The sequence below is a fragment of the Geobacillus sp. LEMMY01 genome (assembly GCF_002042905.1).
Lineage (GTDB): Bacteria > Bacillota > Bacilli > Bacillales > Anoxybacillaceae > Geobacillus > Geobacillus proteiniphilus.
In genome coordinates this window covers 1-57,671 of record NZ_MVKA01000009.1, presented here as the reverse complement: position 1 = coordinate 57,671, position 57,671 = coordinate 1, and the positions used below count along the sequence as shown (strand labels likewise).

General features: G+C 51.2%; 53 protein-coding genes and 3 pseudogenes (1 of these 56 running past the window's edge). 46 read left to right on the top strand and 10 right to left on the bottom strand.

The genetic code is table 11. The annotated features are described in order from the left end of the window. A protein-coding gene (rbsC, locus tag B1A75_RS06340) for a ribose ABC transporter permease (RefSeq protein ID WP_074043830.1) crosses the window boundary here: on the top strand, window positions 1-439 show its 3' portion. It extends 506 nt beyond the left edge of the window; 439 of the gene's 945 nt are visible here — the last part of the coding sequence; the start codon falls outside the window, past its left edge; the stop codon is at window positions 437-439. A 32-nt stretch (window positions 440-471) separates the two neighbouring features. Beyond that, the gene (rbsB, locus tag B1A75_RS06335; protein ID WP_074043829.1) at window positions 472-1,407 is read left to right on the top strand and encodes a ribose ABC transporter substrate-binding protein RbsB; all 936 of its coding nucleotides are present in this window, start codon (window positions 472-474) and stop codon (window positions 1,405-1,407) included. 291 nt (window positions 1,408-1,698) lie between these two features. Here rbsB and B1A75_RS20745 read toward each other — a convergent pair. Further along, window positions 1,699-1,927 (bottom strand): annotated as a pseudogene (locus B1A75_RS20745) (DUF4277 domain-containing protein); the annotation flags it as partial. A gap of 220 nt (window positions 1,928-2,147) precedes the next feature. Between B1A75_RS20745 and B1A75_RS06325 the strand changes: the two are divergent. The 5 genes from B1A75_RS06325 (at window position 2,148) to B1A75_RS06305 (ending at window position 5,148) form a co-directional block, all read left to right on the top strand. Further along, window positions 2,148-2,531: a DUF1360 domain-containing protein gene (locus B1A75_RS06325; protein WP_074043828.1), complete on the top strand. Its 384-nt coding sequence runs from the start codon at window positions 2,148-2,150 to the stop codon at window positions 2,529-2,531. Window positions 2,532-2,728: 197 nt separating this feature from the next. Further along, the gene (locus tag B1A75_RS06320; protein WP_074043827.1) at window positions 2,729-3,076 is read left to right on the top strand and encodes an ArsR/SmtB family transcription factor; all 348 of its coding nucleotides are present in this window, start codon (window positions 2,729-2,731) and stop codon (window positions 3,074-3,076) included. Window positions 3,077-3,097: 21 nt separating this feature from the next. After that, window positions 3,098-4,165, top strand: coding sequence for an ACR3 family arsenite efflux transporter (gene arsB / locus B1A75_RS06315; protein WP_176202386.1), 1,068 nt, complete (start codon window positions 3,098-3,100; stop codon window positions 4,163-4,165). A 15-nt stretch (window positions 4,166-4,180) separates the two neighbouring features. Further along, window positions 4,181-4,600, top strand: a complete 420-nt coding sequence (arsC, locus tag B1A75_RS06310; RefSeq protein ID WP_074043825.1) for an arsenate reductase (thioredoxin) — start codon at window positions 4,181-4,183, stop codon at window positions 4,598-4,600. A 110-nt stretch (window positions 4,601-4,710) separates the two neighbouring features. After that, complete coding sequence (locus tag B1A75_RS06305) at window positions 4,711-5,148, top strand: DUF4275 family protein (protein WP_074043824.1); 438 nt, start codon at window positions 4,711-4,713, stop codon at window positions 5,146-5,148. A 97-nt stretch (window positions 5,149-5,245) separates the two neighbouring features. On the opposite strand, the gene B1A75_RS06300 is transcribed toward B1A75_RS06305, so the two are convergent. Together B1A75_RS06300 and gloA2 are read right to left on the bottom strand one after the other, a co-directional pair. Further along, window positions 5,246-6,232 (bottom strand): Gfo/Idh/MocA family protein, encoded by a 987-nt coding sequence (locus B1A75_RS06300; RefSeq protein WP_074043823.1) that lies wholly within the window; start codon window positions 6,230-6,232, stop codon window positions 5,246-5,248. Between the two features lie 91 nt (window positions 6,233-6,323). Next, window positions 6,324-6,710, bottom strand: a complete 387-nt coding sequence (gene gloA2, locus B1A75_RS06295) for an SMU1112c/YaeR family gloxylase I-like metalloprotein (RefSeq protein WP_074043822.1) — start codon at window positions 6,708-6,710, stop codon at window positions 6,324-6,326. Window positions 6,711-7,369: 659 nt separating this feature from the next. Here gloA2 and B1A75_RS06290 point away from each other — a divergent pair. The 4 genes from B1A75_RS06290 (at window position 7,370) to B1A75_RS06275 (ending at window position 12,326) form a co-directional block, all read left to right on the top strand. Continuing rightward, window positions 7,370-8,677 (top strand): dihydrolipoamide acetyltransferase family protein, encoded by a 1,308-nt coding sequence (locus B1A75_RS06290; RefSeq protein WP_079935937.1) that lies wholly within the window; start codon window positions 7,370-7,372, stop codon window positions 8,675-8,677. 183 nt (window positions 8,678-8,860) lie between these two features. Next, window positions 8,861-9,940: a pyruvate dehydrogenase (acetyl-transferring) E1 component subunit alpha gene (pdhA, locus tag B1A75_RS06285; protein WP_074043837.1), complete on the top strand. Its 1,080-nt coding sequence runs from the start codon at window positions 8,861-8,863 to the stop codon at window positions 9,938-9,940. After that, window positions 9,941-10,918, top strand: a complete 978-nt coding sequence (locus tag B1A75_RS06280; protein WP_074043820.1) for an alpha-ketoacid dehydrogenase subunit beta — start codon at window positions 9,941-9,943, stop codon at window positions 10,916-10,918. 46 nt (window positions 10,919-10,964) lie between these two features. Further along, window positions 10,965-12,326 carry an FAD-binding oxidoreductase gene (locus B1A75_RS06275; protein WP_074043819.1) on the top strand — a complete coding sequence of 454 codons (1,362 nt, stop codon included), beginning with the start codon at window positions 10,965-10,967 and terminating at the stop codon, window positions 12,324-12,326. Between the two features lie 336 nt (window positions 12,327-12,662). Here B1A75_RS06275 and B1A75_RS06270 read toward each other — a convergent pair whose 3' ends face one another. Beyond that, window positions 12,663-13,430: a MurR/RpiR family transcriptional regulator gene (locus B1A75_RS06270; protein WP_074043818.1), complete on the bottom strand. Its 768-nt coding sequence runs from the start codon at window positions 13,428-13,430 to the stop codon at window positions 12,663-12,665. Window positions 13,431-13,554: 124 nt separating this feature from the next. On the opposite strand from B1A75_RS06270, the pseudogene B1A75_RS06265 reads away from it, so the two are divergent. The 12 genes and pseudogenes from B1A75_RS06265 to B1A75_RS06210 all read left to right on the top strand — a co-directional run. Then, window positions 13,555-13,953: pseudogene (locus B1A75_RS06265) on the top strand (family 4 glycosyl hydrolase); the annotation flags it as partial. A 72-nt stretch (window positions 13,954-14,025) separates the two neighbouring features. Further along, window positions 14,026-14,880 carry an Rpn family recombination-promoting nuclease/putative transposase gene (locus B1A75_RS06260; RefSeq protein WP_074043817.1) on the top strand — a complete coding sequence of 285 codons (855 nt, stop codon included), beginning with the start codon at window positions 14,026-14,028 and terminating at the stop codon, window positions 14,878-14,880. A 512-nt stretch (window positions 14,881-15,392) separates the two neighbouring features. Then, entirely contained in the window at window positions 15,393-16,406 is a 1,014-nt protein-coding gene (locus B1A75_RS06255; protein ID WP_074043816.1) for a sugar-binding protein, read from the top strand. 165 nt (window positions 16,407-16,571) lie between these two features. Continuing rightward, complete coding sequence (locus B1A75_RS06250) at window positions 16,572-18,041, top strand: sensor histidine kinase (RefSeq protein WP_074043815.1); 1,470 nt, start codon at window positions 16,572-16,574, stop codon at window positions 18,039-18,041. After that, a complete protein-coding gene (locus B1A75_RS06245) occupies window positions 18,019-19,560 on the top strand; it encodes a response regulator transcription factor (RefSeq protein WP_074043814.1) in 1,542 nt (513 codons plus the stop codon). Before B1A75_RS06250 ends, B1A75_RS06245 begins: the two co-directional genes overlap by 23 nt. A 341-nt stretch (window positions 19,561-19,901) precedes the next feature. Further along, on the top strand, window positions 19,902-21,197 hold the full coding sequence (locus tag B1A75_RS06235; protein ID WP_074043812.1) for an ABC transporter substrate-binding protein: 1,296 nt from the start codon (window positions 19,902-19,904) through the stop codon (window positions 21,195-21,197). A gap of 61 nt (window positions 21,198-21,258) precedes the next feature. After that, window positions 21,259-22,230, top strand: a complete 972-nt coding sequence (locus tag B1A75_RS06230) for a carbohydrate ABC transporter permease (RefSeq protein ID WP_079935944.1) — start codon at window positions 21,259-21,261, stop codon at window positions 22,228-22,230. Continuing rightward, window positions 22,230-23,051: a carbohydrate ABC transporter permease gene (locus tag B1A75_RS06225; RefSeq protein ID WP_074043811.1), complete on the top strand. Its 822-nt coding sequence runs from the start codon at window positions 22,230-22,232 to the stop codon at window positions 23,049-23,051. Before B1A75_RS06230 ends, B1A75_RS06225 begins: the two co-directional genes overlap by 1 nt. Before the next feature lie 162 nt (window positions 23,052-23,213). Next, on the top strand, window positions 23,214-24,086 hold the full coding sequence (locus B1A75_RS06220; protein ID WP_079935935.1) for an ROK family protein: 873 nt from the start codon (window positions 23,214-23,216) through the stop codon (window positions 24,084-24,086). Window positions 24,087-24,290: 204 nt separating this feature from the next. Beyond that, entirely contained in the window at window positions 24,291-24,431 is a 141-nt protein-coding gene (locus B1A75_RS19815) for a hypothetical protein (protein WP_176202385.1), read from the top strand. Then, window positions 24,424-25,347: a TetR/AcrR family transcriptional regulator gene (locus tag B1A75_RS06215; protein WP_079935934.1), complete on the top strand. Its 924-nt coding sequence runs from the start codon at window positions 24,424-24,426 to the stop codon at window positions 25,345-25,347. The genes B1A75_RS19815 and B1A75_RS06215 overlap by 8 nt, the downstream gene beginning before the upstream one ends. Next, window positions 25,332-26,939, top strand: a complete 1,608-nt coding sequence (locus B1A75_RS06210; protein WP_079935933.1) for an MDR family MFS transporter — start codon at window positions 25,332-25,334, stop codon at window positions 26,937-26,939. The genes B1A75_RS06215 and B1A75_RS06210 overlap by 16 nt, the downstream gene beginning before the upstream one ends. A gap of 217 nt (window positions 26,940-27,156) precedes the next feature. Here B1A75_RS06210 and B1A75_RS06205 read toward each other — a convergent pair whose 3' ends face one another. Beyond that, on the bottom strand, window positions 27,157-27,516 hold the full coding sequence (locus B1A75_RS06205) for a DUF779 domain-containing protein (RefSeq protein ID WP_069304528.1): 360 nt from the start codon (window positions 27,514-27,516) through the stop codon (window positions 27,157-27,159). 204 nt (window positions 27,517-27,720) lie between these two features. Continuing rightward, complete coding sequence (gene adh / locus B1A75_RS06200) at window positions 27,721-29,241, bottom strand: aldehyde dehydrogenase (protein WP_079935932.1); 1,521 nt, start codon at window positions 29,239-29,241, stop codon at window positions 27,721-27,723. A gap of 243 nt (window positions 29,242-29,484) precedes the next feature. Between adh and B1A75_RS06195 the strand changes: the two are divergent. Continuing rightward, a pseudogene (locus tag B1A75_RS06195) lies at window positions 29,485-30,192 on the top strand (RNA-guided endonuclease TnpB family protein); the annotation flags it as partial. Between the two features lie 292 nt (window positions 30,193-30,484). Here B1A75_RS06195 and B1A75_RS06190 read toward each other — a convergent pair. After that, on the bottom strand, window positions 30,485-31,072 hold the full coding sequence (locus tag B1A75_RS06190; RefSeq protein WP_079935931.1) for a hypothetical protein: 588 nt from the start codon (window positions 31,070-31,072) through the stop codon (window positions 30,485-30,487). A 265-nt stretch (window positions 31,073-31,337) separates the two neighbouring features. On the opposite strand from B1A75_RS06190, the gene B1A75_RS06185 reads away from it, so the two are divergent. The 5 genes from B1A75_RS06185 to B1A75_RS06165 all read left to right on the top strand — a co-directional run bounded on the left by B1A75_RS06185 (window position 31,338) and on the right by B1A75_RS06165 (window position 36,872). After that, window positions 31,338-32,456, top strand: coding sequence for an RNA-guided endonuclease InsQ/TnpB family protein (locus B1A75_RS06185; protein ID WP_042379312.1), 1,119 nt, complete (start codon window positions 31,338-31,340; stop codon window positions 32,454-32,456). Window positions 32,457-32,866: 410 nt separating this feature from the next. After that, a complete protein-coding gene (locus tag B1A75_RS06180; protein WP_042379309.1) occupies window positions 32,867-33,301 on the top strand; it encodes a DUF1284 domain-containing protein in 435 nt (144 codons plus the stop codon). Between the two features lie 278 nt (window positions 33,302-33,579). Further along, window positions 33,580-34,956, top strand: coding sequence for an aspartate kinase (locus B1A75_RS06175; RefSeq protein WP_042379307.1), 1,377 nt, complete (start codon window positions 33,580-33,582; stop codon window positions 34,954-34,956). A gap of 380 nt (window positions 34,957-35,336) precedes the next feature. Continuing rightward, window positions 35,337-36,236, top strand: a complete 900-nt coding sequence (locus tag B1A75_RS06170; protein WP_021322698.1) for a processed acidic surface protein — start codon at window positions 35,337-35,339, stop codon at window positions 36,234-36,236. A 6-nt stretch (window positions 36,237-36,242) separates the two neighbouring features. Continuing rightward, the gene (locus tag B1A75_RS06165; RefSeq protein ID WP_014196837.1) at window positions 36,243-36,872 is read left to right on the top strand and encodes a class D sortase; all 630 of its coding nucleotides are present in this window, start codon (window positions 36,243-36,245) and stop codon (window positions 36,870-36,872) included. Window positions 36,873-36,928: 56 nt separating this feature from the next. Here B1A75_RS06165 and B1A75_RS06160 read toward each other — a convergent pair whose 3' ends face one another. Next, window positions 36,929-37,369, bottom strand: a complete 441-nt coding sequence (locus B1A75_RS06160; protein ID WP_021322699.1) for a YwpF-like family protein — start codon at window positions 37,367-37,369, stop codon at window positions 36,929-36,931. A 269-nt stretch (window positions 37,370-37,638) separates the two neighbouring features. Between B1A75_RS06160 and ssb the strand changes: the two genes are divergently transcribed. Beyond that, on the top strand, window positions 37,639-37,998 hold the full coding sequence (gene ssb, locus B1A75_RS06155) for a single-stranded DNA-binding protein (protein ID WP_011232661.1): 360 nt from the start codon (window positions 37,639-37,641) through the stop codon (window positions 37,996-37,998). Between the two features lie 120 nt (window positions 37,999-38,118). On the opposite strand, the gene B1A75_RS06150 is transcribed toward ssb, so the two are convergent. Then, window positions 38,119-38,526 carry a helix-turn-helix domain-containing protein gene (locus B1A75_RS06150; RefSeq protein ID WP_023634349.1) on the bottom strand — a complete coding sequence of 136 codons (408 nt, stop codon included), beginning with the start codon at window positions 38,524-38,526 and terminating at the stop codon, window positions 38,119-38,121. A 209-nt stretch (window positions 38,527-38,735) separates the two neighbouring features. Here B1A75_RS06150 and B1A75_RS06145 point away from each other — a divergent pair, with 209 nt between their 5' ends. The 9 genes from B1A75_RS06145 (at window position 38,736) to B1A75_RS06105 (ending at window position 48,464) form a co-directional block, all read left to right on the top strand. Further along, window positions 38,736-39,245: a hypothetical protein gene (locus tag B1A75_RS06145; protein WP_020278804.1), complete on the top strand. Its 510-nt coding sequence runs from the start codon at window positions 38,736-38,738 to the stop codon at window positions 39,243-39,245. Window positions 39,246-39,427: 182 nt separating this feature from the next. Then, window positions 39,428-40,783, top strand: coding sequence for a C40 family peptidase (locus B1A75_RS06140; RefSeq protein WP_079935930.1), 1,356 nt, complete (start codon window positions 39,428-39,430; stop codon window positions 40,781-40,783). Window positions 40,784-40,828: 45 nt separating this feature from the next. Beyond that, a complete protein-coding gene (locus B1A75_RS06135; RefSeq protein WP_079935929.1) occupies window positions 40,829-41,608 on the top strand; it encodes a hypothetical protein in 780 nt (259 codons plus the stop codon). A gap of 372 nt (window positions 41,609-41,980) precedes the next feature. After that, window positions 41,981-45,427, top strand: coding sequence for a hypothetical protein (locus tag B1A75_RS06130; RefSeq protein ID WP_079935928.1), 3,447 nt, complete (start codon window positions 41,981-41,983; stop codon window positions 45,425-45,427). Window positions 45,428-45,597: 170 nt separating this feature from the next. Then, window positions 45,598-45,981 carry a hypothetical protein gene (locus B1A75_RS06125; RefSeq protein ID WP_079935927.1) on the top strand — a complete coding sequence of 128 codons (384 nt, stop codon included), beginning with the start codon at window positions 45,598-45,600 and terminating at the stop codon, window positions 45,979-45,981. 229 nt (window positions 45,982-46,210) lie between these two features. Then, the gene (locus B1A75_RS06120; protein ID WP_079935926.1) at window positions 46,211-46,720 is read left to right on the top strand and encodes a JAB domain-containing protein; all 510 of its coding nucleotides are present in this window, start codon (window positions 46,211-46,213) and stop codon (window positions 46,718-46,720) included. Window positions 46,721-46,734: 14 nt separating this feature from the next. After that, the gene (locus tag B1A75_RS06115) at window positions 46,735-47,034 is read left to right on the top strand and encodes a hypothetical protein (RefSeq protein ID WP_079935925.1); all 300 of its coding nucleotides are present in this window, start codon (window positions 46,735-46,737) and stop codon (window positions 47,032-47,034) included. A gap of 59 nt (window positions 47,035-47,093) precedes the next feature. Beyond that, window positions 47,094-47,345 carry a hypothetical protein gene (locus tag B1A75_RS06110; RefSeq protein ID WP_079935924.1) on the top strand — a complete coding sequence of 84 codons (252 nt, stop codon included), beginning with the start codon at window positions 47,094-47,096 and terminating at the stop codon, window positions 47,343-47,345. 249 nt (window positions 47,346-47,594) lie between these two features. Continuing rightward, a complete protein-coding gene (locus B1A75_RS06105) occupies window positions 47,595-48,464 on the top strand; it encodes a tyrosine-type recombinase/integrase (protein WP_079935923.1) in 870 nt (289 codons plus the stop codon). A 98-nt stretch (window positions 48,465-48,562) separates the two neighbouring features. Here the strand turns inward: B1A75_RS06105 and B1A75_RS06100 are convergent, their stop codons facing one another. Beyond that, window positions 48,563-49,039 (bottom strand): arginine repressor, encoded by a 477-nt coding sequence (locus B1A75_RS06100; protein ID WP_079935922.1) that lies wholly within the window; start codon window positions 49,037-49,039, stop codon window positions 48,563-48,565. Between the two features lie 345 nt (window positions 49,040-49,384). Between B1A75_RS06100 and B1A75_RS06095 the strand changes: the two genes are divergently transcribed. The 7 genes from B1A75_RS06095 to B1A75_RS06065 form a co-directional block, all read left to right on the top strand. Beyond that, window positions 49,385-49,825: a hypothetical protein gene (locus B1A75_RS06095; protein ID WP_079935921.1), complete on the top strand. Its 441-nt coding sequence runs from the start codon at window positions 49,385-49,387 to the stop codon at window positions 49,823-49,825. Window positions 49,826-49,879: 54 nt separating this feature from the next. Next, on the top strand, window positions 49,880-51,697 hold the full coding sequence (locus B1A75_RS06090) for a DUF927 domain-containing protein (protein ID WP_079935920.1): 1,818 nt from the start codon (window positions 49,880-49,882) through the stop codon (window positions 51,695-51,697). 73 nt (window positions 51,698-51,770) lie between these two features. Beyond that, window positions 51,771-52,664, top strand: a complete 894-nt coding sequence (locus tag B1A75_RS06085; RefSeq protein WP_079935919.1) for a tyrosine-type recombinase/integrase — start codon at window positions 51,771-51,773, stop codon at window positions 52,662-52,664. A gap of 14 nt (window positions 52,665-52,678) precedes the next feature. Then, window positions 52,679-53,419: a hypothetical protein gene (locus B1A75_RS06080; protein WP_079935918.1), complete on the top strand. Its 741-nt coding sequence runs from the start codon at window positions 52,679-52,681 to the stop codon at window positions 53,417-53,419. A 694-nt stretch (window positions 53,420-54,113) separates the two neighbouring features. Beyond that, window positions 54,114-56,456: a beta strand repeat-containing protein gene (locus B1A75_RS06075; RefSeq protein WP_079935917.1), complete on the top strand. Its 2,343-nt coding sequence runs from the start codon at window positions 54,114-54,116 to the stop codon at window positions 56,454-56,456. Between the two features lie 183 nt (window positions 56,457-56,639). Further along, window positions 56,640-57,149 (top strand): JAB domain-containing protein, encoded by a 510-nt coding sequence (locus tag B1A75_RS06070; RefSeq protein ID WP_079935916.1) that lies wholly within the window; start codon window positions 56,640-56,642, stop codon window positions 57,147-57,149. A 162-nt stretch (window positions 57,150-57,311) separates the two neighbouring features. Continuing rightward, window positions 57,312-57,671: DUF6444 domain-containing protein (locus B1A75_RS06065; RefSeq protein WP_254866606.1), on the top strand; the 360-nt coding region annotated here is incomplete at its 3' end.

The following is a 57,671-nucleotide window of genomic DNA, read 5'->3' as shown; positions in this document are numbered from 1 at the left end:
ATTGATGCTCATGGTCTATATCGCTTTGTATGTGGTATTGAAAAAGACTACATTTGGCCGCCATACGTACGCGGTTGGGGGGAACGAAGAAGCGAGCCGTCTATCGGGACTTCGCGTTGATCGACTCAAAATATATGTGTATGCACTAACAGGGACGTTATCTGCTTTGGCGGGGCTCATTTTAACTTCCCGTTTGAATTCCGCGCAGCCGACAGCGGGAACGGCGTACGAGTTGGATGCCATTGCGGCCGTTGTCTTAGGCGGCACCAGTTTGTCAGGAGGAAGAGGCTGGATTTTCGGCACGTTAGTCGGCGCCTTGATTATCGGTGTATTGAACAATGGATTGAATTTGCTCAATGTGTCGTCGTTTTATCAGCAAGTAATCAAAGGAGCGGTCATTCTTCTTGCGGTGCTGTTAGACCGCCGCAAAGAAGCATGATAGATTTTATCAAAAAACAAGGGGGAATCAAAATGAGAAAAGCAGTGGGGTTATTGGCGGCATTGTTGCTTGCGGGAGGCGTGTTGGGTGGATGTTCGCTCGACCAGAACAACGCATCGAGCGACAAAGGGAAAACGAAACATGACGGAGAAGTCAAAATCGGTTTGTCCATTTCCACTTTGAACAACCCGTTCTTTGTCACATTAAAAGAAGGGGCTGAAAAAGCCGCCAAGGACGAAGGGGCAGAATTGATTGTGGTCGATGCCCAAAATGATTCGGCGAAACAAATTAACGATATTGAAGACTTGATCCAGCAAAAGGTCGATGTGCTTTTGGTCAACCCGACGGACTCGAGCGCCGTGACTTCTGCGATTGAATCGGCGAACAGCGCCAACATTCCAGTGATTACCGTCGACCGTAGCGCGGACGGCGGGAAAGTGGTCACCCATATCGCTTCTGACAATGTGGCCGGTGGGAAAATGGCGGCACAATTTATTGTCGACCACTTGAAAAACGGTGGAAACATTGTGGAATTGGAAGGGATTCCTGGTTCCTCGGCGGCTCGTGAACGTGGAGAAGGATTTCACCAAGTGATTGACAAAGCAGCCAATATGAAAGTTGTGGCCAAACAAGCGGCAGATTTTGACCGGGCCAAAGGGTTATCAGTCATGGAAAACATTTTGCAAAGCCATAAAGACATTCAAGCGGTCTTTGCCCATAATGACGAAATGGCCTTAGGGGCGTTGGAGGCCTTGCAAGCGCATGGAATGAACAACGTCCTTGTGGTCGGATTCGATGCGACAGATGACGCAGTCAAAGCCGTGAAAGAAGGCAAAATGGCGGCGACGGTCGCGCAAAAACCGGCATTAATTGGCGAAAAGGCTGTGGAAGCCGCCATTCGCGTTCACAAAGGGGAGAAAGTGGATAAATTTATCCCCGTTCCGCTCGAGTTGGTTCAAGGGCAATAATATGGAATTTTATCCGTGGTGTTAGTTGAGCTCTGACGCTCAACTAACACCATGGGTATTTTAATATTCAATCAATTGATGATGTGCTAGAGGACATTTATAAAATTAGATACATCGTTCAATGAGCAGCCTGTCAATATTATACCTCACATTTCGCACCTTAACAGGGTCAAAACAAAGGATTTTTCATTTAGTTTTTCGGAATAATTTTTTGACCAACACGACTAGTGATGGCAATCCTTTTTTTACCATCGCTAGTCGTTCTTTATCCTGTTAGACGTGCTTGAGCCAATCGATGTCATGTGCCCACCGTTTTCGATGAACCAGCGCTTGCCGGCCGCTTAAGATATCCAAGATGAGCAGCCCCACCACATCGCTGGCTTGGGTTTGGCATTGAGGATCAACCGGAATCAGACGGTCCATCAGCTGGAGAAGGTCAAGATCTTTGAAGATGGTGCTTATGGATATTCAAATAGGAGCTTTCATTAATCGTCCGAATTCGAACATCCGTGGTGTGCAAATTCCTTTGCTTTCCTTGTGTATCAAGAATTGATTCGACATCGGAACGAAAAAATCCTCCCGATTTTTGTCGAGAGGGTGTGAAATGTGAGATAAAATTTCCCCCGCCAGATAAAACTACTCATAGCATAACGTGATGAACGCTTGTCCGACAAGAGGAAGTCGTAAAGTGAATGTTTTTTCATTTACATTAGGGAAAAAATGAGAAAGAGGGACCCGCCATGCTTCGCGAACTTGACTGGATGACGTACATCATGATCATTTTAGCCAGCTATCGGTTCACCCACTTGATCGTCTTTGATAAAATCACGGAATTTATTCGCAATCCGTTCATGAAAAAAGAGAAAATCCAACACGAGGACGGGAGTACGGAAATCAAGAAAGTGCCGAAATCGAAATTCGGCTATTTGTTGAACTGTTACTGGTGCGCGGGGGTGTGGAGCGCGGTTTTTCTCGCGCTTGGGTATTTATTCATCCCGAAGATCGCCATGCCGTTTATTTTTGTCTTTTCAATCGCCGGGGCGCAGGCGATTTTGGAGACGTTTGTCGGGGTGGGGACGAAGGCGATCGATCTGTTGTCGGCGGCGAAAAAGCGGATGGACTGACATTTGCGGGCGTGCGGCGGAAAAATGCGGCACGCCCGCTTTTCTTGCTTTTGTCGATACATCATGGTTGACTTATATAAGCATTTAATTATATACTGATTGACGGAAACCATTTCATTGGTCGGCGTGGCCGTTTCATGATGGATGTTCGTTTTTATATAAGCAAATCATTATATGATGATGAACGGAGGGGTGATATGCCGCAACTCGCAATGGAGATAGGAGCGGCCGCTCGGGTGTTGAAGCTGCTCGGCGATCCGACGCGGCTGACGATTTTGGCGATTTTGAATCAGCGGGAGTGCTGCGTGTGCGAGCTGCTTGAAGTGTTTTCGACCAGCCAGCCGGCGATCAGCCAGCATCTTCGCAAGTTGAAAGATGCTGGGCTGATCCAAGAGGAGCGGCGAGGGCAATGGGTGTATTATTCGCTCCGGCCGCAAAGCGAATACTACTCATTGTTGCAAGCGGTGTTGTCGTACGTTCCGGATCAAGATGAAAACATCCGCAAAATCGAAAAAGCGAATCCCGCGGTCCGCTGCGGGTGCTGATGTGGAATGACGAGGTGAATGATGGTGGATTGTTGCGAACCGAAGCGGTTGTCGTTTTTAGATCGCTTTTTGACGGTATGGATTTTTCTCGCGATGGCGGCCGGGATTGGAATCGGGATTTGGGCTCCGGGGCTGGTGGATGGATTGAATCGTCTGCAAGTCGGCACGACGTCGATTCCAATTGCGATCGGTTTGATTTTGATGATGTATCCGCCGCTGGCGAAAGTGCGCTACGAAGAGATGGGGCGCGTGTTCAAAGATGTGAAAGTGCTCGTTTTGTCTCTCGTGCAAAACTGGGTGATCGGCCCCATTCTCATGTTTTTGTTGGCGGTCATCTTTTTGCCTGACAAGCCGGAGTATATGATCGGCTTGATTTTAATCGGTCTCGCCCGCTGCATCGCCATGGTCATCGTCTGGAACGACTTGGCGCGAGGGGATGCGGAATATGCGGCAGGGCTTGTCGCTTTCAACTCGCTCTTTCAAGTGCTGTTTTTCTCGCTGTATGCGTACGTATTTGTGACGGTCATTCCTGGATGGATCGGGCTTGAGGGAGCCGTTGTCGAGATCACGATGGCGGAAGTGGCGAAATCGGTGTTTATTTACTTAGGCATCCCGTTTCTCGCCGGCATGGCGACAAGGTTTGTGCTTGTCAAAGCGAAAGGGCGGCAATGGTATGACACGGTGTTTGTGCCGAAAATCAGCCCGCTGACGCTCGTTGCGCTCTTGTTTACGATCGTGGTGATGTTTTCGCTCAAAGGCGATATGATCGTCAGCTTGCCGCTCGATGTTGTGCGCATTGCCATTCCGTTGCTGCTTTATTTTGTTGTGATGTTTTTTGTTTCATTCTTTTTGGCGAAAAAGTTAGGGGCTGGCTACCCGGTGTCGACGACGCTGGCGTTTACGGCGGGGAGCAATAACTTTGAGCTGGCCATTGCTGTGGCGGTTGGGGTGTTTGGCATTCATTCGGGCGCGGCGTTTGCGGCGGTCATCGGCCCGCTGATTGAAGTGCCGGTGATGCTGGCGCTTGTCAACGTAGCATTGGCGTTTCAGCGAAAGTATTTTTCCTCTGCTGCTCCAACATCAAAGTAAAGGTGGGAATCAACGATGAAGAAAAAAATCATTTATTTCTTATGCACCGGAAACTCATGCCGCAGTCAAATGGCGGAAGGCTGGGCGAAACAACTTCTTGGTGACGAATGGGAGGTGTACAGCGCTGGGATTGAAGCGCATGGCCTCAATCCGAACGCGGTGAAGGTGATGAAGGAAGTCGGCATCGATATTTCGAACCAAACGTCTGACGTCATTGATCCGGATATATTGAATTGCGCCGATTTGGTCGTGACGCTGTGCGGCCATGCGGCTGACCATTGCCCGGTCGTACCAATGCATGTGAAGCGCGTCCATTGGGGATTCGACGATCCGGCGAAAGCGGAAGGGACGGAAGAGGAGAAACTCGCCGTGTTCCGCCGCGTCCGCGATGAAATTGGCGCGCGCATCCGCCGGTTTGCCGAGACGGGAGAATAGAGACAGCGCCGGTGCATGGGAACAGGGCGAGCGGGGAAGACTGCCGTGCATAGAGTGCGAGGCGGATGGGAAGCGAAGGATTTTATTCCATTACTTGAGGGGAGAACTGAATGGATTTCTTTCATAAGCTAGTGCGCCGAAATATCAAAATCAGTAAACAATCTGGCGTCGGAGCGAAATGGAGGCAACGGTGGGAAGAAGTATTTGCCGGCCATTTGACCGTCGAAGAAAAACGGAGCATCCACTTTCATAATTGCAATGGGGGCAACGGCTACTTATGGCACGTGTTCAGCTATGGGATGAGAGGCTGTTTCACAGGAGAAGAAGCGGAAATGGCGTTTGATCGCGAAGAGAAAACGTGCTGCTATCTTTTCTTTCAACATCATGATGATGGGTTCAAAGTGGAGGATGCTTCTAGCTTGAAAGCTGCCGACTTGGCCGCGGGAAACGGCAGGATGGATCTCTACGTGGTTGACAGTGGGTTCAACTGGACGTTTGTCGTCACGCATGAAAGCGGATGGCTTGGTCCGTATTTTAGCAGAAGGTAACAGCCATGGCTTATCGGAAGCCAAGGAAATCCAATGAGACAGAAAGAAAAAGAGTTCCAACCGAGCCTCATTGCAGACTAGGTTGGAACCTTTTTCCTTACCGCTGATCGGCCGGGAACACGATCCCAGTTTGTCGGCGCGCTTCGTCCATGATTTCGATCGTCCAAAGCGAATGGCGGTGCGAGTTGATGGCAGACTCCCGTTCCCCGCTTTCGATCAAACGGATAAACTCTTCCGCCTCGTAATACATCGGCGGTTTATCTTGCGGGACGGTGATGTCCTCGATGCGCCCGTCGCGGTAGCGGATTTCGACTTTCGCTGGCGTATGGATGGCGTCGATGATCATGCTTCCGTCTTCCCCTTGAATTTCCGAAGGCAAGTGCGAGTTCGTGATTTTCGAATAAAAGACGACCGCGTCCATGTCCCCGTAATGAAGCACGATCGAGCCTTCGCCGTCCACCCCTGATTCGAGCTTGACGCTATGCGCTTTGAGGTTTTCCGGCTTGCCAAATAAGACGACCATTGGATACAGGGAGTAGACGCCAAGGTCCATCAGCGCCCCGTTCGAGAAAGCGGGGTTGAAGGCGTTAAGCACCGTTCCTTGTTTATAAGCGTCATAGCGCGACGAGTATTGGCAATAGTTCGCCACGTAGCGGCGGATGCGGCCGAGTTTCGGCAAGTGCTCGCGGATGGACGCAAAGTTCGGCATGAGCGTTGACTTCATCGCTTCCATCAACACGACGCCGTTTCGCTCGGCCGCTTCGATCATCGCCTTTGCTTCTTTGGCGTTCGAGGCGAACGGTTTTTCACACAAGACGTGTTTGCCGTGATTCATGAGCCAAATTGCCTGTTCGGCGTGAAATGCGTTCGGGCTGGCGATATAGACGGCATCAATGTCATCGCTTTCGGCCAGCTTTTGCAAGTCGGTGAACGTCCGCGGAGCCCCGACTTTGTCGGCAAACCGCTTTGCTGTTTCCTCCGTCCGCGAGTAGACGGCGGCGAGCTCAAATGAGTCAATGAGACGCGCGGCTTCGATAAAGGCTTCTGTAATCCAGTTCGTTCCGATTGTAGCAAATCGGACCATGTTGATTCCCCCTTTGATGTCATCGACCATCATTGTACCATAATCAACCGACGAGGCTTTGCATTGATCTTTAGCCGATGCGCCTTTCCCATTATATTTCATATAGTTCGATTGGCAACCGGTCCGGATCTTGGAAGAAGGTGAACCGTTTTCCGGTCGCTTCGTCAACACGGACGGGTTCGGTATCAATGCCATGTTGGCGCAAGTAGGCAATGGCTTCATCGAGGTTGTCCACCGCCAAAGCAAGATGGCGCAGTCCGCACGCTTCCGGGTAGCTTGGGCGCTTTGGCGGGTTTTCGAAGGAGAATAACTCAATCTGAATGCCGCCATCGGCTTCTAAATCGAGTTTGTACGAGCGGCGCTCGGCGCGGTATTGCTCCCGGATGGGGCGAAATCCGAGAATTTCCGTATAAAATCGTTTTGACCGCTCATAGTCCGAGCAAATAATGGCGATATGGTGAATCGTGGTGAGACGCATGTCGATTCCTCCTCTATAAGACGGGTGATGTATTGCAAAATACCGTTGAACTGGTCCGTTCTCCAATTAGGGAAACCTTGTAGAACCAACTTCTTTTTTGAAAAAATGCCGCTGATTTGCGCGTGACAGCCATTTTTCATCGGCCTTCTAGAAGGCTGGTGATTTAGTGAAAAGTCGCGGAAAACGGACTCTCTTCTCAAATTGAGAAGTCCTGTAAAATCAACGCTTCTCTTTCAGCCGAAAGCAACGGGTTCGGCGAAATCGGTCGTTTTTCACCAGCCCTCTGGGATGTCGTCAAAAAGCGGCCTCCCCACCGATGAAACCGGTATCGTTTTCCGCCAGCTTTCGATGTTTGGGGCGAATCGAACCGGGAGTTATTATTTTGCGATAATGGAAACGGCTGTCGATGATTGTCGAAGCAGGCGAAAAATGTCCGCTCTCCTTATATTGACAGCTTGAACATCTATATACTATCATAAACCTTGTAGGTTAGAAAATTTAAAATATTCATTTGATATTTTGGCAGAAAAAATGAGTTCTTACCACGTTTTTTGTAAGCGCTTAACCGTTATACTGCCTCATGATTGCCACACCATCGATGCCGCACCATTGTTTTTGTTTCCAATCACAACATGAGAACAAGGGGAAGGGGATATCGCATGATCTACGAATTTAAATTGCCAGACATCGGCGAAGGGCTGCATGAAGCGGAAATCATCCGCTGGCTCATTCGCGAAGGGGATGTGGTCAAGGCCGATCAGCCGATTGCCGAAATTCAAACGGATAAGGCGATGGTCGAAATGACGACGCCAGTGGCGGGGAAAGTGGTGGCGCTTGCCGGGCCGGAAGGGGCGACGGTGAAGGTTGGGGAGCCGTTGATTGTCGTGGAAACTGAGGCGGCGGTCACGGCCGAAGCAGCGTCGGCCGACGGTTCGGCTCGGGAGCCTGTGCCTGCCCTGCGTGGAGAATTCCTTCGTCCTGCGCGCAAGCGGGCGATTGCCGCGCCGTCTGTGCGCAAGCGGGCGCGGGAAATGGGCGTTCCGATCGATGAAGTGGAAGGAACGGGCGAAGGCGGCCGGGTGACGCTCGCCGACTTGGAGCGGTATGTCAGAGAACGGGAAGCAGCTGCGGCGGTGGCGGAGGTGGCAAGAAGGGAAGCGAACGAAGCCGGCGTTCTGCCGACCGGCAGCGCGAGTGCGGCCGGAGGACGGCAGGAGAGTATAGCCGCATGGACGTCCATCGCGAGTTTGGACGCGGTGTTTGAAGAAGAAGAGCGAATCCCGCTTCGAGGCTTGCGCAAAAAAATCGCCGAAAAAATGGTGAAATCGATGTACACGGCGCCGCATGTGACCGGCATGGACGAGGTGGACGTCACGAAGCTTGTGGAAATCCGCAAGCACCTTGCCAGTCAGTTGGCGGAAGAACGCATCAAGCTGACGTATTTGCCGTTTGTCATCAAGGCGGTGACAAGGGCGCTGAAGCAATATCCGATGTTTAACGCTTCGCTCGATGAAGAGACGAATGAAATCGTGCTGAAAAAGCGCTATCACATCGGCATCGCGACGGCGACGAAAGCTGGGCTCGTCGTCCCCGTCATCCGTGACGCCGATCAAAAATCGATCCGCGAGCTCGCCATCGAAATCGCCGAACTGTCAGAAAAAGCGCACCGCCAGGCGCTTCGCCTTGAGGAGCTGCAAGGAAGCACGTTTACGATCACGAGCACCGGGGCGGGCGGGGGCTGGTTTGCGACGCCGATCATCAACTATCCGGAAGTGGCCATTTTAGGGGTGCATGCCATCAAACGGCGTCCGGTCGTTGTGGATGATGAAATCGTCATTCGCGACATGATGGGAATGTCGCTTACGTTTGACCACCGCGTCATTGACGGAGAGCCGGCCGGGCGGTTTATGCGGACGGTGGCGCACTATTTGGAGAATCCGGAAGTGCTGTTGTTGGACGTGCGGTAGGCGGCGCCGAGGTGTTCGATATCTTTTGAAGGTCGGTGACGCAACTTGAGAAATTCCATCTGAAATGTAAGGACACATTTTGTTGAAGCAATCGCTGCTGTTCATCACTTTCCTCGTTTTTCTTGCGCCGGCAAGGAACGAACGAAGATCATGCTCGATCACGAAACGATGGGAGGGGATCGCATGTTGGATCCAAACGAACTGCAGGTCGAGATCGTGCAAATTCTCGATGAAAACGGAAACGGCGATGAGGAGAAGTTAGCGGCGTTTTCCGATGAGTGGCTGCTTCGTGCCTACCGGGAAATGCGGCGGGCGCGCGTCATTGATGAGCGGCTGCTTCGCATGCAGCGGCAAGGGCGGATCGGGACGTATGCCCCGTTTAGCGGTCAAGAGGCGGCGCAAATCGGAAGCGCCCTTGCGCTTCGAAAAGACGACTGGATTTTCCCGAGCTACCGCGAAGTGGCGGTCTGCTTGATGCATGGCATGCCGCTTGAGCAGTTTTTCCATTATGTGCAGGGCCGCCTGTCGGGAAAGCGGATGCCGGAAGGATTGAACATTTTCCCAACGCAAATCATTATCGCGGCGCAGACGCTTCATGCGGTCGGCTGCGCGTGGGCGTCGAAATTGAAAGGCGAATCGCAAGTATCGGTTGCTTATTTCGGCGATGGCGCGACGTCAGAGGGCGATTTTCATGAAGCGATGAATTTTGCCGCGGTGTACAACGTGCCGGTCATCTTTTTCTGCCAAAACAACCAGTACGCCATTAGCGTCCCGTACCGGAAACAGACGGCAAGCCGGACGATCGCGCAAAAAGCGCTCGCTTACGGGATGAAAGGAGTGCTCGTTGACGGCAACGACGTGCTGGCGGTTTATGAAACGATGAAACAAGCGGTTGAAGCCGCCCGCGGCGGCGAGGGTCCCATGTTGATCGAGGCGCTCACCTATCGGCTTGGGCCGCACACGACGGCGGACGACCCGACGAAATACCGCCGGCCGGAAGAGGTTGAAACATGGCGGACGAAAGATCCGCTTCACCGTCTGCGAGTGCTTTTGGAACGGCGCGGATTATGGACGGAAGCGCAAGAAGAAGCGCTTGTCGCCCAAGTGAATGACGAAGTGACGGCGGCGTACGAGGCGGCCATCGCCAGCAAGTCCGGTTCGATTGTCGATGTATTCGATTACGTGTACAGCGAGGCGCCAAAATTGCTTGCCGAGCAAAAAGAAGAAGTGATGCGGCGCAAACAACGGAGCGGGGTGAGATAAATGGCCGAGCTGACGATGATTGAAGCGATCAATGAAGCGATGCGCCAGGAGATGGAGCGCGATTCGCGCATCATCGTGCTTGGCGAAGATGTCGGCGAAAACGGCGGCGTCTTCCGGGCGACGGACGGGCTGCTTGAGCAATTTGGCGACCAGCGTGTGTTTGATACGCCGCTTGCGGAATCGGGCATTATCGGCACGTCAATCGGTTTGGCGATCAACGGAATGCGGCCGATTGCCGAAATTCAGTTTCTCGGGTTTGTGTACCAGGCGATGGACCAGCTTGCGGCCCAGGCGGCACGCATCCGCTTCCGCTCCGCCGGACGGTTTTCGTGCCCGATCGTTGTGCGCAGCCCGTACGGCGGCGGGGTGCGGACGCCCGAATTGCATTCGGATGCGCTCGAGGCGCTGTTTACCCATTCCCCGGGCTTAAAAGTGGTCATGCCGTCCAATCCTTACGATGCGAAAGGGCTATTGATTTCCGCCATTCGCGATGAAGACCCGGTTTTGTTTTTGGAGCCGATGAAGCTGTATCGGGCGTTTCGCATGGAGGTGCCGGAAGAACCGTACACGATTCCGCTCGGCCAAGCGCGGGTCGTCAAAGAAGGAGACGATGTGACGATCCTCACGTGGGGGCCGACGGTGCCGCTTGTCGCCAAACTTGCCGCCGAGATGCAAACGAAAGGGGTCAATGCGGAGGTGATCGACCTTCGCTGCCTGCAGCCGCTTGATATCGACACGATCATTGCCTCGGTGGAAAAAACAGGGCGGGTGATGATCGTTCACGAGGCGGTGAAAACGGGGGGATTTGGCGCCGAAGTGGCGGCCTTGATCAGCGAGCGGGCGCTATTCGCTCTCTCGGCCCCGATCGTGCGCATCGCCGGCTACGACACGCCGTATCCGGTGCCGTCGGTGGAAGATGATTGGCTGCCGAACGCCGAGCGTATTGCGGAAGGGATTCACACGTTGCTGCGTTATTAGCCGATGGGCGGTACGTCCGCTGATCCCATCGATAAGGGGGAGAACGATGAGCGTATACGAATCACTGCTTGAATTGATCGGCGACCGCGAGCGGGTGAGCGTCAATGAAACGGTGCTCGAACACCACAGCAAAGGCATCGCCTACCATGCGCCGCATGCGCCTGATGTCGTTGTCTTTCCGAAGACGGCAGAGGAAGTGAGCTGGGTGATGGCGTTTGCCAACGAGCACCGCATTCCTGTTACGCCGTTTGGCGCCGGCACGAGCTTGGAAGGGCATGTCATCCCGGTTGCGGGCGGCATCAGCTTGGATTTGACGTTGATGAACAACATCATCGACATTCGCCCGGACGATTTTCTCGCCATCGTCGAGCCGGGAGTAACGCGGCTGCAACTGAATGAGGCGCTTAAGCGATATGGGTTGTTTTTCCCGGTCGATCCGGGGGCGGACGCGACGATCGGCGGCATGGCGGCGACGAACGCGAGCGGCACGAACTGCGTGAAATACGGCGTCATGCGCGATCAAGTGCTTGGCCTTGAGGTGGTGCTCGCTGACGGTTCGGTCATTCAAACGGGCAGCTTGGCGGTGAAATCGTCGGCCGGCTATGATTTGACAGGCTTGTTCGTCGGGTCGGAAGGGACGCTTGGCGTGTTCACCCGCCTTATTGTCCGCCTGCATGGCATTCCGGAGGCGACAAACGCTATCAAAGCGTGCTTCCCATCGCTCGAGGCGGCAGCGCAAGCGGCGTTTGCCGTGCTGAAAGCCGGCGTCGGTCCGGGGAAAATCGAGCTCGTTGACGAGGCGACGATCGCGGCGGTCAATGCGTACAAAAAAACCGATTATCCGGTGAAACCGACGTTGTTTATCGAACTGAGCGGCAGCCCATCAAGCGTCGAGGACGGAACAAAGCTTGTCAACGAATTGTGCGAAGCGGAGGGGGCGGTTTCGTTTGTGGTCGAGACCGACTCGCTCGCCCGCGCGAAGCTTTGGGAAGCGCGCCACCATGCGGCGTTCGCCATTCAAGCCGCCTATCCAGGCAAGGCGATGCTCTCAACAGATGTGTGCGTGCCGCTGTCCGAGCTGCCGGGGGCGATCGCCGATACACGTCGGCTCGTTGACGAGCAGAATATGACCGCCGCGATTTTCGGCCATGTCGGCGACGGCAATTACCATACGGTGCTTGCCTTTGACCCGAACGATGCGGATGAGATGGCGCGGATCGAACGCGTGCACGCCCATATCGTCCGCTATGCCTTATCGCGCGGCGGCACGTGCACGGGAGAGCACGGCATCGGCATTGGCAAACGGGCGTTTTTGCGTGAAGAAAAAGGAGACGCCGTGCTTTGGATGAAACGGTTGAAACAGCTGTTTGACCCGAACGGCATTCTCAATCCGGGGAAAATTTTTTGATCATAGCGGACGCTCTGCATCCCTGCCTGTTGGCGGGGATTTTTCTTTTGATCGGCGGGCGGTGCAAAGGAGAAATCCGCTAAGCGCGCCTCAAACAACACAAAAGTGTCAAGGCTGAGTTTAAAAAAAACAAACGCATTGTCCGCTAAACCTTGTATGCACAGCCCGTTCTCGTCCTTGTAACATAGCGTTACAACATAGAAAAAGTTGTTTTTCGTTTTCCTTTTGTTACAACAGGGCGCCATCCCCTTTACTTTTGCCATCAGGCGCGGTTTAGTAATAGTAGATGGGGCCAACAACAAGGCGATGGCGTTGCCGCGATCAGCGGAGCTGGGCTCAAACGGTTGGGCTGCTGTCCTTTCCGATCGTTTCCGTCTTCCGTCCCAGCAGCCGATACATTTCTTTCGCTAACCGTTCGAGCAAGTAGATGACCGGGAGCTGGGTTGTGACATCCGTCTGTCCGATCCGCTCCGGCGTGGTGTAGTATGTCAAGTTGTAGTCCGAGATGTTCGCGAGTGTGCAATGTTTCCGGTTGGTGATGCTGATGATCGTACTGCCGTTTTCCTTGAGTCGGTGCACTTGGGCGAGCGTATATGACGTCTCTCCAGACACCGACAAGGCGATGACAGCGCAGTTGTGGAAATAATGTCCGTAAATAGGAAAAAATGGGTCCTTGATGTAGACGGAAAACTTTTGAAAGGCGGAAAAATAGCGGGAGCCGTATTCGGCCAAAATGCCCGAGCTGCCCGATCCGACGAAAATGACGTGCTCCGCTTGGGCGATCGCGGCTGCCGCCTCCAGAATGGTCCGCTCGTAATCGGCGGTCAGCGTCCGCTCGAAAAATTCTTTAAGCGCCTCTTGACTGTTGATGATTGACGTTCGCTTTGTCTCGCGCAAATACAGCTTCCATTTTGTCTTAAATTCGCTGAACCCTTCGCATCCGACCTTTTTGCAAAAACGGAGCACAGTCGGCGACGAGACATGGACGGCTTCGGCGAGCTCGCGGATGCGCATGTACGCGACTTCATGCGGGTGTTTCATCACGTAGTCGTAAATGGCGTAATCGAGCTCGGAAAACTGGGCGATTTGTTCGGGAGTGAACATCGGGACACCTCGCTTTCATGGGACGGAACGTGCGATGGCTGGGAAAGGATGGCGCTTTCAAGCCCACTGGTTGATTCCTACATTGATTATACCATGCCCAACAGGGCGAAAGGGGAAGAGGAATATGGATAAACGATTGAAAATGGCGACGATCGGCGGCGGATCGAGCTACACGCCGGAATTGGTCGAAGGGTTGATCAAGCGTTATCATGAATTGCCGGTCGGGGAATTGTGGCTTGTCGATATTCCGGAAGGCAAAGAAAAACTTGAAATCGTCGGCGCACTTGCCAAACGGATGGTTGAAAAAGCTGGCGTGCCGATCGAGATTCATTTGACTTTGGATCGCCGCCGGGCGCTTGACGGGGCTGACTTTGTCACGACGCAGTTTCGCGTCGGAGGTCTTGAGGCGCGGGCGAAAGACGAGCGCATTCCGCTCAAGTACGGGGTGATCGGCCAGGAGACAAACGGCCCGGGCGGATTGTTTAAGGGATTGCGGACGATTCCGGTCATTTTTTCACCAGCCTTTTCGGCAGGATTTTGCCCAAGGCGCGGCGAATAAAATAAAGGAAGTTCAAATATCACAAGGAGGGAGACCGTGTCCGAAACACGAATCGACCACGACCGGCTGTTTAAGGAGTTGTTGTCGACGTTTTTTGAAGAGTTTTTGCTTCTTTTTTTCCCGCACGTGTATGAACAAATCGACTTCCGCCACGTCTCATTTTTGTCCGAAGAGGTGTTTACGGATGTGGTAGCCGGCGAAAAGCACCGTGTGGATCTATTGGTCGAAACGAAGTTGAAGGGGGAAGACGGGCTGATCATCGTGCATATCGAACATCAAAGCTACACGCAGCCGACGTTTCCCGAGCGCATGTTCATTTATGTCAGCCGCTTGTTTCAAAAATACCGTCGCCGCATTCTTCCCATTGCCATCTTCAGCTATGACGAACACCGCGATGAACCGTCCTCGTTCACCATCAAGTTTCCGTTCCTAACCGTTGTCGATTTCCGCTTTCTTACTGTTGAACTTCGCAAACTGCCATGGCGCGAGTACATTCGCCGCGACAACCCGGTTGCCGCCGCCTTGTTAAGCAAAATGGGGTATAATGAAAGCGAAAAGGTTGAAGTGAAAAAAGAATTTTTGCGCCTGCTCGTCCGCCTGGAGCTTGACGAGGCGAGGCAGCGGCTGTTGTTTCGGTTTTTCGAGACGTATTTGACGCTGTCCGAACAAGAGGAAATCCAATTGCGAAACGAGGTGAGCCAAATGGAAACGAAGGAAGCGAAAAAAGTGAACGATCTCCTGATCTCATACGAGCGGCAGGGAATGGAAAAAGGGATGGAAAAAGGGAAAATGGACGTGGCCAAGCGGATGTTGGCGAAAGGGTACGACGTGCCGACGATTTGTGAGTTGACCGGGTTGCCGGTGGAGGCAGTGGAAAAGTTGAAAGAGTAAAAAAATGGGGAGATGCCGTTCCGATGCAGCGAGCCTGTTTCGGAACGGCGTTTTTTGCTCACTCTGCGCTTGATGATGGGCATGGCCATTGCCGCATGGCGGATGATGCCGGCCGGGCTGAACCCTATTTGTATTTCATATAGATGCAATTTGAAGCTTTACCATTTGCAGCTTTTACCAAGTATTTGATCGACTGTCGGGCGACCGAACAACGCCGCTTCCAGACCCATATATGGGTCTGTGAAGCAGGCGGTTGTTCGGTCTTCCGTCACGCCTTGGCGTGACGGGGCAAGCCACAGGCTTGCCTTCGACAGTCGAAAATGGACAAACCGCTTTTCCGTCAAGGATATGTTAAACTTCTTCGTTGCATCTATACAGCTTTTGCTGCCATCGAGAAGCAGAGGCTGTGCGGCCGCGGCAGGGCGGGAAGAAGGGAGAGACACGGCATCCATTTTCTTTTGTCTAGGCTAGCGCCCCGTCATTCGTGTACAATGGCGGTAGGAGGGATCAAGATGCGCGATTGGTGGAAACGGCTGTTTTACGGCGGCGGCATCGCCGCGCTGCTTGCAAGCGCTTCCTTCACCGCCTATTGCGCTTGGAACGTGTATGCATATCCGGAGCCAGAGAAGGAACGGGTTCCGGCAAAAACAAAAGATGCATACCATTTCGTGCTTGTGCCGGAGGAACTCGATAATGATTACTGGCGGTTGGTGGAAAAAGGAGCGAAAGCGGCGGCGAAAGAACTGGGGGTTGATCTCGAGTATATCGGCCCGCGGCAGGCGAATATTGATGAGCATTTGCGCATTTTAAAAAAGGCGGCGGCAGCGAAAGTCGATGGAATCATCACACAAGGGTTGACGGAAGCGGAATTTGTCCCGGTGATTAACGAAATCACGGACAAGAATATTCCTGTGGTGACGATCGATACGGATGCCCCGACGAGCCGACGTGTCGCCTATGTGGGGACGGATAATTATTATGCCGGTTTTCTCGCAGGAAGGGCGTTAGCTGAGGATACGAAGGGCAAGGCAACGGTTGCGATTATTACCGGCAGTTTGACGGCGGCGCACCAACAGCTGCGAGTGCGCGGATTTGAGGATGCGGTGAGACAGGAAAAAGGCATCCGCATCGTCGCCATCGAAGAGTCGCACATTACGCGTGTGCAAGCCGCGGAAAAGGCGTATACGATTTTGAAAAAGCACCCGGATGTGAATGCGTTTTACGGCACGAGCGCGCTTGATGCGATTGGCGTTGCCAAGGTGGTCGAGCAGTTTCACCGGGAGCAAAAGACGTATATTATCGGTTTTGATACGCTTCCTGAGACGATCCGCTATTTGCAAAAAGGAACGATTGCGGCGACCGTGGTGCAGGAGCCGTATGAAATGGGATATCGGGCCGTGAACATGATGGCCCAGATCGTTGCCGGGAGAGACGTGCCGGCGGTGACGAATACGGAGACGAAAGTCATTCGGAAAAAAGACTTGCCGCTGCGCCCGGCGCGCAATTATGAGGTCAACACGCCATGAAGGTGCCTGCCAGGCCTCCGTAGGGAGGGGGCTGAAAGCGGAGGAAGGTTGGCGAACGCCGCTAAAGCATGAGAGACGGCCGTCCTTGACGTTCGAACACGTTCGGCTTGAAGCGGCAGGGCGATGCAGGCAACAAAGCGCCGGTGACAGCGGGGTGGAATCCAGATGAACATTCGGACGAAGATGCTGCTTTGTTTTACCGTTTTTTTGCTTTTGCTTAACGGAGCGGTGTTTCTTTTGTATCAGACGAGCGAAGAGATGATGAGCGATTATGATCAACGGATGCGCCGATTGTTGTTGCTGAATGAGGTGTCGCAGCGGGCAAACCGAATGATGGAACAGCTCAATGCGTACGTCTCGGAAAAAGAAGGACGGTATGCACGCGCTTATGAGCGGGAGTTCCGCTGGCTGCAGCAACACCGCCGGCAGCTCGGCGCCATCTTGCCAGTGCTGTCCGACCGGCTGGCGGCGGAAAACTATGAACATATGATTGAAAGTTTGCTGGAGGAGGCGGCGCTGACGGTCTATCATTTTCAAGCCGGAAATATTGGCTTGTACTCGTCCCACTTGCATGAAACGATGAACATTGCGTCCTTTTTGCAAGAGGAAACGTTAAACTTGATTGACGATGAGCTGACGGCCTACCAACGGCGGTACGATGAAGTGGAGCGGCGCAACCGCTATTTCCGCTATATGGGGATGGGATTGTTTGTCACGACGTTGTTGCTTGGCGCCTTGCTGGCGGTGTTCTTTTCCGGCCACTTAACGAAGCCGATCATTCTTCTCTCGCGCGCTGCCCGATCCATCGCTGACGGGCGGCTGGACGGGCCGGATATTGAGCCGATGACCAACGATGAGCTGCGGCTGTTGACGATCACGTTTAATGACATGCGCCGCAATTTAAAGCAGCTGATTGCGGAGATGAAACAAAAGGCTGAGCTCGACCGGCTGGTGAAGGAACTGGAACTCAAAAGCTTGCAAAGCCAAATCAATCCGCATTTTTTATTCAATACGCTGAACACGGTCGCGAAGATGGCGTACTTGGAGAACGCCCAGCAAACGTCGCGGCTGATTGAAGCGGTGGCGGCCATTTTGCGCTACAACTTGGGCGATTTGCAGCGGACGGTGACGCTTGCCGATGAGGTGCGCATCGCCCGTGAATATTTCTTCATCCAGCAGACGCGGTTTTTTGATCGGATCAAGTTTTCGTTAGAGGCGGAACCATCTTGCCTCGATCAACCGCTTCCGCCGCTCACGTTGCAGCCGCTGATTGAAAATGCGTTCATCCATGGCATTGAGACGTACGAGCAGGGAGCCGAGCTGTCCGTGTCCGTTTTCGCCGAAAACGAGCGGGTCGTTGTGGAAGTGCGCGACAATGGTGTCGGCATGGATGAGCAGGTGAAAGCGGAGCTTGATGCGTTGATCCGCGGCGAAGAACCGCCGGCGCGCCGCGAGCAAGGGCGCGGCCATTCGACCGGCATCGGCTTGCACAATGTCATTCGCCGGCTGCAGCTGTTTTACGGAGTGATGGATGTGGCCGAAATCGAGTCTGCACCAGGAAAAGGAACGACGGTGCGGTTATGGCTGCCAAGATGGCAAGGGGGGATGAACGGTGAAAGTGGCGATCGTCGATGATGAGGCGTTGGAGCGAAGAGCGCTTTGCAAAATGATTAACGACCACCTTCCGGACATCGAGGTGGTCGCCGAGGGCGCCAACGGGCGCGAGGCCATTGACATTGCCAAGCAATATTGTCCGGATGTGATGCTCATTGACATCAAAATGCCTGGCCTTGACGGGCTGCAAGCGATCGAAGCGATTCGCCAAGACGGCCTCGATCTGGAGTTCATTATTGTGTCGGCGTTTGATTTGTTCGACTATGCGAAACAAGCGATGCGGTTTGGCGTCAAGGAATATTTATTGAAACCGAGCCGGAAGGAGGAGGTCATTTCGGCTTTGGAACGGGTCAGCCAAGAAGTGGCGGCCAAGCGGCAACACGAGGAGAGCAACCGCCAGCTCGAGGAGCAGATTCGCCGGTTGCAGACGCTTGTGGAAAGCGAATGGCTGTCCGTCCTCATGACAGAAGACGTATCGGCTGATGAGTGGGAGCGGTGGAAGGAGCTGCTGCCGTTTTCGATTGCGTCGGGGATGTTCCTCGTCATTCAGTTCCCGGATGCAGGGGTGGCTGACGAATGGAAATCATGGCTGGACAAGCAGCTTAGCGGGCAGGCGCCAACGCGCTATTGGATCGGGCGGATGGCGAACCGGCGCCTGCCGGTCTTGTTTTTCCGCAGCCCAAACGATGGCGAGCCGGCCTGGAAGCCCGTCATCCAGGCATTGGCGCTCGATTTGGCGCGGCAGTTTTCGGCCCGGTACGGCGCCGCGCTGTATATCGGGCTCGGCTCCCCGTTTTCCCGCCTTGACCAACTTCGTTCCTCGTACTATGAGGCGCTGTCGGCCGCACATTATTACGCCGACCGGCAAAAAGCGCAAGTGGGGTTTCTGCCGGCGGAAGCGACGCGCGCCGGCGGGGGAGCGGAACGGGATAAACGGCTGTTTGAAGCGCTGCGCCTTGGCGACATCGAGCAAGCCCGGATGATCTGTCTGACGTATATAGAGGAACTGGCCTCTTCTCATTCACTGCCGGCCGCCGGGCGCAAAGCGGAAGAGACCTTTGTGTGGCTCGGGCGTCTTCTATCGGAGCTGGGCATTCGTTACGAGCGGCTCGCTTCCTTTGCTTCCTGCCGGTCGGCGGCAGAATTGAAGCGGGCGGCGCTTGATGAACTGGACCGCATCGCCGCTGATCTCGAGGCTTGGCGCCAGCAGCAAGCGTATGGCAAACTCGGCAAGGCGAAAGACTACATTGACCGTCATTACGCCGAGCCGCTGACGCTTGAGGAAGTGGCTGAACAAGCGGGCATCAGTCCGTACTACTTCAGCAAACTGTTCAAAGAGCATTTTGGCATCACCTTTATCGACTACGTGACGAACGTGCGCATCGAGCGGGCGAAAGAAGCGCTGGCTGAGACTGATCAAAGCTTAAAAGAAATTTGTTTTCTCGTCGGCTACAACGACCCAAACTATTTCAGCCGCGTCTTTAAAAAGCAGACCGGCCTGTCGCCGAGCGAATACCGGAAAAAAGTACTGGCGCGCTGACAAGGGGAGTGCTGTCTCCAACAAGGAAGGTGGATGGCGAGTCAAAAGGCAAACGGGCAAGTCCCGCAAACCCGCAAACGAAGTGGGTTGCCCCGCCCTCTTCCGGCGTCCGAAACGAAGCCCGCCCCCTGATGGGGAGACGGGCTTTTTTCGCGCCATTGAAGCGAAATGGCCGCTAGCTGTACCAGCGAGACTTTCGTTTGCCCGACAGGAGAACGGAAAACAAAAAAGTGAAGAAAAACGCAAAAAAGTGAAGAAATCAAGCCGCAGTTTGATGAGTGGCGCATGGTACACTCAACATTGAAAGGGGTTTCAAAAAACAGATGCAAAGGGGGAGAATCATGAGAAAGAAAGCATCCGCATGGCTGGCGCTTGCGCTTGGAATTGGGATGGCGCTGTCGGGCTGCAGCAGCTCGAACTCTTCATCCGATAACGCCAAACAAGGCAGCCAAAAAGCGGGAGAGAAACTCGAGATTTTCAGCTGGTGGACCGGAGCCGGTGAGGAAGACGGCTTAAAAGCGCTCATCAAACTGTTCCAAGAAAAATATCCGGATATTGAAGTCGAAAACGCAGCGGTCGCCGGCGGGGCCGGGACGAACGCCAAGGCGGTCTTAGCGAGCCGCATGCAAGGGAACGACCCGCCATCGACGTTCCAAGTGCACGGCGGAGCGGAACTCAATGAAGGTTGGGTGGCCGCCGGCAAAATGGAGCCGCTCAACGATTTATATGAAAAAGAAGGCTGGATGGACAAATTCCCGAAAGCGTTGATTGACATGGTGAGCAAGGACGGCAACATTTACTCCGTGCCCGTCAACATTCACCGCGGCAACGTGCTGTGGTACAACAAAAAAATCTTTGCCGATAACGGACTCCAGCCGCCGAAAACGTTCGACGAGTTTTTCCAAGTGGCTGACAAGCTGAAAGCAAAAGGCATTACGCCGCTTGCATTGGGCGACAAAGAGCCGTGGGTTGCGACGCACCTGTTTGAAAACGTGCTGCTTGGCACGCTCGGAACGGAAAACTACAAGAAGCTTTGGACCGGTGAAGTCTCGTTTAACGATCCGCAAGTGAAACAAGCCGTTGAGACGTTTAAGAAAATGCTCAACTATATTAACGAAGACCATAGCTCGCGCAACTGGCAAGACGCCGCCCAGCTCGTTGCCGAAGGAAAAGCGGCCATGTACGTGATGGGAGACTGGGTGAAAGGCTATTTTGTCAACGATTTGAAATTGAAGGTGAACCAAGACTTCGGCTATGTGCCGGTGCCGAATACGGAAGGCAAGTTTATGGTCATCACCGATACGTTCGGCTTGCCGAAAGGTGTGAAAAACCCGGACGATGTGAAGAAATTTTTAGCAGTGCTTGGTTCGGTGGAAGGACAAGATGCGTTTAACCCGCTGAAAGGCTCCATCCCGGCCCGCATCGATGCGGATCCGTCCAAGTACGATGAATACGGCAAACAAACGATGCAAGACTTCAAAACAGCGGAGCTGGCGCCAAGCTTAGCGCACGGTTCAGCAGCGCCGGAAGGGTTTGTCACGAAGGTGAATCAGGCTGTCAACATTTTCGTGACGCAAAAAGATGTGAAGACGTTCATCGACACGTTGGCTTCAGCAGCAACAGAACTGAAGAAGTAATCGGGAAAAGGGGACGGGAGCCATTCTCTTCCCCTTTTCGTCATCATGAGGAGGGATGATGGTGGAAACGGTCAGCATCACGCCAGCCGAGAAGACAGCAGGTGTCCCCGCGGTGCGGAAAAAGCGGAAATGGACGGCCGATCATTGGCTGGCAGCGGCGTTTTTGGCGCCGTCGGTCGTACTGATTTTCTTATTTGTATACGGGTTTATCGGCTGGACGGGGTATGTGTCCTTGAGCAACTGGAATTCGCTCGTGCCGGATTGGTCGTTTGCCGGGTTGAAAAACTATCTGTATTTGTTTCATGATTTCCGCTTCCAAGCGGATCTGCGCAATACGCTTGTGTTTACGGTGTTGTTTATCGCCGCCGTCATTGTGTTGGGACAATTGCTTGCCATTTTGCTTGACCAAAAACTGCGCGGCGAGTCGCTGTTTCGCAACATTTTCTTTTTCCCGATGGCCTTGTCATTTGTCGTCACCGGGGTCGTGTGGCAATGGCTGTTCAACCCGTCAACCGGCGTCAATTTGTTTTTAAAACCGCTCGGCTTGGATTCTAAATGGTATACCGACACAACGATTCTCGGTGGATTCCATTGGGGCAAAATCGAATTTGGCATCCCAGTGGCCATCATTGCCGTTGTCGTGGCGGCCGTTTGGCAAATGACGGGATTTGCGGTTGCGATGTATCTCGCCGGCCTGCGCGCCATTCCAGATGAAGTGCGGGAAGCGGCGCGGATGGACGGGGCGACCGAGTTTCAATTGTATTGGAAAATCATTTTGCCGCTGTTACGACCGATCACCGTCAGCGTCATCATCATTATGGCCCATATTTCGCTGAAAATTTTCGACTTGATTTACGCCATGACCGGGCCGGGGGCGAACTTTGTCACCGATGTGCCGGGCGTGTACATGTTTGAAACGACGTTCCGCGGCAACTATTACGCCAACGGCGCGGCGATTGCGATCGTGATGCTGCTGTCGGTCGCCATCTTTATCGTTCCGTATCTCATCTCAAGCCGCAAGGGGGGATCGTGATGGCGAGATCCGTGTGGGCGCGGCCGTTTTTGTATTTATTGGCCCTCGTCATGAGCGTGTTTTTCCTGTTGCCGGTGTATGTCATGGTCACAACGAGCTTGAAGCCGCTCGATGAAGTGACATTGGCCGATATGTGGAAGCTGCCGTCAACGATTGACTGGAGCAGCTACGCGACGGCGTTTGACAAGCTCGCCCCGAACTTTTGGAATTCGATTTTGCTCGTCGTGCCGGCGACGTTGTTATCCGCGCTGCTTGGGTCGCTCAACGGCTACGTGCTGTCGAAATGGAAGTTTAAAGGAGCGGATACGCTCTTTACGCTCATTTTGTTCGGCATGTTCATCCCGTATCAAAGCATTCTTATTCCGCTTATCCAGTTTTTGCGCGAAATCGGGCTGTACAACACGATTCCGGGGCTCGTGTTCGTCCATGTCGTCTACGGCATTCCGATTACGACGCTCATGTTCCGCAATTTTTACGCCGCGATACCGGATGAGATGATTGAGTCGGCCAAAATCGACGGCGCGGGGTTTATCCGCATCTTCCGGTACATTATGCTCCCGCTGTCGATCACCGGCTTTGTCGTTGTCGCCATTTGGCAGTTTACAAACATTTGGAACGAGTTTCTGTTCGCGGTGACGATCACGACATCGGACAAACAGCCGATCATGGTCGCCTTGCAAAATTTATCCGGCAGCCAAATCGTCCAATGGAACGTGCAAATGGCGGGGGCTTTGTTGGCCGCACTGCCGACGTTGCTCGTGTACACCTTCCTCGGCAAATACTTCGTCCGCGGCTTGCTTGCCGGCTCGGTGAAGGGGTGAGCCAATCAGCGGTGTAGATCAACAAACCCAGCAGACAATAGAATCGATTGCACTATGTTTCAAAGAGCCGCTGATCAGCGGCTTTTTGCCATTGATGTCTTCTCCCTTTTTCTAGTAAGATAGACACAAGAAAAGAGCAGATGAAGAAAGCGAGGCGTACATATGATCCTAGGAGCCATTGAAGCTGGAGGCACGAAATTTGTCTGCGCCATCGGCGATGAACATGGGAACATCCATGAACGGGCGGTGTTTCCGACGACGGCGCCGGAAGAGACGATGGCGCACGTCATCGACTTTTTCCGTCCGCACCGCATCGAGGCGATTGGGATCGGATCGTTCGGCCCGATCGATTTGCGTCCGGACAGTCCGACGTACGGATGCATTACGAGCACACCGAAACAGGCGTGGGCGCAGTTTGATTTTGTCGGCACAATGAAGCAGCATTTTCCCGTGCCGATCGGCTTTGACACGGATGTCAATGCGGCGGCGCTCGGCGAGCAGCGCTGGGGGGCGGCGCGAGGGCTTGACAGCTGCCTGTACATGACGGTCGGCACCGGCATCGGCGTCGGCGCGATCGTCGAGGGCCGCTTGCTGCACGGGCTGCTTCACCCGGAGATGGGCCACATATTGGTCCGCCGCCATCCGGATGACGCGTTTGCCGGCATTTGCCCGTATCATGGCGACTGCTTGGAAGGCATGGCGTCTGGTCCTGCGATTGAGCGGCGCTGGGGGAAAAAGGGAGCGGAGCTTGCCGACCGGAGCGAGGTGTGGGAGCTTGAGGCGTTTTACTTAGCCCAAGCGATCGCCAACTACATCCTCATTTTATCGCCGAAAAAGGTGATCACGGGCGGGGGCGTCATGAAGCAGACGCACGTGCTGCCGCTTGTGCGCCGTCATGTGCAGGAATTGCTTGGCGGCTATATTCAGCATGAAGCGATTCTCGAGAAGATCGATGAGTACATCGTCCTCCCAGGGCTCGGCGATAACGCCAGCATCTCGGGCGCTTTGGCGCTCGCGGCGGCGGCAAACGAATAGCAAGAACGGCCGTCCACCGTCTTCAATCAGGCGGTGGGGCCGTTTTTTTGTTTGAAGGCAGGGATGTTGACTGATTGTTCGGCAAATTCAGGCCGAAAAATGACTGTTTGGTCAAAAAATATCGTTTTTGAGTTGCACGCCTTTATAACAATAGTTTATAATCGTTTTGACCAGATGGTCATATAGGATATGGAGGCGAGGACAATGACTGATGTTCGACGGTTGGTTGAATGGCTGCAACAGCGCGGCGTACGGGTTGATTTCGTGAAACCGCGCGCGGTGCTGCCGTCGTATCGGCAATGGATGAAGGCGAATGGGAAAGGAATGAGTCGCTGCCATGGATGAACGGCGCGTCCAATTTATTGAGGCGGCAATGAAATTGTTTGCCGAAAAAGGGTATCATGAGACGTCGATTCAAGATTTGGTCGAGGCATGGGGGATTTCCAAAGGAGCGTTTTATCACCATTTCGCCTCGAAGGAAGATTTGTTGCTGGCGGTGCTCCGCTACTACAGCGAAAAAATGGTCGCTGATTTCATGGCGGACGGAGGGGAAGGGACGGAAAAAGAACGGTTTACTCGCCAGCTGGCCGCCCATTTTTCTCACATTCGCGAGTACAAAGACTTTTTGCGTATGATGATGTCGGAGCAATTGCCGAAAGTCAATCCGGAAGTGGAACGGTATATGTTCCGCCAGCATGGGCGCCTTTTTTTATGGTATTGCACCCGTCTGGCGGAGGTGTACGGAGAGGCAGTCGGTCCGTATGTGTATGATGTCGCTATGATAACCAACGGCATCATCCGACAATATTTGTTTTACTTCTTTTTTCGCGAAGAGGCGTTTGACGCGGACGAGGCGGCTCGTTTTCTCGTGCGGCGCATTGATGCGATTGTTGCCAGCTTCACGGCTGATGAGCGCCCGCTTTTGACCGAGGAGTCGTTTGCGCCATGGATGAAACTTGAGGAGCGTGAGCGCGAGCGTCAGCGGGAGCGGCTGGCTTCGGCGTTCGCCGCCGTCCGGGAGGCCGCCAACGGGCTCAATCCGAAGCAGGCGAACGATGTGCTTGAAGCTATAGCGGCGCTGGAGGAAGAGCTGCTTGGGCGCAATGAGCCGCCGCGCGCCTATATCGTCGAAGCGCTGCTTTTGTATTTGCGTCATCAACAGGCGCCTTCGCTTGCAGCGGCTTTGGACGCACTGATCCAAGAAATGGAAGCGTATCAACGACTAAATGGATGGGAGAGAGAACCATGGAAAAAGCGTTAACAGTGCCAGCGAGCACCATTCGTCATCGCCCGTTGCTGATCACAGGGCTGATCATTGCGATGCTGTTTGCGGCATTAGACGGAACGATCGTCGGCACGGCCATGCCGCGCATCGTCGGGGAACTTGGCGGGCTGGGCGTCATGACGTGGCTGACGACGGCGTATATGTTGACGTCAACGACGGTCGTGCCGATCGCTGGCAAGCTCGCTGACTTATTAGGCCGACGTCTCGTGTATGTGAGCGGGCTTGTCATTTTTATGGCTGGCTCGGCGCTTTGCGGCATGGCGGATGATATGACCGAGCTCATCATTTACCGCGGCATTCAAGGACTAGGCGGCGGGATTATGATGCCGATGGCGATGATTGTCATCGGTGACGTGTTCACCGGCAAGGAGCGGGCAAAATGGCAAGGGGTGTTCGGCGGTTTGTACGGCCTCGCTTCGGTGCTGGGCCCGCAAATCGGCGGTTTTATCGTCGATCATTTGAACTGGCGCTGGGTGTTTTACATCAACTTGCCGGTCGGCATTCTCGCCACGGTGCTGATTGCCATGGGACTAAGCAAATATAAAGCCGAAGGGCCGGTGAAATTCGACATCGCCGGGATGGTGACGTTGACCGTGGGGGTCGTCAGTTTGCTTTTGGGACTGACGTTTGGCGGCGACCGATATCCGTGGGGGTCGTGGCAAATCATCTCGCTGTTTGCGGCGGCCGTTGTCTTTTTCGCTTTGTTTGTTTGGGCGGAAAAACGGGCGGAGGAGCCGATCATTCCGCTTTGGTTGTTCCGCAATCGGACATTTACGCTCCTCAATGGCATCGGCTTTTTTATGAGCGTCGGTATGTTCGGCGCGATTATGTTTGTGCCGTTTTTTATGCAAGGCATTGTCGGTGTGAGCGCCACCCAATCCGGGACGATTATGACGCCGATGATGATCACGATGATTATCGGCAGTGTCCTTGGCGGCCGACTGGTATACCGGATCGGGGTGAAGCCGCAGCTGATCATCGGCATGGTCATTATGGCGTCAGCGTTCGGGCTGCTTAGCACGATGGATGTCGAGACGTCGAAATGGACGGCGACGTTGTATATGATTATTCTTGGACTTGGCACCGGCTTGGTCATGCCGATTTTGACGCTCGCCTTGCAAGAAAGCTTCCCGAAATCGGAGCTTGGCGTTGTCACCTCTTCGAGCCAGTTTTTCCGTTCAATTGGCGGGACGTTCGGCATGACGGTGCTAGGCGCCATCATGAACCACCGGTCGAGCGCCTTGCTTGACGAGCGGCTCATGCCAAAGCTCCAAGCGCTGCCGGCGCAGGCGAAAGGGCTTGTCGACCGCTTTGCCGATATGATTCATACCGACCCGCAAGGCTTGTATTCCGTCTTGCTCAGTCCGGACGCGATGGCCAAGATTCCAGTGCCGCTGCGCGACATGTTCGTGCCGGTGCTGAAGCAGTCGCTTGTCGATTCGCTGCAATCCGTCTTTTTGTTCGGGTTCGTGTTTATTGCGGTGGGCTTGCTTTTGGTGTTCGGCTTGAAACGGATCGCCTTGTCCGATCGGGCTGAGGCGATGAAGCAGGCAAAAGAGGCCGAGTGAAAAAAGGAGATGGCGGACCGCGCCTTTTCAGCGAGAAGGCGGGCCGCCGTTTTTTGCTGCGACGAACAAACCGCCCCGGAGGTGATGAAGCATCCGGGGACGGGTAGGCGAATGGAAGCCGGCCGCTCTCCCCATGCGGATCATTTTGCCAAGCGGGTTCGCATCGATGTGATGTGCGGCGCATGGCGGTTTCACAGCAGCGGCCCGCAATGGGCGGCTACGGCGCGCCTGCATCCGCGCTTTGGCCGAAGACGCGCGAGCGGGTGAGAAAGCGGACGCCTTCCGGGCCTTCGAGTGAAAACATGCCGCCGCGCCCGGGGACGACGTCAATGATGAGCTGCGTATGCTTCCAATATTCGTATTGCGCCTTAGAGATGTAAAACGGGCAGCCGCCGATTTCGCCAAGCAAAACATCGGAATCGCCGACGATCAACTCGCCGAGCGGGTAGCACATCGGCGAGCTGCCGTCGCAGCAGCCGCCGGATTGGTGGAACATGAGCGGACCGTATTTCGCCTTTAATTTTTCAATCAATTCTAACGCTGCTTCGGTGGCGATGACTTTCGGTTCATCAGGCATCGGATGCACCTCCTTTCGCATCATGGCCAAAGACAGGCTCCTAGAGCAGCTTTGCTGGATTCGTCGAATGGAACGGTTGTTGCGTCGTTTTCCATTCCATCATCAAAAGGCGTTTGCGTGGTTTTGGCGGTGACGGATGCAACAGTGGGCAAAAGGCAGCGCGTCGGCGCTGCCTTTTGCCGTGGAAGAGCAGGTGGGCCAATGTTAGAACAAGCCAAGTTTTTTCGGCGAATAGCTGACGAGCAAGTTTTTCGTTTGTTGGTAATGGTCGAGCATCATTTTGTGCGTTTCGCGGCCGATGCCGGACATCTTGTAGCCGCCAAATGCCGCATGGGCCGGATAAATGTGATAGCAGTTCGTCCACACGCGGCCGGCCTGGATGCCGCGGCCGAAGCGGTACGCGGTGTTGATGTCGCGCGTCCAGACGCCGGCGCCAAGGCCGTACAGCGTTTCATTGGCGATTGAAAGCGCTTCGTCGTGATCTTTAAACGTTGTGACCGCGAGCACTGGGCCGAAAATTTCTTCTTGGAAAATGCGCATTTTGTTATGCCCTTTGAAAACGGTCGGCTTGACGTAATAGCCGCCGGCGAGTTCTCCTTCGAGCATGTTCCGCTCGCCGCCGATCAAGAGCTCAGCGCCTTCCTGTTTGCCGATGTCGATGTATGACAAAATTTTCTCGAGCTGCTCGGACGAGGCTTGGGCGCCGATCATCGTTTCCGTATCGAGCGGATTGCCTTGCTTGATTTGCTTGACGCGCTCAAGCGCCCGTTCCATAAAGGCGTCGTAAATCGACTCATGGATGAGGGCGCGCGACGGGCATGTGCACACTTCGCCTTGGTTTAAGGCGAACATCGTAAAGCCTTCGAGCGCTTTATCGAGAAACTCGTCATCTTTGTCCATCACATCAGCGAAGAAAATGTTCGGGGACTTGCCGCCAAGCTCAAGCGTAACCGGCACGATGTTTTGCGAGGCGTACTGCATGATGAGCCGTCCGGTCGTCGTTTCACCGGTGAACGCCACTTTCGCCACGCGCGGGTTCGAGGCGAGCGGCTTGCCGGCTTCTAAGCCAAAGCCGTTGACGATGTTGACGACGCCAGGTGGAAGCAAATCTTCGATGAGTTCGATGAGAACGAGGATCGACGTCGGCGTTTGCTCCGCCGGTTTCAAGACGACGCAGTTGCCGGCCGCGAGCGCTGGAGCGAGTTTCCAGGCCGCCATTAAAATCGGGAAGTTCCACGGGATGATTTGCCCGACGACGCCGAGCGGTTCTTTGAAATGATAGGCGACCGTGTCGTGATCGATTTCCGAAATCGTGCCTTCTTGCGCGCGAATGCAGCTGGCGAAGTAGCGGAAATGGTCGATGGCGAGCGGAATGTCAGCCGCCAACGTTTCGCGGATCGGCTTGCCGTTTTCCCATGTTTCCGCAACGGCGAGCATTTCCAAGTTTTCTTCCATCCGGTCGGCGATTTTGTTCAACAAACGGGCGCGCTCCGCTGGAGACGTGCGTCCCCATGCGTCTTTTGCCGCATGGGCGGCGTCAAGCGCCAGTTCGATGTCCGCCGCTTTTGAGCGCGGCACTTCGCAATACGGCTGTCCGGTGATTGGCGTGATATTTTCGAAATACTCGCCGTCGACCGGCGGCACCCATTTGCCGCCAATGAAGTTTTCGTAGCGCTTTTTAAATGTGACAAGCGCGCCTGGCTGACCTGGTTGTGCGTAGATCATCCCCGATTCCTCCTCCATTTAAGTTTTTGAATCCGATTACAAGATAAAGAATATTATAAAAATTTTGTGCCGTCAAGAATTTTGTGTAATGAGAGATAGATAGGGTATATCTGAATGGATTGGGAATAGATAAGAGCAGGTTTCCTCCGCATAGGAGGCGGAATATTCTGTCTCCTGTGCGGAAAGGGAGAATCCCTTTGCTTTGTGATTTACAGAAAAAAGCCGTCTGAAAGCCCACGGTTTGTGGCCGCGCGCCCCTATCAAGAAGCCTGGCTGAATCGACTGCTGGACGGAACCGCCAAACAAAGGGCAGTGAAGCTCTACAAAAAGAGAAAGAAATGGTATTTCGCCGTCGCGATCACGTTTTCAGTGGAACCACGAAACGAACCCAATGTGATGGGCGTTGACCTGGGACTCCGTTATATGGCCGTTGCCAGCGTCGGAACGAAGTCATTGTTTTTTAAAGGCAATCCATGCGCCTTTATTCGCCGACGATATGCGGCTTTGCGGCGAACGTTGGGCAAAGCCAAGAAGCTCCATATGATTCGCAAAATCGGCCATAAAGAGTCCCGCTGGATGAAGGATGTGAACCACAAAATCAGCCGTCAAATCGTCCACTTTGCCCTCGCCAACGGTGTTGGCGTGATTCGGATGGAAGATTTGACGGGGATTCGGAAACGAGCCGCTTCTTTAAAAGAAGCAGGGCGAAGCCTTCATTCTTGGGCGTTTCATCAACTGCAAACAATGATGGCCTATAAAGCCGAAATGGCGGGCATTCGGGTGGAGTGGGTGAATCCGAACTACACAAGTCAAACATGCCGATGCGGTCATCGGGAGAAAGCCAACCACAACGGCATCCTCTTCCAATGCCAAGAGTGCGGATACACCATCCACGCCGACTTAAATGGGGCGATCAACATCGCCAAAGCGATTTCGGGCTTGAGCGCCTAACCTAGCGCACTGGTCACAGGTGCGCCGTCCATCGGGGTACATCCTAACCTGATGGGATGGGCTGATGACACAGCCCCGAACTTGGGCGTTGTCCGAACCCGAAAGGGATGAGGGCGCAAACGACCCAAGAATCCCACGGCTTCAGCCGTGTGGAGTGTCAAATTAGCATGGCTGGACAATGCTGTCAAATTGAAAATGCCAATGCGGCAGTAATAGGATGATGAGAAAAGGCGCCCCGAAGCAACGGGGCGCCTTTGGTTGGCTTCAAGGACTTCGATCGACGGTTTGTCCATCAATCGACTTCCAGGCCTTCCAGCCAGCGGCTCGCGTAGACGCTGCAAAGATGATGGAACACTTCGATCGCCTCGTTCGGGTCGGCGGCGAAAAAGACGCTCGCTGCCGTTTCGTTTTCTTCGCGGACGAACTCAAGCAAAAAGTCGGTGGCGATCCGGTTGAACAAAAGAAGCGCACCGTAGGAGCGCTCAAGCTGGCGTTTCCGCTCGAGCGGGTCATCGATGGACAAAAACGGACGCTCATAGCGGGCCGTCATCTCTGACAGTCGGCGCTGGATCTTGCGCTGGGCGTCCGCGAGCATCGCCTCGATCGTCTGTGGCGATAGAAAGGTTTGCTCGCGCAGCATATAGCCCCAAATTTGCTTGAGCGCATGGGCCGATTCGCTCGCAAACGCGATGTTGCCGAGCAGATCGGCAACGTATTGCTCGTCGTCATCGGTTTGAATGCGCAGCTTCATAATGATTTCGAGCACATCGGAATGAATTTTTTCTTTCCGCCATGATTTCGTCAGCTCATGAAGCAAGACGGAAAGCGAGCGTGCCAATTCTTCTTTCGTCATGATCAGCCAGTCCTTTCCCAGCAACATCGTTCCCTTTCTCATTGTATCATGACGGCTGTCTGTATAAAGCAGATCCGTTATTTTTCCGAATTGACCGAGGAAAACGGCGGTTTGGGCGAAGGCCGGGAGCCCACCGTTTCATCGTCTTTGGCGAGGAGACCCCCACTTCAACGACCAAAGGGAGTAAGTGGGGGAGGAATCGCTTTTTTTGTTTTTGTATCACTAAAAAATATGATATAATATATGATATAATATATTATATAATATATTTAGTGAAAGAGAGGTGAGACAAATGGACATGACGTTAACAGCCAAAATCAAAATTTACCCAACAGCGGAACAAGCAGAAGTATTGAAAGCCACCCTTTCCGCTTATCGACAAGCGTGCAACGCTGTATCTGTTGTGATTTTTGACACAAAAGTGCTTGTACAAGCCAAGTTACACGACATGACCTATCGTCTACTTCGATCAAACTACGCTTTGCGTTCGCAAATGGCGCAATCTGTGATTAAAACGGTGATCGCTAGATACCGTTCCCTAAAAAGCAATGGTCACGAATGGACATTGGTTCGCTTTAAAAAACTTGAATATGATCTCGTTTGGAATCGAGATTATTCGCTTGTTCAAGGCGTATTTTCTGTCAATACGCTAGAAGGACGAATCAAAGTACCGTTCGAACCAAAAGGCATGGAACAATATTTTGATGGCTCATGGACGTTTGGCACAGCCAAACTCGTCTACAAGCATAACAAATTCTTTTTGCACATTCCCATGACCAAAACGATTCCAACCGTGGATGAACACAACATCCGCCAGGTGGTCGGTGTCGATGTGGGTGTTAACTTTCTTGCAGCAGCTTATGATTCGCAAGGGAAAACCACCTTTTTTAACGGGCGAAAAATCAAGCATATGCGTGCCAAGTACAAACGAATGCGAAAAACCCTCCAGCAAAAAGGGACGGCTTCTGCGCGTCGGAAGTTGAAAACAATCGGACAACGAGAAAACCGTTGGATGACGGATGTGAACCATGCTGTCACGAAGGCACTCGTTCGTCAATATGGAGAACGTACCCTTTTTGTATTAGAAGATTTAACAGGCATTCGTGAAAAAACAGAACGTGTACGTATCCATGACCGATATGAAACCGTATCGTGGGCGTTCTATCAGTTCCGTCAAATGTTAGAGTATAAGGCACGTTTGCATGGGTCAAAAGTGATGGTGGTTGCTCCGCATTACACCTCTTTGACATGTCCAAAGTGTGGTCATACGGAAAAAGCCAATCGAAACAAGCGTACACACACCTTTTGTTGCCGAACATGCGGATACACCTCAAACGATGACCGCATTGGTGCCATGAACCTTCAACGAAAAGGAATAGAGTACATCGTTGAAGGAACGACACAGGCATGACCTGCGTCGTTGGGTAGTTGTCAACCTGCCCCTAATGCAACCCCAAGTCAAGGAAGGAGGACGAAGTCCGCTCGCACTTCTGGGGAGTTGCAAGCCCCCACTTCAAGCGTTAGCGAAGTGGGGGTAGTTGACAGACGATGCATAGGTCTGAAAGGGATGTCGCTTAGCTGTCCGCTGCTGGTTATCGAGGTGCCAGTTGCTCAATGAAAAGAGTTGACGTATGATGGAGTCAAAAACGATAGAAACGATTGGACCGGGCGGCATATGTCTGAAGAGAGGAAAGAAGGCAGCGTCAAAAGTTCTATGAAAACTCCACACGAGCCATCCCGTTGGGCATCGTAGGGCATTCTCAGAGCCAGATTCGCCCTTGACCAATACCCGCCAAAGGAAAGAAAGGGAGGGGAGAGAAGATGAAATCGGTTCGTTTGCGCGGCCATCATTTGCTTTGTGTGCACGGGTTTCGCGGCATGGGCTACAGCCCGTCGTTCGTGGAAAAAATGTGGGAGATCGTAGCCCGCATTCGCGATGAACACGACGATTTCCCGATTGAAGTCGTCGCGGCGCTCGATGAAGCGTGCCTCGCCTGCCCGCATCATGGGGAGACAACGTGTGAAGCCGGCCCGAATTCCGATGCCCACGTCCGTTCGCTTGACGGAAACGTCATTCGCCATTTAGGCTTGGAGCCGGGCAATGTGTATTGGAAGTCTGAACTGATCCGGCGGACGGCGGAACGGGTCAAGCCGGATGATTTGGACGAGTTATGCCGCAACTGCTCGTGGCTGCCGTATGGCGTCTGCAAAGAAGGGATCGCCAACGTCCGCCGCGGCAATGTGGCGCAAACGTGAGGCAGAGCGGCCGTTTTCGGAAAAATCAAGGAGGAACGATGGAAAAACGGCGCTGCGCTGAACCATCATCCGTTTGTCAAGGCGGGGGGGGGGGCTGTTGCAGCACCGTCTTTCCATTGACGAAGCACGGCGCCATCTGTTTTGAAGAGAGTCATGGCCGGCGATGGCGGCAGTTTTGGACGTTGGCGGAAATTTCTAAAAAATGAATAGTTCCATGGGCGGAAAAATGTGATATGATAAACAATTATAGAGACTTTCGACAGAAAGGGTCATGAACGATGAAAGTAGCCAAATTCGGTGGAAGTTCGGTGGCGAGCGCTGCACAATTCCGTAAAGTGGCCGACATCGTCAGCTCGGATATCGAGCGCCGCATCGTCGTCGTGTCGGCGCCGGGGAAACGGTACAAGGACGATGTGAAAGTGACCGATATGCTCATCCAGCTGGCCGAACAAGTTGTGGCTGGCGAGCCGCATGAGGAAACAATGGAAGCGATCGTGAAGCGGTATGCTGACATCGCCAATGAGCTGGGGCTGGAAGCCGACGGCTTTTTGGCCGAGCTTGTCGATGACTTGCAGTCGAAAATCAGCGCCTATCGAAGCGAGCCGCCTCGGTTGTTTGACGCCATTAAAGCGAGCGGCGAAGACCATAACGCAAGGCTCATGGCGCTCTATCTGCAAGATTGCGGGCTTGAGGCGAGCTACGTCAGCCCGCTTGAAGCCGGCATCATCGTCACCGATGAGCCGGGCAACGCCCAAGTGCTGCCGGAGTCGTACGACAAACTGAAGCAGCTGCGCGAACGGCGCGGCGTTTTGGTCATCCCAGGATTTTTCGGCTATTCCCGATCGGGCCATATCGTCACGTTCCCGCGCGGCGGGTCGGATATTACGGGCTCGATCGTCGCCGCGGGCGTCAAAGCGGACGTGTACGAAAACTTTACTGACGTCGATTCGATTTATTGCGTCAATCCGTCGATCGTCGCTGATGCCCGCAAGTTGAAAGAAATCACGTACCGCGAGATGCGTGAGCTGTCGTATTCCGGATTTTCCGTCTTTCATGACGAGGCGCTTGAGCCGGTCTATCGCGCCGGCATCCCCGTTTGCGTAAAAAACACAAACAACCCGGCCGCTCCAGGCACGTGGATCGTCGCCAAGCGCAATCATATCGACGAACCAGTCGCCGGCATTGCAAGCGACACTGGCTTTTGCAGCATCAACATCAGCAAATACTTAATGAACCGTGAGATTGGCTTTGGCCGGCGTGTGCTGCAAATTTTAGAAGACGAAGGCATCTCCTACGAACATACGCCGTCCGGCATCGACAACATGTCGATCATTTTGCGGGCAGATCAACTCGTGGATGGAAAAGATGAGCGCATCCTCGCCCGCATCCGCGAGGAGCTTGCCGTCGATGAGGTGACGATTGAGTACGGCTTGGCGCTCATTATGGTCGTCGGCGAAGGGATGGAAAAAACGATCGGGATGGCGGCGAAAGCCACGACTGCGCTCGCCAACGCCAACATCAACTTGGAGATGATCAACCAAGGTTCGTCCGAAGTGAGCATGATGTTCGGCGTCAAAGAAGAAGTCGTCAACGAGGCGGTTCGCGCCTTGTACAACGCCTACTTCCAACAGGCAACCGTAAGCCCCCTTTCCTAACGCGAAACAGGCGTCCGAAACTCGGGCGCCTGTTCTTATGTACCGAGAAGCCCCCGCTTTCACGCGATCAGCCGAAGGGGGGAATGAATCAGCGTCTTCCATCATGGATGTCCCCCAACGCCGCTCAAAATATCTTGAAAGAAGGACTTCGTTGGAACAGCCAAGTCACAGGGACAGACGGGAATGGTCTGGCTGGCAGTCTGCCTTATGGCAGGTGTCCCCGAGAATCTCCCATCTCTAAGCGTTTGCGTAGGTGGGAGAACGTTCAAGCGCTCTAGGCCGAGCTTTCTTCTTTTTTCGCTGGTTGGCGTACATAAGAGCGGCATGTTCGGAAAATACTACCAATGTACGTCAAAGAAAGCGGAAGGGAGGAAGAACGAATGCGGCAATGGCTAGGAATGGCTGTGCTTGTCGCCGTTTTCGCTTCGTTTCCGGCTGGGGCGGCGGCCATCAGCCGAAGCGAGCTTGAGCAGTACGCTGAGAGCGTCGGCTGGACAGTGAGCGACCTGTTGGCTTATTTGGATCAATACGGCTTGACAGCCGCCGATTTTCGCACCATGGATGAGATGAAACAATGGCTCGGCACACCCATCACTGACGAGCGGCTTCATGCCGTTCTGCGCCGGCACGGGCTGACGGTTGAGGAGCTCGAGGCGCTGCTTGGCCAGTTTGGCGAAACGGTGCAAGACTACACATTTGTCGAAGACTTGGACCGGGCCATCCGTTTTTACTCGCAGCACAACGCCGCCATGCAGCAAATCAACGACTTGCTTGGGGCGCTCGGGATGACGGAACAAGAAGTGCGCGCCCTCACCCGCCATATTGCCTCGCTTGACGACCCGCAGTTAGCTGGGCGGCTGGCGGCGCTTCGTGAACGGCTGCGTCCGTTTGCGGAGATGGAAGGGCCGTGGACGGAAACAGAGCGCCGCAAACTGCGGGCGATGTGGGAAGAGGGGCTTCGCTTGCTTAAACTTGAGGCGGACGAGCCGGACATAAAGGCGGCCGGAGCGGAGCCGATCCGCATTCGATTGTACAACCGCCAAGGCGAGGAGGTCGCCGATATCGCCATAACGCGGGAGATGTTGACATCGGGCTACATCGTCCGCGCGGGGGAGAAAGGCATTGACGCGGGGCTGCTCGCTGTAGAGATGAAAGGAAAGATGTATGGGGAAAAACTGCCGGAGACGGCGTCGCCGTATTTGACCTATACGTTGGCCGGACTGATGCTCGCTTCCGCCGGGTTCCTTCTTTACCGGCGGGTCAGGCGGCTGAAAGGGTGAAGGAACGTGAACGGCAAGCCCGCGCGGGTTTCGTGGGGGCGCCGGGCCGCCCAATGGGCGGCGCTGGCGGCGATCGTCATCGGAGCGGCGATGGCCGGTTGGAACGGCTATTGGTACACCGTCGGCTGGATGGCGGTCAAGCGGGATGCTCCTGCGCCTTCCTCACCGCCGGCCGCAAGCCTTCCAGCGGAACGTTCGGCGCAAAAAGACGCACCGCTTGGCGTCTACCTTGGTGAACTCGCCATCCCAAAGCTCGGGGCGGCGATTCCCGTGTATGAAGGCGTCCGCGAACAAGAATTGCGCCGAGGTGTCGGCCATTATCCAGCGAGCGATTGGCCGGGGGGACGAGGGCATGTCGTGCTATCCGGGCACCGCGATACTGTGTTCCGCCGCTTTGGCGAGCTTGAGATCGGCGATGCGCTTATCATTCGGACGGATCGCGCCGCCATCCATTACCGCATCGTCAACATCCGCATCGTCGATGACGACGACCGGACCGTTTTGGTCGAGAAAGCGCGCCCAACGCTGACGGTGACAACGTGCTACCCGTTTCGCCTCATCGGCCGCGCTCCGAAGCGCTGCATCGTCACCGCCCGCCCGGTTCGGGTTGATGCCCTGGCGTTTCCAAGAGGATGATCCACTTGCCTGCAGGAAGGCAAACAAAAAGGCTGGAAAGTGCGCTCTCCAGCCTTTTACCTTTTCCGTTCCTGCGGCGCCTTGGCATCGATTCGCTCATGCATTTGCTGGCGAAACTCTTGAAGCAGCGCCTCGCCTTGCAGCCCTTTCTTGACAAGGCCGGCCAGCACGACTTCCGCCAAATGGGTGCGCCGCGGGATCATCAGCCCTTCCATCAAGACGCTAATGTGGCCGTTCATTTTCGTGATCGAACGGACGGCGACGAGCATGTTGGCCGGGTCGTTGCTCGTGTGGGTGATCGTCACTTGCAGTTGAAACTCTGGACGCCGCTGCAAGTTCACAAACATTGGCTCATAGTCGTCATCCAAATACGCCTCCACGAGCCAGCGGTTTTGCCCGTCTTCTTTGTTGATGATCAACCCGTCAATAAACGGGATGTCTTGGCGGTGCATGTCGTCGTCGATGACCGAGAGCCCGACAAGCTTGAACGTTTTCATCTCGTCCACCTCGTTACCGTTGTCTTATCCAAGATTATAGCACAGGCGGACGAGGGAAGAAAAACGGGATGCCGCCCCTCCTGCTGAAAAACGATCTGCATATTTTCCGTCGGATGGCAAAAACGCCATTTTGCCCCGCCATTGTCGACGAAGATTTCGCCTTTTTCGCTGAATTGTATCCATAGAGTGCGCCAAAAAATGCAAAAATCGCGATTTTACGACCCAAAACGAGATTCGTTATCATAAAGGTGCGGTGGAGGAAAGGGGGGATGCGCCAACACATGATCAACCAAGTCGTGTTGGTCGGCCGGTTGACGAAAGATCCCGAGCTTCGCTACACGGCCGAAGGGGCTGCCGTCGCGACTGTCACGCTGGCGGTGGCGAGAAATTTCCGCAACGCGGAAGGGGGGATTGACGCCGATTTCGTTCCATGCGTTTTATGGCGGAAAACAGCGGAACATACCGCCAATTATTGCCGAAAAGGATCGATGGTGGCGGTGACGGGGAGAATCCAAACGCGCCGCTACGATAAAAAAGACGGTCAACGCGTCTATGTCACCGAAGTCGTCGCGGAGTCCGTCCAATTTCTCCACTCCGGAAAGAAACCAGAATGGCCGGAGCACGTATAGTCGTTTCCCCATACATGCCTTTCAAAGCGAATCCCCAAGAGAAAGAACGTGTCCCCAAACACTCCCCAACGGATGGCGCTAGCACGTCGTTGTTAGCGCTTTTTTTCAGCATGAGGGGAGCTACATGAGCTCGGAGCACTCTTTTACGATCGTCACGATCATCGTTTCGACATGTTTTCGCTTTTTATCCGGCAGCTTCGCGAGCGCGTACACCGCTTCGCTCATCTCTTGGTTATGAAGCAAGTAGTCCAACGCCGCGAGCACCGTTTCGTGCACGTCCGCCGTTCCGTACATGTCTGTCACTTCGCGCAACAGCTCGCGTTGGCGCGTTTCGCCGCCAAGCAAAAAATCGGCGCTGACATCAAACAGCTGGCATAGCTTCTCAAGCGACTGCACATCTGGAAGCAAGCTGCCGTTTTCCCATTTGCTGATTTGCGAACGCGACACGTTCAGCTGCTCGGCCAGCTCTTCCTGTGTCCAGCGCCGTTGTTTTCGCAGTTGTTTGAGCGTTTCTCCTAAGTTTGTCATCGTTCGTCACCACGCTTTTCATCATTACTCTTTAAAGATAGAAAAGCATGGAGCCAATGGTTGTTCCTTTTTCGCCCATTTCTCTCTTTGTTTCTAAATCAGAACGGATTTGTCCGTGATTTCGTCGTTCGGCCTCTTTTTTTGCCCAGGAAGGACATAGTACAATTAGTTAAAAATGGGAAATTATGAACCAAAAAGAGGGGGTCAAGGTGAATATCTATCTTGCCGATTTTGTCATTTGTGAACGAAACGGGGAGAAGCACGCCCAAAAAATGTACCATATCTATATTAAGGAAATGAAAAATCCGTTTTCCGTGCGGCTGAAAACGATCGCCCCGGCCAGTTTCACCGATTCGCTGCGCTCGCTGAAAAACGAAGGTGGACGGATGCGTTTTGCATCGGAAGGCGAGGCGCTGTTCCGCACGATCACCTGCTCAAAGGAAGCCCAGCTCTATTTTGTATTTAAATGCACGAGCCAGCTTTACATGTTTATCGTCAAGCTCGATCTTCGCCAAAAAAAGTTTACCGTCGCCCTTTATGAGTGGAACGAACCGAGGCAAAAATACATCCCGATCCGCGCAGATGAATGGCTGGCGATGGAAAAACAGCTCATTTATGAAGTGCTGCAGTCGATTTACCTTGTCGACGATCGACGCGTGTCGTATTTGTTCACGTATCCGTCGCCTCCGAAGCGAAGCATGCCCCGTTCCGGCGCATAAACTTCTTCCTTCTTCCAATAAAAAAAATCGTTTCCTTTCATGGCTTTCGTCCGTTATACTGAAAATATAGAACATTACTATTTTTGGCTGCGGGACGTCAAGCCGGTCTGAGGAACCATCCCGCATGAGACCTCGATGAAAGATGAAAAACGAAACAGACGGCGAAGGGAGAGGGCGCATCCGTGAAACCAAATCACGTTGTTTTCGCCGTTGCGATGGCTTCGGCCTTTTTTCTCGCGCCGGACGAGAGCCAAGCGGCGGAATGGAAGAAAGGCATGAGTTCCCCTGAAATCAAACAGCTCCAGCAGCGCTTGAAAGAAAAAGGCTTTTTCACGTATCCGCAAGCGACCGGCTACTTTGGCTCCATTACCGAAGAAGCGGTCAAAGCGTTCCAACGGGCGATGAACTTGCCAGCCACCGGCATCGTAGATGACGCCACCTACGCTAAGCTCAAAAGCGCGCCTACGTCAAACGACACGCTCGCCATCGGTTCCCGCGGCGCGGCCGTCAGTGATTTGCAACGCCGGCTGAAACAGCTCGGCTATTTTCGCCACCCACAAATCACCGGCTACTATGGCGCGGTGACGGCCGATGCGGTGAAGCAGTTTCAGCGGGCGAACGGGCTTCCCGCCACCGGGCGGGCGGATCGGGCGACGCTTGAACGGCTGAAGCAAAAAGAAGAAGGTTCCTCGCCCTCACCGTCTGCGACGCTGACTGTTGGGGCGCGCGGCGACCAAGTCCGCGAGCTGCAGCAACAGCTCAAACAACTCGGCTACTTTACCTATTCGGAAGTCACGGGCTACTATGGGGTGCTGACGGCCGACGCTGTCCGCCGCTTCCAACGCGACAACGGCCTGCCAGTGACCGGCGCGGTCGACAACCAAACCGCCGCCCGCCTTGCGAGCGCAGTGAAAGAGAAAACACCCCCGCCTGCACCGATCGAGCGCGAGCGTCCGGCGATTCGTCTCTCAATCGGCGCGCTCGGTGAAGACGTCAAGCGCATTCAGACGAAGCTGAAAGAGCTCGGTTACTTCTACACAGCCATCACCGGCTACTACGGCACCGCCACCGCCGATGCCGTCCGCCGTTTCCAACAAGCGGCCAAACTCCCAGCGACCGGCGTCGTTGACGGCGAAACATATGAGCGCCTGATCGGACAAGCCCCTGCGGCGAAGCTGGACGTCATCGAACTCGTCGCCGATGCGGCTGAGCTGCTCGGAACCCCATACGTTTGGGGCGGCGATGCGCCGGAAGAGGGGTTTGACTGCAGCGGCTTCATTTTCTATCTCTTTCAGCAACAAGGCGTCCCCATCCCGCGCACCGTCGCCTCGATGTGGAATGCAGGCGCATCGGTTTCCGCCCCGGAAGTCGGCGACATCGTCTTTTTTGCCACTACAACCAACGGCCCATCGCATGCCGGCATCTATATCGGCAACGGCCAGTTCATCCATAGCGGCGCCTCGACCGGCGTGACGATCAGCCGCCTCGACCAATCGTATTGGAAACAGCGGTACTTGGGGGCGAAGCGGTTATTTTAGCATGCTGGAACGACAACGATGACCAAAATGAGGAGGAAAACGAAGATGAAACATGCATCCCAAATGGCAGCCGCCATCTGCCTCGCCGCCGCCATCGCCCTCGGAGGAAATGGACAAACAGTTGACGCCGCCGTCCAATGGGGGCAAGTCCAATGGAAACAAGGCATGATCGGCAAAGTCGTCATTTTGCGCGACACGCCTCTATACCGCCTGAACGGAGCGGCATGGCAGACCGCCATGACGGCGAAACAAGGGCGCGAGTATCGCGTCTACAGCCAAAAACGGGCAGGCGGCGCCGTCTATTACAGCCTCGGCGGCGGGCTGTATGCCAAACAAGGGGACGCCATCCAATACGTGCCGTTCACAAAAGACGAACTTCTCGCCCTTGTCACCCGCTCATTGAAAGGGCAATACATTCTTCAGGCAGGAAATGAATCCGTCCCGTTCGTCATTGAGCGGCAAAAAGGAAATCGTCTGTTCGGCTGGTATTTATACGGCCAAAATATGTCATTGCCGCTTGAAGGCCGCATCGACGGCGCGACGGTGACGCTCTCCATTTTCTTCAACGACAACACCGAAGCGATCGCCGACTCGATCTCTTACTTAAAAGCGTACAACGTGCCGAAGGAAGAGATCGAAAAAATCGCCGAACAGCTCGCCAACAGCGGCGATTACGCAATGCAGCTGCAATTTTCCATCACGAACAGCCCGGAACAATTCGCAGGACAGTTCCGCTTTCTCGATTTGTACTTGGATGACCGCTATGACGTTGTCAAAATGACGCTTGGCCAACCGATGGACGTCACGGTGAAGAAAAACGATTGATGTTTTTGCGCAAAATGTTTGCCAACCAAAACCATCAAACTGCCAAAATATCGTTCTAAATTTCTGTTACAGGCATATTCATATCAATGTCGCCATCGATGGCAATAATTTCAAAGGCATATTCTCTAAAAAATTTGTATTTAGGACTAGAATTTAGAAGAAAAATGTATTATTATAGGAGACGTGGAGCATTGAGGAATTATGCTCAAGTGCTAGCAACAGATGCTAGGCTTTCTAATCAGCCCAGCATCTAGCCGTCAAGGATGATATTGGTTGATGTTAGCACCTTTTAGGCAATGAATCTACTAAACGGAAACGTTTAGTACCCATTGCTCTAAAGTTTCATAAAAACGAAGGGGGATTTTGGGCTTTATGGACAAAAAGAAAGCAGTCAAACTCGCCACAGCCAGCGCTGTAGCAGCGAGCGCTTTCGTCGCAGCCAACCCGCATGCTTCCCAAGCAGCCACGGACGTTGCGACGGTCGTCAGCCAAGCGAAAGCGCAAATGAAGCAAGCGTACTATACGTACAGCCACACGGTAACGGAAACGGGCCAATTCCCGGACATTAACGATGTATACGCAGCCTACAACAAAGCAAAACAAGCGTATGCGAACGCTGTCGCTGTTGTGAACAAAGCCGGCGGCGCGAAAAAAGACGCGTATTTGGCTGACTTGCAAGCTACATACGAAACGTATGTATTCAAAGCCAACCCGAAATCGGGCGAAGCGCGCGTGGCTACGTACATCGACGCTTACAACTATGCGACAAAATTAGACGCGATGCGTCAAGAACTCAAAGCAGCCGTCGATGCGAAAGATCTGAAAAAAGCAGAAGAGCTCTACCACAAAATTTCGTACGAGCTCAAAACGCGCACGGTCATCCTTGATCGCGTATACGGCCAAACGACGCGCGAACTCCTCCGTTCGACGTTCAAAGCCGATGCTCAAGCATTGCGCGACAGCTTGATCTACGACATCACCGTTGCCATGAAAGCTCGTGAAGCGCAAGACGCCGTCAAAGCCGGCAACTTGGACAAAGTGAAAGCTGCGCTTGACCAAGTCAACCAATACGTGTCGAAAGTAACCGATGCGTTCAAAACCGAACTGCAAAAAGCAGCGCAAGACGCCAATGCGGCGTATGAAGCGGCATTGACGCCGAAGGTTGAGAGTGTAAGTGCGAATAACCTTAAAGTTGTTACTGTTAAGTTTAACAAGGAAATTGATGCAAATACAATTACAGCAAACACTGTAAAAGTATATGTTAACTCAAACACAACACCAACAACTGTAGACACTACTCCTTCTTCGGTAGCAGCTGGTCAAGTTGGCTACATCTTAGGTGAAGACAAGAAAACACTTTCTATCGTATTTGGTACGGCTCTAAACCAATCTGACGATGTTAAAGTAGTAGTAGACGGAGTAAAAACTACTAGCCAAGCTACTGTAGAAAAGTATGAAACAACTCTTACTTTAACAGATACAACAGCTCCTGTAGCTGAAAAAGTTGAAGTAGTAAATAACAAAAAAGTTAAAATATACTTCAATGAGCCTGTAAACTTAGATACTGCTGGTATCTACAAAACTACTGATGTAACGAATGCTGGCGTATCTTTAAAAGTAGACGGTTCATTGTCATTCGCTAAATTCACTCCAATTCCAGAGCAAAATGCAGTTGAAGTAGAATTCTTCAACCCGTTAGCTGATGGAAACCATACAATTGAAGTTTCTGACGTTAAAGACTTTGCAGGATTTAAAGCTTCTGCTAAATCTTTCACTATTAATACAACGGCTGATACAAAAGCACCTGTTGCAACTTCAATTGAGTATGTATCACGTACACAAATCAAAGTTCACTTTGATGAGGCATTAAAAGATGCTGGTGGTTCTACGCCTACAGGTACATTCGAAGTTTACGAAGCAGGTAACTCTACAAACTTATTCAGCTCTGCTTCATTATCTACAGACGGCAAAACAGTTACAATCAACGTAAGCCCTGCATTCACTGTAGCTGCTACTGTTGGTTTAGATGTTAAATATAAGAACGTAGAAGACATCTTTGGTAACAAAACAACTGATTTCGTAACAATCTCAGGAAAAGCTGTAGATGATGCTGCAAAACCAACTGTATCTTCAGTAGAAGTATTAGATGGTAACGTATTAAAAGTTACATTCTCTGAAAAAGTAAACGCTGCTGGTCAAACAGCACAATTTAAGCTTTATAAAGAAGATGGTACAACTGTAGTTGCGCCTGCAGCAGCTTCTGTTGTGAACTATGACAATACAAACCCAGACGGAAAAACATTCAAAGTAACATTTAACGAGTTAACTAATATTAACGCAGCAAACTATAAGCTTAAAGTTACTGGTACTAAGGATACTTCTATCCGTCAAAATACTATCGACGATGTAATGTTGCCATTTACAGCTAAGGACTCTAAACGCCCTGACCTAGTAACAGCTGTATTAAAAGCAGATGCTTCAGGTAACAATGACAAAATTGAGTTAGTATTCTCTGAACCAATGGATACTACTCTATTAAATAATGTTGCTAACTACTTTGTAGGAAATGGAGCTGCTAACATTCCATTAAATACAATTTCTGGTGCGAAAGTAGATTCTGTTTCTGCAGATGGTAAGAAAGTAACATTATTAGTTCCAGATGCTGATAACAGCGATACTACTGGTGGATTATCTGCAGTGGTTAACCGTATTGCAATGCCTGCATTAAAGGATACTACAGGTAACTACATTAGCAATGCGTCTATCGCATCACCATTTACTGTAGCAACAAGCTATACTGCAATGACTGCAAGCGACTTGAAAGTTGAAGCTACAGGCAAAAATACAATTGTAGTTACTGCATTAAACGGTTACTACTTCACTGCAGCTGATGCCAATGCGTTCAAGATTGAACGTGATGGTAAAGACAGTGTTACTACTGGTTCTACAAATTATGATGCAACTGCAGGATATGATTTAGGTATTGTTGCTGCTCAAGTATCTGCTGATGGTAAAACAATTACTTTAACTACTTCTGTACCATTAACAGCTGATGCAAAACATACAGTTTCTGGAACTAGTTATGCTGTAGACTTGTTCATCACTGGAACAGGTGTTAAAGACCAAAACGGTACTGCTGTAACAATTGCAGACACTGCTTCTATCGATGTTCAAGATAAGATTAAAGCAACTCAACAAACACCTACAGTTGGAACAGGAGCTTCTGCTAACAAAATCACTGTAGCGTTTGATGAGCCTGTTGCAAAAGCAACTGGTATTACAGGTGACCTATTAGCTGCTGCATTCGCAGTTAAAGTAGGCACTACTACATTAACACCAGTGGTAGACTATACTGCTACTATCAATGGAAGTGGTCAAGTCGAGCTTACAATCACTAAAGCTGGTGTAAATAATGCTGACGTATCTGTAGAACTTGTAAAACCAGAATATTTAGTAGATGCTAATGGCAACGGTGTAAATGCTCTAGGAGCTAAAACAGTTTCCGGTGTAACTGAGAAAACTGCTCCAACAGCTCCAGCTGCTACTGATTTCGTACTTGCTGGAACGGGCACAAAAATTGCAGTGAAAAACGCTACAGTAACTCCATCTGAAAAGGTTAAATTACAATATGTAATGGTTGACACAGGTGCCCAAGCTCCAGCTGATACAGTAACTCCAGCTGGTACAACAGCTGACTTTGTAAGCTCTTTTGATGCTAATGCAGATTTATTCACTGGTTTAACTACTACTGGTAAAGATGTATATGTTCGTTACATTGACCAAGCTGGTAACACTTCTGCGTGGGTGAAAATTAACTAATAATTGAGTTATAAGTAGGGATGCGTTCCTGTTACGCTCTAAAGTTTGTTGAACAGGCATTCGAAGAAGTCTTGTAGAGAGAAATCTCTGCAAGGCTTCTTTTGTTTAGCGCAATTTTATTCATTGTTATATAATAAGGGAGTTAAGAGAATGAATAGGAGGTATGAGTAATGAGATTAAAGATATGGTTCAGCCTATTCCTAGTTTTGTTGATGGCGGTGGGTTGCTCAGCAAATGAAGAAAACAAAGCAAATGAGCCAAAGAAAGAAGAAACAACGGCAAAAGAAGAACAAACACAAACAAATAAGATAGTACAAAACAAAGAACTGACGAAGAAAGTGAAAGAAGAAAAGGGCGTACTTAATGGTCAAGTGTACACGCAAAACGGTATGGCAGTAGGAACGTTAGTGTTGGATAAGAAAGTTAGCGATGCGGATGCAAAGAAATTAGCTGAAAAATACGTAAAAGAGCTAAAAGAAGAGTATAAAGATATGAAAGTAAACGTACAGGCTGTTCGTGCCGGAAAGAACGTAGCGAATATCACGTTAGAGTAAAGTTGAACAACGAAAAGCTCTGCGGAGAGAAATCTCTGCGGGGCTTTTCTTTTTGCAATGTAATTTGCTAATTCACTCCCAGTCCTGTAATCCCTTCTAGAAACCGTATCAAAAAACTTTTTAAGCATTTAATATAATTATGAACATCAGATACCAATTCTATACACTTTTGACCAGCCTCAATTCCTTTCGGGGAATTGGGGCTATTTCTATTTTAGGAGGGAAAAGGATGAGCAAGTATCAAACCAACAACCACCAGCAGCTAGAGTTGCTAGAAAGAGAGGTGTTCATCAAGCAGCCAGCGAAGCGCGTCAACATTGTGAGCCTGAAGCTAGTTCGTGAGTCGAGCGTGCTGTACAGGGAGCGTCAAATCAAATCTCCGGAAGATGCGTACAAGCTGCTGAAGCCGTTTCTCGTTGAAGCCGACCGGGAGAAGTTCGTCGTTGTCTGCCTAGATACGAAAAACCAGCCGACTGCCATCAACATCTGCCATGTCGGAAGTTTGAACGCTAGCATCGTGCATCCGAGGGAGGTGATGAAGGCTGCCATTTTGTCAAACTCTGCTTCTATCATCGTAGCCCATAATCATCCCAGCGGGCATTGCGAGCCATCAAGGGAAGACATCGAGGTAACGAAACGGTTAGTAGAGGCTGGAAGAATCGTCGGCATTGATGTGCTAGACCATTTGATTGTTTGCCCCGAACGATATTTGTCGCTGAAAGAAAAAGGATATATTTGAGAGGAGACGAGAAGATGTTGCACATGGATTGGTTTGTAAGGACAATGAAAAGAACGTTCAACGTAGCAGTTACCATTGATGAGGTGGGCTATGAAGCGTACGAATTCTATCACGAAGAGCTGGACAACTATCTTGTGCCTGAAGAGCATCTGGAAAAACTCCCGAATCCGTTGCTTTTTGAGACTCTAAGGTATGTTGATGAAAAACGAAATGAGTGGATAGCGGGATTTGTAAGAGATGAGGAAACAGGGGAGAAATTGTACGAGGTTTGGATAAAGAACGGGGAGCCAATCGCTTACGAAATATATGTCTAAGATTGGCGGATGTTCGTACGAGAATATCACGGCTAGACCAAATGAAAGGGGAAGGGAAAATGGCAAAATACCATCGCATCATCATTGACGGGGTACCGTACTACCGGGAATACAGCTACGGATTGGACGGCTACGGGGAGATGCTTAGCGAGGACGAGCTCGTTCAGCAGCTGCTGGAGGAGGTGGTGGACGAGGAGATTGAGATTAGCCAAAGGGAAATCGAAGCCGCTCTGCGCCGGATTGCAGACCGTAACGACCGCAACTTGCTGCAGAGCTATATCCGCTACTTGGAGCGAATCAGCCGGGAATGAGACCGACTCACGACATTTCTTCCGGAAATCTCACGACAAAACTAAAGGGATTCCAACCATGTATGGCAGATTCGATGAGCGACAAGGAATCTCTATGATTCCAGCACCAAAAAACTCCCGACATTATTATATAACTGTCGTGAGCAGGAAGGAGAGAGCTAATCATGAAATCATATCACTGGTAGAAGGCTATTGATGTATAACCACGTACATCAATAGCCTTTTTGTATTTTAGGAGGTGAATGGAGCTTGGATATAGAGAAGTTTGAGCAATGGCTTTTTGCGGAGGGAAAAGCGCCCAAAACCATCGAGTCGTATGTGAACGATGTGAAAGGGTTCCAATCATACTTGCAGGAGAAGCTGAAGGACATGTCCGTCCTTTCCCGCTTCTCTTTCGTGAAATACAAGGAGCATCTGATAAAGGAAGGCTATGCCGTTTCCACCATCAACAAAAAGATTAACAGTCTAAAGGTCTACAACGATTTTCTAAGAACCGAAGGAATCGTTAACGAGTCATTCATTCAACTGAAGCGAGACAGAATCAAAATAGCCGATGGCAGCGAGGAGGCGGTCGATGCGCTCACAGAGGAGCAGGTGGAAAAGCTGCTCTTCTATGTGGAGGACAGGCGAAAAGTCACCCTGAGAAACAAGCTCATCGTCTATCTGTTGCTATATACGGGGGTCAGGGTGAGCGAACTGGTGGGAATCCAAATCGCCGACATCGACTTCCTCACCAGCACCCTGAAAGTGACGGGAAAGGGCGGAAAGAGGCGAGAAATCGGGCTCAGACAGGACGTCCTATATTTGATAAGGCAATACATGAAGGAAGAGCGTTCCGGGTCTGTTTTCAGCGATAGCCCGTATCTTCTGCTGAGCCAGAGGGCAGGGAAGATGCATCGGGATGCGGTGAGAGGCTGGCTCGCCAAAATATCGAAAGAGCTCGGCTTCAAGCTGCATCCGCATCTGTTCCGTCACACGTTCTGCACGAGATTGCTGAAAAAAGGAGTAGACCTGACAACGGTCAGTAAGCTTGCGGGTCACTCGACCGTGAACATGACGGCGAAATACTATATCCAAACCACAAGGCAAGAGAAGCTGGATGCCGTCCAGCTTCTCTAGTCGTGATGGTCAATGAGAAGGGAGGAGCAGAACATGCCCCAATGGCTGATTGAAGTATTGAAAATCATCATTGAGGAAATCGGCAAACGAAGAAAGCTTTAATCCTCGAGTAGCTCCAATAGCTCTTCTGACGGATTGTTTGCGTCGACAAAAAGAATGATGTAGTCTAAACCAACGTTTGTTGCGAGAACGGAATCACTGAAAGTCTTCCGCAGGTGGTAGGCGATTTCTTGGGCTTTTCCTTCTTCGGTTCGGATGAAATAGGTCGCCACGTTCGGATAGATAGCGGTTTTGCGAGACTTCAGCAACCCTTTCAGCCGCTCATGATGAAATTCTGTCCGCTCCACCTGCGAAGGCTTGTAGTAGCCTTCTTCGTTTTTTTGGACGCCCAACTTGTCCATATCCCTAGAGAGTGTGGATTGGCTCACTTGGATGCCATATTCTCTTTTCAATGCTCGAATAATGGCAAGTTGGTTCTTAAAGTCTTGTTCGTCTAGTAACTTGAGCAATGCCTCCCGTCGTTCATCCATTTGCTCTTTCCGTTCTTCATTTCTGTCGCGAAAGCTGTTTTCCATATGTTTTCCTCCTTTGTTCACAAAATTGTCATATTTTCACGATTTTTTTGCGTTCAGTTCGTTAGCATTAGCCGCTAATGGGAAACGAGTGAATCAGTATCCATACGATAGGGGGTTCATGCTTTTCGTCCGATAAACCTGGTTTTTTATGCATATATTGAATAATTTATTGCATATATACATTATACATGAATAAATGTATTGGTAAATGCCTTTTGTTTCAATAATTTAGTATTTACAAAGTGAATAAAAGTATGTAATAATCCTCTCACAAGGAAACGATGACTGCATGACCACAGCTCATCGTCCAGCGTATGCAAAAATACATAGGAGAGGAGAATGCATATGAAGTACAGACGAAACAACGGTTCGCAAATGCCACCGGAGGGATGGCACTATGCTCGGATTGCCAGTGTCCGAGAAGGAAAGCAAGTAACGACCCAGCTGGGTCCCTCGGAGACGGCTCTCGTCACGTTCGTCATAGAAGGAGAGGTTCCAGCCCTCGTCACGCAGTCATTCCCGATGGCTCCGTGGGCGAATTTCCTCCTCGAACGACTCATTGACGTTGCGATGGATACGAACGAGGCGGTGGTCGATTTGAATGACCTCGTATACAAGCGGTGCGGAATCAAAGTGGAGCACCGGGAATGGAAAGGAAAAGTGTACGCGAATGTTGTCGATGTCTGCGCCGTTGATGAGCTTCAAGAGGTAGATGAGGATGAGGAGGGGGATGGCTTCGTTCCTCCTACTCGAGAAATTGACCTAGATGAACTTTCTTTTGAATAAAAGGGAGAGCCTTTCTCTCCTTTGACCATTCAACATCGGAAAGGAGCCTCATCCATGAAGCAAGACGCAACTCGCCAGCCGCTCATCATTGACCAGCGCAGTCTGGAAGAGGGAAAGACGTATCCCATTCTCCACTTCCTCCTCAAACATGAGGGTCTATACATGAATGACAAGGACAAGGAAACGGGAAAAGTGACCGCTGTCAAGATAAGCGAGCCAATGTTCGTGAAGGAAACCGTGCAAAACCTCGATACGAAAGATGTTTATGTGAAGCTATGCTACCGCTACAAAGGAAAATTTCACGAGATTGACATTGGCATGGGACAGCTCATCCCAAGCGAACTCATCAAGCTATCGGGAAAGGGGCTGGACGTCTCCCATGAAAACCATAGGCATATCGCTAAATTCTTGGGAGAACAACAGAAGCTAGCACCTCACCGGGAAGTGTATCGGGAGGTGGGCTGGCATGAGGAGGAAGACGGCAGCCTCGTGTTTCGCCATCATCATGTACTCGCTAAAGAAGCCAAGCCGAACGCTACCCATGATACAAAAGGCGGGTTTTTCAATCTGGAGCCGAAAGGCTCGCTGGATGTGTGGAAACGGATGATTGAGGAGGAAGTCAAGGGCAATACACCACTCGAAATGATGGTATGCGCGGGCTTTTCCTCCGTTCTCGTCGGGTATCTCTCGAGATTTTACGATGAGGTCGACACGCTGCTCATCCATCTGGCGGGCGAAAGCACCAAAGGGAAAACGACGGCTGCGCTTCTGGCGGTTTCTGTCATGGGAATGCCGTCCAACAAGAAGAAAGGTCTGCAAAAGACATGGAACGGCACGAGCAACGCCATCATCAATATGATGAGCGGGAACTACGGCATCCCCATTGTGCTGGACGAGCTCTCCATGAGCGACGCCAAATCATTGACCAGCGAGCTCTATGTTCTGGCGGCTGGGCAAGAAAAGTCACGGCTGAACGACGAAATGAAGCAGCGAAAGCAGGGAACGTGGGCAACCACCGCCCTTTCAACGGGTGAGCAGTCCATCTTTGAGCGAACGAACCAAAACGTCGGCTTGACGGTTCGTGCCTTTGAGTTCTTCGAGATTCCGTGGACAAGCTCTGCCGAAAATGCGGATGCCATACGAAAAGTCATTCGAAATCACTATGGTCATGCGGGGATAGCGTTCGTTCAATATTTGTTTGAATCGGGGCTCCACATCATTGACAAGACATGGGAGAAATGGCAGACTGTGTGCCGTGAAACCTTGCCCGATTCACCATTCCGTACCCGGATTGCGAAGAAATACGCTATCCTCCTTGCGGCAGGGGACATTGCCAACCAGTCGCTCAGCCTATCCCTAGACTTGGAAAGCATTCTTTCCTTTCTGGTAGAGCAGGAGAAAGAACGGATGATAGCGAGGGACAATGGGGCAAAGGCATTCAACTACGTTACGCAACTATTTGTCCAGCATCAGAATAATTTTCGCAGAGAAGGAAACATCGTCAGTCCTGCCAACTGTTGGGGGAAAATGTTCTTTCACCGTGACCATGTGGAAGTCGCCTTTCTCAAACACATCCTCGAACAGAAACTGCGCGAAGGGGGATTTGAGGACCCGAAAGTGGTGATTCGGAGCTGGAAAGAGAAAGGATGGCTGGTGACGGAAGGAGATAGAGCCACGAAGCGAACGAAGATATTCGAGAATTATGAGCAAGAAGAGCGAAAGAAAGCGCTTGGAACTGCCAATGTGCCGAAAAAACTTCAAGATACAACCTATAACATCAAAATTCCGCTAGAAACGCTCAAGGGATTCATCAGTGAGCAGCCACATCCGCTTGAAATGGATGAAACGGCAAGAAGCTGGTACGGATTTTGAGGAAACGAGGCAAAGGGCAGACCTTTGCCTTTCTTATACACAAAATACGTGTCAAAAAAGGAGAGGATAGCAGATGAGACAAGTAGAAACGGAAAACCTGTTGCTGAACCAAGCGATTCCCGTATTTGAAGAATGGCTTTCGATGCGGGGAATGAGTGGGGAAACGATGAGAGGTTACCTCGTCGACATCAACCAATTCAACCGCTGGATGACGTCAAAGTCCAACAGTCCTGTGTTTGTGGATGAAATCACCGCGCGGCACGTCGAGGAGTTTGTCAGCTATCTAGCCAATGAGCGAGGCTGCAAGCCGAGAACCGTCAACCGCAAAATCAACGCGCTATCAACCTTTTTCCAATGCATGAAGAAAAAGAAGATACTCTCCGAAAATCCACTGGAGGACTTCGAGCGTGTCAAAGTGCCGGATTCGGAGCGCATCTACCTCAATCGAGAAGAGGTGGAAGCCATCATTCAGGCGATTGACCATCCGGTCCTGCACTATTTTGCGATGACGATGGCGTACACGGGACTCCGAGTGAGTGAATGCATCAACCTCACGCTGCATGACGTCAACCTAGAGGACGGATATATCCAAGTCATCAACGGAAAGGGCGGGAAGAACCGGACTGTGCCGATAAGCGATAAGCTGAAATCGAAATTGCAGGAATACTTGAAGTTCCATCGACCAAAGACCGATTCTCTCTTCTTCTTCGCTCTCAAAAAGACAGGGACGGTCAGCGACCAATACGTCAACCGAGTCCTGAAAGAGGCGTGCAAGAAGGCGGGAATCACGAAACACGTCACCAGCCACATTCTCCGCCACTCCTTCGCCAGCTATCTGGTCAAGAAGGACACGCACGTGGCGGTCATTCAGCGCCTGCTGGGACATGCCAGCGTCAAAACCACGTCTGTCTATTTGCATGTTCATCCAAATGACCTCAAAGAAGCCGTCAACCAAATTGATTTCTAAGGAGGAATGGACAAATGACAACGATTGACCCATCGGTATATGAGGACCCGAAAATCAGCCAAACTCTTGCCATGTTGGCAGAAGGAAAGACAAAAGAGGAGATAGTGAAACATTTCGGCAACAAGAACTGGTCAACCATCGACATGTATTTCAGACGGAAAGGGTTCCGCTGGAACGGCAAAACGTTTGAGCCGCGAGGAGAAGGAGGGACGGATGCGGTGGAGGAAGCTCGTTTCGTCCAAACAAAGGCGGCGCAGATAGTCAGGCAGTTGTCACAAAAGTATGCGGACATCAGGCAGGTAGCTATCAAGAATGGATTTTCCACCATTGAAGAGATGGGGGAATACATGAAGTCGCAAGGGTATGTGTGGAACAGCGACATCAACAACTACGAATACGATGAAAACATGGCGAAAAAACAGCGAGTGCAATCCAAACATACGCAAGGCAAAGCATCCGGAAAGGTGGAGGAGCTGCCGGACGAGTATCGGGACTTGTTAGCGTATTTGCTGGACAAGAAGGAACGATTGTACGAGCTACTAGAGCCGCAGAACAGCGGTACGCTTCCGCGCTACAAGTTCAAAGGAGCAAAAGCGAACAAGACGCTGGGGCTTCCGACCTCCTTGCAGACCTTGCTGAATGATTTCAGCAAGGAGTTCAACGTCACACAGCGGGACATCATCGAGGTTGCTTTGGCGGAGTTTTTCAAAAAGTACGGATACGAAGAGCAATTGAACAGCGTACTGCAAGCCTAGCGGGGAATGGGAAAACCATCCCCGCTTTTTTCGTTGTTTGCCTCTTGAGTTCCCGACCAACCCGGTGTCCCGGCGAAAAAATGGGGTATTTGAAAGATTGATAGAAAAGTAGGTAACTTGTGAGGAGATAGGGTGTTAACCGTATTAGGGCGTTTGGTGTTCTATTTTTTTGCTGGTTCTTGTCCTATTTTCTGGAGCTTGTGACGAGTTTCTACATATTATATATAGTCTTTTATTTTACAAGGTTCTTTTTCTTCTCTTTTTTTCTATCGGGTTTTACGGGGGTTTCGGGATTTGGATTGTTCGCCTCCATTTTTTCATTTTGAAGGTTCCGGTCCCTCCCGGTTTTGTCGGGACTTTTCTTTTTTTCCTATTACAGCTTTCACTCATCTTTTCCTAAGCTCTTCCACAAACTACTCTTTTTTCACTCGTTTTTTACTAAGCTACCAACTGAAGAAATCGCCCAATTCCTTGTGCCCGTTGGGGTTGAGTGGCACTCAAAAAAGCCAAAATTCCGGGTTAGGTTTGTGCGATTGACGATAAAACTTTCAAAGTAACTTTCAGCAAAGAAGTAAAAGGTGTTCTTCCTTCTAACTTCGTAGTAACTCAAAAAGACAATGGTGCTCGTTTCTATGTAAGCAACGTAACACTTGCAGAAGATAAAAAATCAGCAACTGTAACTCTTTACGATGCAATGGTTGAAGGCAAAGTTTATACAGTTGCTACATCTAACGTAGAAGCTGTTGACGGACAAAAAGTAAGTGACAATGATGAATTCACTTACACAAAAGCTGTTCCTGCTTCTATTACGCTAGCATCTAAATTACCTCAAGCTGCTTCTGTAGACCTTGACGAATATGTAACTGTAAAAGATGCAGCTGGTAACGTGATTAAATCAGGTTACACAGTAACATTTGCTTCTAACGTATCTATCGGAACTGGTAACGTAATTAACACAAGCGGATTAACATCTGTAACTGTAAACGCTACTATTACAAAAGCAGACGGTACAAAAATTACTAGTGGTAACGTAGTTATTCCGGTAGAGGCTCCAAAAGCTGCAAGCATTGATACATTTAAACTTGTAAGTGGTACAATTCCAACTGAAGTTGGTACATTATTCTTAGATGCAACTAAGGTTCTTGACAAAGAAGGTAAAGCAATCTCTGGTGCTTCTGCTAACAACTTAAGACTAGTTGCAACATTTAAAGACCAATTTGGTAAAGATATCACTGTAAATGTAAATGATGCGAAATATGAGTCTTTAACACCAACTGTATTAACAGTAACACCTTCTGGTGATGTTATTCCTGTTTCTACAGGTAAAGCACTAGTTCGTGTAACAAAAGGTGACCTTTCTAAGACTATCGAATTAGAAGTTAAAGCTAACCCACAATTAACAACTCTAGAAGCTGCTGACAGCTTAACTGTTGTTGGCGCTAGCACAGCTCCAGCTGGAAGCTTAAAAGTAACGTTAAAAGACCAATATGGTAACAAATTCGATGGCACTGTAACAGCTACAAGCTCTGATACTTCTGTTGCAACAGTAACATCTTCTGCTTCTACTACAAACGGTGAAGCTACATTAACTGTACAAGGCTTAAAAGAAGGTACAGCTAAAATTACAATCACTGCTGGTACATTGAAGAAAGAAGTAACTGTCACAGCTGTTAAGGCTGGTACAGTAGCTGGTTACGCAATCGAAGCTCCAGATGCTACAATCGATTTGAATTCTAGAGCTAACGATACAACTGCTACTATTAAAGTTTACGAAGTAGACGCTAACGGTAACAAAATTAAGGACATCTCTAATGATGTTACTTATGAGCTACCAACAGATTCTTTAGTTAAAGCTACAATTACTAAGAACGTATTTACAAATGCAGATAATAATACTAAAACAGGTTCAACTGTAGTAACAGTTAAATCTGGTACATTAACTCTTGGTACTGTGACAATCAACACTGTTGATACAACAGACCATGTTGCTAAAGTGGAAGTAGTTAATCCATTATTAAAACTGAATACTTCTGCTTTAGTAAGCGGATTTAACTTAAATGAAATTGCTAAGAACATCAAAATGACTACTAAGTCTGGAAAAGTTCTTGACGACTCTACTGACTTAGCTACTAAAGTTGCTGCTATTGATGAAGTAATTTCTAACGATTCTTCTGTAGTATCTGTATCTAATAAAACAACAGTACAAGCACAAACAATCTCTGGTGCTAAGAAAACAGCTACGTTAGTAGTGAAATTCAAAGACTCTAACATCGCACCTATCGCGTTTAACGTAGATGTATACGATGTTACAGCTCCAGCAGCACCAACTATCGTAGCTGCCGCTTCTCAAACAGATACAGCTTGGAACGACGCATACTTAAATGCAACAGAATTGAACGCTAACCATACATTAAAAATTAATTTACCAACAAGCGGCTCTCAAGCTGTTGCTGGCGATACATTAACAATTAAAGATGGTTCAAATGTAATCGGTACGGCTACATTAACAGCAAATGATATTACAAACGGATATGCTAATGTAACAATTACAAGCTCAACTTTAAGCAATTTAGCAGAAGGTAATCATAGCTTCACAGCAGTTTTAACAGATGTAGCTGGTAATGCTAGCACAGCTTCTGCACCATTTGCTGTAACTGTTGATAAAACTGCTCCTGGTGCAGCTTCTACAGGTGCAGTTTCTGTAAATCAAGCTCAAACTGGAACTTACGCAGCTAATGATGAAATTACAATCAAATTCAGTGAAAAAGTAAAAGTATCTAACCTTGTGGGTACTAATGGTGCAATTCAAAATATTTCTATTGCACAAGGTACAGCATCAAATACTCCAAACCTAGATACTTCTACTATCGCAGCAACAGATGCTGACAGCAACGGTTATGCAACAACTTTTGTAATTACACTTAAAGGTTCTTCTTTAAATGTTGCGAAAGATAATAAACTTGTTGTAACTGCTAATAAAGTTGAAGATGTAGCTGGCAATACTGCATCTGCTAACGTTGAATTCGTATTACCTTAATTGCACAACTAAAGTTTAAATCATATAGAAAAGCTCTGCGGAGAGAAATCTCTGCGGGGCTTTTCTTTTTGCCCAAATCTGTATCAAGCTTGATTTCAAATATATATTATGACTTTGAACCTATAGTCAAGCCTCAATTCCTTTCGGGGAATTGAGGCTATTTCTATTTTAGGAGGGAAAAGGATGAGCAATTATCAAAGCATCAACCACCAACAGCTAGAGTTGCTAGAAAGAGAGGTGCCTGCCAAGCAGCCAGCAAAGCGCGTCAACATTGTCAGCCTGAAGCTCGTTCGTGAGTCTAGCGTGCTGTACAGGGAGCGGCAAATCAAATCTCCGGAAGATGCGTACAAGCTGCTGAAGCCGTTTCTTGTGGAAGCCGACCGTGAGAAGTTTGTTGTTGTCTGCCTTGACACGAAAAACCAGCCGACTGCCATCAACATCTGCCATGTCGGAAGCCTGAACGCCAGCGTCGTGCATCCGAGGGAGGTGATGAAGGCTGCCATTCTCTCCAACTCGGCTTCTATCATCGTAGCCCATAATCATCCCAGCGGTCATTGCGAGCCGTCTAGGGAAGACATCGAGGTAACGAAACGGTTAGTAGAGGCAGGAAGAGTGATTGGCATAGATGTGCTAGACCATTTGATTGTTTGCCCTGACCAATATTTGTCGCTGAAAGAAAAAGGATATATTTGAGAGGAGACGAGAAGATGTTGCACACGAATTGGTTTGTAAGGACAATGAAAAGAACGTTCAACGTAGCAGTCGTAACTATTCAGCCACATCATAAAGTGAGCTGAATATTTTTTGCTTTTCCTGTCCATGATGTGAATATTGATAGACAAGGAGGTGAATCACATGTTGACGGTACAACAAGCTGTATTTACAGTTGAGGGCTTAATCGGCAAAGTCCAACAACAAAAACAGCTCATTCATCAACTCGTTCAAGAAAATGAACATTTGCGTCACGAAAACAAACAACTACGCAAAGAAAATGAACAACTGAAGTACCGTGTTCAAGAGCTGGAAGCACGCACGAAAAAAAACAGCTCCAATAGCCATTTGCCCCCATCTTCTGACCGTTTTGCCAACACACGTTCTTCCCGTCAACCATCTGGCAACAAGCCAGGCGGACAAGAAGGACATCAAGGAACGACGCTCCGTCAAGTGGAACATCCACATCATCGTGTCGACCACCGTGTGCATACGTGTCAAGGA

What these genes read in the sequence shown, in the direction of transcription:
- rbsB (WP_074043829.1), top strand. Translation starts at nt 472, where the DNA reads ATGAGAAAAGCAGTGGGGTTATTGGCGGCATTGTTGCTTGCGGGAGGC.
- B1A75_RS06325 (WP_074043828.1), top strand. Translation starts at nt 2,148, where the DNA reads ATGCTTCGCGAACTTGACTGGATGACGTACATCATGATCATTTTAGCC.
- B1A75_RS06320 (WP_074043827.1), top strand. Translation starts at nt 2,729, where the DNA reads ATGCCGCAACTCGCAATGGAGATAGGAGCGGCCGCTCGGGTGTTGAAG.
- arsB (WP_176202386.1), top strand. Translation starts at nt 3,098, where the DNA reads ATGGTGGATTGTTGCGAACCGAAGCGGTTGTCGTTTTTAGATCGCTTT.
- arsC (WP_074043825.1), top strand. Translation starts at nt 4,181, where the DNA reads ATGAAGAAAAAAATCATTTATTTCTTATGCACCGGAAACTCATGCCGC.
- B1A75_RS06305 (WP_074043824.1), top strand. Translation starts at nt 4,711, where the DNA reads ATGGATTTCTTTCATAAGCTAGTGCGCCGAAATATCAAAATCAGTAAA.
- B1A75_RS06300 (WP_074043823.1), bottom strand. Translation starts at nt 6,232, where the DNA reads ATGGTCCGATTTGCTACAATCGGAACGAACTGGATTACAGAAGCCTTT.
- gloA2 (WP_074043822.1), bottom strand. Translation starts at nt 6,710, where the DNA reads ATGCGTCTCACCACGATTCACCATATCGCCATTATTTGCTCGGACTAT.
- B1A75_RS06290 (WP_079935937.1), top strand. Translation starts at nt 7,370, where the DNA reads ATGATCTACGAATTTAAATTGCCAGACATCGGCGAAGGGCTGCATGAA.
- pdhA (WP_074043837.1), top strand. Translation starts at nt 8,861, where the DNA reads ATGTTGGATCCAAACGAACTGCAGGTCGAGATCGTGCAAATTCTCGAT.
- B1A75_RS06280 (WP_074043820.1), top strand. Translation starts at nt 9,941, where the DNA reads ATGGCCGAGCTGACGATGATTGAAGCGATCAATGAAGCGATGCGCCAG.
- B1A75_RS06275 (WP_074043819.1), top strand. Translation starts at nt 10,965, where the DNA reads ATGAGCGTATACGAATCACTGCTTGAATTGATCGGCGACCGCGAGCGG.
- B1A75_RS06270 (WP_074043818.1), bottom strand. Translation starts at nt 13,430, where the DNA reads ATGTTCACTCCCGAACAAATCGCCCAGTTTTCCGAGCTCGATTACGCC.
- B1A75_RS06255 (WP_074043816.1), top strand. Translation starts at nt 15,393, where the DNA reads ATGCGCGATTGGTGGAAACGGCTGTTTTACGGCGGCGGCATCGCCGCG.
- B1A75_RS06250 (WP_074043815.1), top strand. Translation starts at nt 16,572, where the DNA reads ATGAACATTCGGACGAAGATGCTGCTTTGTTTTACCGTTTTTTTGCTT.
- B1A75_RS06235 (WP_074043812.1), top strand. Translation starts at nt 19,902, where the DNA reads ATGAGAAAGAAAGCATCCGCATGGCTGGCGCTTGCGCTTGGAATTGGG.
- B1A75_RS06225 (WP_074043811.1), top strand. Translation starts at nt 22,230, where the DNA reads ATGGCGAGATCCGTGTGGGCGCGGCCGTTTTTGTATTTATTGGCCCTC.
- B1A75_RS06220 (WP_079935935.1), top strand. Translation starts at nt 23,214, where the DNA reads ATGATCCTAGGAGCCATTGAAGCTGGAGGCACGAAATTTGTCTGCGCC.
- B1A75_RS19815 (WP_176202385.1), top strand. Translation starts at nt 24,291, where the DNA reads ATGACTGATGTTCGACGGTTGGTTGAATGGCTGCAACAGCGCGGCGTA.
- B1A75_RS06215 (WP_079935934.1), top strand. Translation starts at nt 24,424, where the DNA reads ATGGATGAACGGCGCGTCCAATTTATTGAGGCGGCAATGAAATTGTTT.
- B1A75_RS06210 (WP_079935933.1), top strand. Translation starts at nt 25,332, where the DNA reads ATGGAAAAAGCGTTAACAGTGCCAGCGAGCACCATTCGTCATCGCCCG.
- B1A75_RS06205 (WP_069304528.1), bottom strand. Translation starts at nt 27,516, where the DNA reads ATGCCTGATGAACCGAAAGTCATCGCCACCGAAGCAGCGTTAGAATTG.
- adh (WP_079935932.1), bottom strand. Translation starts at nt 29,241, where the DNA reads ATGATCTACGCACAACCAGGTCAGCCAGGCGCGCTTGTCACATTTAAA.
- B1A75_RS06190 (WP_079935931.1), bottom strand. Translation starts at nt 31,072, where the DNA reads ATGTTGCTGGGAAAGGACTGGCTGATCATGACGAAAGAAGAATTGGCA.
- B1A75_RS06185 (WP_042379312.1), top strand. Translation starts at nt 31,338, where the DNA reads ATGGACATGACGTTAACAGCCAAAATCAAAATTTACCCAACAGCGGAA.
- B1A75_RS06180 (WP_042379309.1), top strand. Translation starts at nt 32,867, where the DNA reads ATGAAATCGGTTCGTTTGCGCGGCCATCATTTGCTTTGTGTGCACGGG.
- B1A75_RS06175 (WP_042379307.1), top strand. Translation starts at nt 33,580, where the DNA reads ATGAAAGTAGCCAAATTCGGTGGAAGTTCGGTGGCGAGCGCTGCACAA.
- B1A75_RS06170 (WP_021322698.1), top strand. Translation starts at nt 35,337, where the DNA reads ATGCGGCAATGGCTAGGAATGGCTGTGCTTGTCGCCGTTTTCGCTTCG.
- B1A75_RS06160 (WP_021322699.1), bottom strand. Translation starts at nt 37,369, where the DNA reads ATGAAAACGTTCAAGCTTGTCGGGCTCTCGGTCATCGACGACGACATG.
- ssb (WP_011232661.1), top strand. Translation starts at nt 37,639, where the DNA reads ATGCGCCAACACATGATCAACCAAGTCGTGTTGGTCGGCCGGTTGACG.
- B1A75_RS06150 (WP_023634349.1), bottom strand. Translation starts at nt 38,526, where the DNA reads ATGACAAACTTAGGAGAAACGCTCAAACAACTGCGAAAACAACGGCGC.
- B1A75_RS06135 (WP_079935929.1), top strand. Translation starts at nt 40,829, where the DNA reads ATGAAACATGCATCCCAAATGGCAGCCGCCATCTGCCTCGCCGCCGCC.
- B1A75_RS06130 (WP_079935928.1), top strand. Translation starts at nt 41,981, where the DNA reads ATGGACAAAAAGAAAGCAGTCAAACTCGCCACAGCCAGCGCTGTAGCA.
- B1A75_RS06125 (WP_079935927.1), top strand. Translation starts at nt 45,598, where the DNA reads ATGAGATTAAAGATATGGTTCAGCCTATTCCTAGTTTTGTTGATGGCG.
- B1A75_RS06120 (WP_079935926.1), top strand. Translation starts at nt 46,211, where the DNA reads ATGAGCAAGTATCAAACCAACAACCACCAGCAGCTAGAGTTGCTAGAA.
- B1A75_RS06115 (WP_079935925.1), top strand. Translation starts at nt 46,735, where the DNA reads ATGTTGCACATGGATTGGTTTGTAAGGACAATGAAAAGAACGTTCAAC.
- B1A75_RS06110 (WP_079935924.1), top strand. Translation starts at nt 47,094, where the DNA reads ATGGCAAAATACCATCGCATCATCATTGACGGGGTACCGTACTACCGG.
- B1A75_RS06100 (WP_079935922.1), bottom strand. Translation starts at nt 49,039, where the DNA reads ATGGAAAACAGCTTTCGCGACAGAAATGAAGAACGGAAAGAGCAAATG.
- B1A75_RS06095 (WP_079935921.1), top strand. Translation starts at nt 49,385, where the DNA reads ATGAAGTACAGACGAAACAACGGTTCGCAAATGCCACCGGAGGGATGG.
- B1A75_RS06090 (WP_079935920.1), top strand. Translation starts at nt 49,880, where the DNA reads ATGAAGCAAGACGCAACTCGCCAGCCGCTCATCATTGACCAGCGCAGT.
- B1A75_RS06085 (WP_079935919.1), top strand. Translation starts at nt 51,771, where the DNA reads ATGAGACAAGTAGAAACGGAAAACCTGTTGCTGAACCAAGCGATTCCC.
- B1A75_RS06080 (WP_079935918.1), top strand. Translation starts at nt 52,679, where the DNA reads ATGACAACGATTGACCCATCGGTATATGAGGACCCGAAAATCAGCCAA.
- B1A75_RS06075 (WP_079935917.1), top strand. Translation starts at nt 54,114, where the DNA reads ATGGTTGAAGGCAAAGTTTATACAGTTGCTACATCTAACGTAGAAGCT.
- B1A75_RS06070 (WP_079935916.1), top strand. Translation starts at nt 56,640, where the DNA reads ATGAGCAATTATCAAAGCATCAACCACCAACAGCTAGAGTTGCTAGAA.